At 46.0% G+C, this 57,671-nt stretch carries 52 protein-coding genes, 1 tRNA gene and 1 pseudogene (2 of these 54 cut by a window edge); 25 read left to right on the top strand and 29 right to left on the bottom strand.

The genetic code is table 11. From position 1 onward, the window contains the following. The 3 genes from H6629_05185 to H6629_05175 all read left to right on the top strand — a co-directional run. A protein-coding gene (locus H6629_05185; protein ID MCB9067184.1) for a heavy metal translocating P-type ATPase crosses the window boundary here: on the top strand, nucleotides 1-465 show its 3' end. Its footprint begins 2,208 nt before the window's first position; the window shows 465 of its 2,673 coding nt (coding positions 2,209-2,673); the start codon falls outside the window, past its left edge; it ends in the stop codon at nucleotides 463-465. Nucleotides 466-586: 121 nt separating this feature from the next. Continuing rightward, nucleotides 587-982 (top strand): cupredoxin domain-containing protein, encoded by a 396-nt coding sequence (locus tag H6629_05180; GenBank protein MCB9067183.1) that lies wholly within the window; start codon nucleotides 587-589, stop codon nucleotides 980-982. Continuing rightward, nucleotides 975-1,250 carry a hypothetical protein gene (locus H6629_05175; GenBank protein ID MCB9067182.1) on the top strand — a complete coding sequence of 92 codons (276 nt, stop codon included), beginning with the start codon at nucleotides 975-977 and terminating at the stop codon, nucleotides 1,248-1,250. The genes H6629_05180 and H6629_05175 overlap by 8 nt, the downstream gene beginning before the upstream one ends. A 137-nt stretch (nucleotides 1,251-1,387) precedes the next feature. Here H6629_05175 and H6629_05170 read toward each other — a convergent pair whose 3' ends face one another. The 4 genes from H6629_05170 to H6629_05155 all read right to left on the bottom strand — a co-directional run bounded on the left by H6629_05170 (nucleotide 1,388) and on the right by H6629_05155 (nucleotide 4,435). Continuing rightward, the gene (locus H6629_05170; protein ID MCB9067181.1) at nucleotides 1,388-1,939 is read right to left on the bottom strand and encodes a site-specific integrase; all 552 of its coding nucleotides are present in this window, start codon (nucleotides 1,937-1,939) and stop codon (nucleotides 1,388-1,390) included. Nucleotides 1,940-2,048: 109 nt separating this feature from the next. Further along, nucleotides 2,049-2,423, bottom strand: a complete 375-nt coding sequence (locus tag H6629_05165; GenBank protein MCB9067180.1) for a hypothetical protein — start codon at nucleotides 2,421-2,423, stop codon at nucleotides 2,049-2,051. A gap of 81 nt (nucleotides 2,424-2,504) precedes the next feature. Continuing rightward, nucleotides 2,505-3,365: a PD-(D/E)XK nuclease family protein gene (locus H6629_05160; GenBank protein MCB9067179.1), complete on the bottom strand. Its 861-nt coding sequence runs from the start codon at nucleotides 3,363-3,365 to the stop codon at nucleotides 2,505-2,507. A gap of 167 nt (nucleotides 3,366-3,532) precedes the next feature. Continuing rightward, nucleotides 3,533-4,435: a hypothetical protein gene (locus H6629_05155; GenBank protein MCB9067178.1), complete on the bottom strand. Its 903-nt coding sequence runs from the start codon at nucleotides 4,433-4,435 to the stop codon at nucleotides 3,533-3,535. Between the two features lie 148 nt (nucleotides 4,436-4,583). Between H6629_05155 and H6629_05150 the strand changes: the two are divergent. Beyond that, nucleotides 4,584-5,521 (top strand): annotated as a pseudogene (locus tag H6629_05150) (IS5 family transposase). Here the strand turns inward: H6629_05150 and H6629_05145 are convergent. Further along, the gene (locus H6629_05145) at nucleotides 5,496-6,089 is read right to left on the bottom strand and encodes an IS1 family transposase (protein MCB9067177.1); all 594 of its coding nucleotides are present in this window, start codon (nucleotides 6,087-6,089) and stop codon (nucleotides 5,496-5,498) included. The pseudogene H6629_05150 and the gene H6629_05145 sit on opposite strands and share 26 nt — an antisense overlap. Nucleotides 6,090-6,320: 231 nt before the next feature. Here H6629_05145 and H6629_05140 point away from each other — a divergent pair, with 231 nt between their 5' ends. Next, on the top strand, nucleotides 6,321-8,495 hold the full coding sequence (locus H6629_05140) for an AAA family ATPase (GenBank protein ID MCB9067176.1): 2,175 nt from the start codon (nucleotides 6,321-6,323) through the stop codon (nucleotides 8,493-8,495). Nucleotides 8,496-8,553: 58 nt separating this feature from the next. Here H6629_05140 and H6629_05135 read toward each other — a convergent pair whose 3' ends face one another. Genes H6629_05135 through H6629_05125 form a run of 3 tightly spaced genes read right to left on the bottom strand, consistent with a single transcriptional unit; the run spans nucleotide 8,554 to nucleotide 12,804 of the window. After that, entirely contained in the window at nucleotides 8,554-11,139 is a 2,586-nt protein-coding gene (locus H6629_05135) for a tetratricopeptide repeat protein (GenBank protein MCB9067175.1), read from the bottom strand. 11 nt (nucleotides 11,140-11,150) lie between these two features. After that, nucleotides 11,151-12,485, bottom strand: a complete 1,335-nt coding sequence (locus H6629_05130) for a serine protease (GenBank protein ID MCB9067174.1) — start codon at nucleotides 12,483-12,485, stop codon at nucleotides 11,151-11,153. A 4-nt stretch (nucleotides 12,486-12,489) separates the two neighbouring features. Beyond that, on the bottom strand, nucleotides 12,490-12,804 hold the full coding sequence (locus tag H6629_05125) for a hypothetical protein (protein ID MCB9067173.1): 315 nt from the start codon (nucleotides 12,802-12,804) through the stop codon (nucleotides 12,490-12,492). 535 nt (nucleotides 12,805-13,339) lie between these two features. On the opposite strand from H6629_05125, the gene H6629_05120 reads away from it, so the two are divergent. The 5 genes from H6629_05120 (at nucleotide 13,340) to H6629_05100 (ending at nucleotide 18,971) form a co-directional block, all read left to right on the top strand. Further along, entirely contained in the window at nucleotides 13,340-14,392 is a 1,053-nt protein-coding gene (locus H6629_05120) for a site-specific integrase (protein ID MCB9067172.1), read from the top strand. A gap of 49 nt (nucleotides 14,393-14,441) precedes the next feature. Further along, entirely contained in the window at nucleotides 14,442-15,350 is a 909-nt protein-coding gene (locus tag H6629_05115) for a hypothetical protein (protein MCB9067171.1), read from the top strand. Nucleotides 15,351-16,192: 842 nt separating this feature from the next. Next, the gene (locus H6629_05110) at nucleotides 16,193-17,401 is read left to right on the top strand and encodes a hypothetical protein (protein ID MCB9067170.1); all 1,209 of its coding nucleotides are present in this window, start codon (nucleotides 16,193-16,195) and stop codon (nucleotides 17,399-17,401) included. A 256-nt stretch (nucleotides 17,402-17,657) separates the two neighbouring features. Then, on the top strand, nucleotides 17,658-17,864 hold the full coding sequence (locus H6629_05105) for a helix-turn-helix domain-containing protein (GenBank protein MCB9067169.1): 207 nt from the start codon (nucleotides 17,658-17,660) through the stop codon (nucleotides 17,862-17,864). Between the two features lie 93 nt (nucleotides 17,865-17,957). Beyond that, nucleotides 17,958-18,971: a site-specific integrase gene (locus H6629_05100; GenBank protein MCB9067168.1), complete on the top strand. Its 1,014-nt coding sequence runs from the start codon at nucleotides 17,958-17,960 to the stop codon at nucleotides 18,969-18,971. Nucleotides 18,972-19,058: 87 nt separating this feature from the next. On the opposite strand, the gene H6629_05095 is transcribed toward H6629_05100, so the two are convergent. After that, a tRNA-Phe gene (locus H6629_05095) sits at nucleotides 19,059-19,134 on the bottom strand. A 174-nt stretch (nucleotides 19,135-19,308) separates the two neighbouring features. Between H6629_05095 and H6629_05090 the strand changes: the two genes are divergently transcribed. Next, nucleotides 19,309-20,010: a hypothetical protein gene (locus H6629_05090; GenBank protein MCB9067167.1), complete on the top strand. Its 702-nt coding sequence runs from the start codon at nucleotides 19,309-19,311 to the stop codon at nucleotides 20,008-20,010. 83 nt (nucleotides 20,011-20,093) lie between these two features. On the opposite strand, the gene aceE is transcribed toward H6629_05090, so the two are convergent. The 5 genes from aceE to H6629_05065 form a co-directional block, all read right to left on the bottom strand. Further along, on the bottom strand, nucleotides 20,094-22,772 hold the full coding sequence (aceE, locus tag H6629_05085; GenBank protein MCB9067166.1) for a pyruvate dehydrogenase (acetyl-transferring), homodimeric type: 2,679 nt from the start codon (nucleotides 22,770-22,772) through the stop codon (nucleotides 20,094-20,096). A 150-nt stretch (nucleotides 22,773-22,922) separates the two neighbouring features. Next, nucleotides 22,923-24,131, bottom strand: a complete 1,209-nt coding sequence (locus H6629_05080; GenBank protein MCB9067165.1) for an amidohydrolase family protein — start codon at nucleotides 24,129-24,131, stop codon at nucleotides 22,923-22,925. After that, the gene (locus H6629_05075) at nucleotides 24,131-25,432 is read right to left on the bottom strand and encodes an amidohydrolase family protein (GenBank protein ID MCB9067164.1); all 1,302 of its coding nucleotides are present in this window, start codon (nucleotides 25,430-25,432) and stop codon (nucleotides 24,131-24,133) included. Before H6629_05075 ends, H6629_05080 begins: the two co-directional genes overlap by 1 nt. 169 nt (nucleotides 25,433-25,601) lie before the next feature. Continuing rightward, a complete protein-coding gene (locus tag H6629_05070) occupies nucleotides 25,602-26,564 on the bottom strand; it encodes a T9SS type A sorting domain-containing protein (GenBank protein ID MCB9067163.1) in 963 nt (320 codons plus the stop codon). Then, nucleotides 26,509-26,655 carry a hypothetical protein gene (locus H6629_05065; protein MCB9067162.1) on the bottom strand — a complete coding sequence of 49 codons (147 nt, stop codon included), beginning with the start codon at nucleotides 26,653-26,655 and terminating at the stop codon, nucleotides 26,509-26,511. Before H6629_05065 ends, H6629_05070 begins: the two co-directional genes overlap by 56 nt. Nucleotides 26,656-26,715: 60 nt before the next feature. Here H6629_05065 and H6629_05060 point away from each other — a divergent pair, with 60 nt between their 5' ends. After that, nucleotides 26,716-26,868, top strand: a complete 153-nt coding sequence (locus H6629_05060) for a hypothetical protein (GenBank protein ID MCB9067161.1) — start codon at nucleotides 26,716-26,718, stop codon at nucleotides 26,866-26,868. Between the two features lie 187 nt (nucleotides 26,869-27,055). Here the strand turns inward: H6629_05060 and H6629_05055 are convergent, their stop codons facing one another. From H6629_05055 to H6629_05040, 4 genes are all read right to left on the bottom strand, one after another. Beyond that, nucleotides 27,056-27,295, bottom strand: coding sequence for a hypothetical protein (locus H6629_05055; protein ID MCB9067160.1), 240 nt, complete (start codon nucleotides 27,293-27,295; stop codon nucleotides 27,056-27,058). A gap of 25 nt (nucleotides 27,296-27,320) precedes the next feature. Beyond that, nucleotides 27,321-27,749 carry a hypothetical protein gene (locus H6629_05050; protein ID MCB9067159.1) on the bottom strand — a complete coding sequence of 143 codons (429 nt, stop codon included), beginning with the start codon at nucleotides 27,747-27,749 and terminating at the stop codon, nucleotides 27,321-27,323. Then, the gene (locus tag H6629_05045; protein MCB9067158.1) at nucleotides 27,677-28,651 is read right to left on the bottom strand and encodes a hypothetical protein; all 975 of its coding nucleotides are present in this window, start codon (nucleotides 28,649-28,651) and stop codon (nucleotides 27,677-27,679) included. Before H6629_05045 ends, H6629_05050 begins: the two co-directional genes overlap by 73 nt. 404 nt (nucleotides 28,652-29,055) lie before the next feature. Then, nucleotides 29,056-29,508 carry a phosphatidylglycerophosphatase A gene (locus tag H6629_05040; protein ID MCB9067157.1) on the bottom strand — a complete coding sequence of 151 codons (453 nt, stop codon included), beginning with the start codon at nucleotides 29,506-29,508 and terminating at the stop codon, nucleotides 29,056-29,058. Between the two features lie 209 nt (nucleotides 29,509-29,717). Between H6629_05040 and H6629_05035 the strand changes: the two genes are divergently transcribed. The 4 genes from H6629_05035 to H6629_05020 all read left to right on the top strand — a co-directional run bounded on the left by H6629_05035 (nucleotide 29,718) and on the right by H6629_05020 (nucleotide 34,618). Beyond that, complete coding sequence (locus H6629_05035) at nucleotides 29,718-30,167, top strand: DinB family protein (protein MCB9067156.1); 450 nt, start codon at nucleotides 29,718-29,720, stop codon at nucleotides 30,165-30,167. 80 nt (nucleotides 30,168-30,247) lie between these two features. Next, nucleotides 30,248-30,994, top strand: coding sequence for a hypothetical protein (locus tag H6629_05030; GenBank protein ID MCB9067155.1), 747 nt, complete (start codon nucleotides 30,248-30,250; stop codon nucleotides 30,992-30,994). 129 nt (nucleotides 30,995-31,123) lie between these two features. Continuing rightward, entirely contained in the window at nucleotides 31,124-33,232 is a 2,109-nt protein-coding gene (locus tag H6629_05025) for a thioredoxin family protein (GenBank protein ID MCB9067154.1), read from the top strand. Nucleotides 33,233-33,283: 51 nt separating this feature from the next. Beyond that, a complete protein-coding gene (locus H6629_05020) occupies nucleotides 33,284-34,618 on the top strand; it encodes a sigma-54-dependent Fis family transcriptional regulator (GenBank protein MCB9067153.1) in 1,335 nt (444 codons plus the stop codon). Between the two features lie 3 nt (nucleotides 34,619-34,621). Here the strand turns inward: H6629_05020 and H6629_05015 are convergent, their stop codons facing one another. Next, a complete protein-coding gene (locus tag H6629_05015) occupies nucleotides 34,622-35,737 on the bottom strand; it encodes a VWA domain-containing protein (GenBank protein MCB9067152.1) in 1,116 nt (371 codons plus the stop codon). A 335-nt stretch (nucleotides 35,738-36,072) separates the two neighbouring features. Here H6629_05015 and H6629_05010 point away from each other — a divergent pair, with 335 nt between their 5' ends. Beyond that, nucleotides 36,073-36,975: a hypothetical protein gene (locus tag H6629_05010; protein ID MCB9067151.1), complete on the top strand. Its 903-nt coding sequence runs from the start codon at nucleotides 36,073-36,075 to the stop codon at nucleotides 36,973-36,975. Nucleotides 36,976-36,989: 14 nt separating this feature from the next. Here H6629_05010 and H6629_05005 read toward each other — a convergent pair whose 3' ends face one another. From H6629_05005 to H6629_04985, 5 genes are all read right to left on the bottom strand, one after another. Further along, complete coding sequence (locus H6629_05005; protein ID MCB9067150.1) at nucleotides 36,990-37,799, bottom strand: hypothetical protein; 810 nt, start codon at nucleotides 37,797-37,799, stop codon at nucleotides 36,990-36,992. A 15-nt stretch (nucleotides 37,800-37,814) separates the two neighbouring features. Continuing rightward, a complete protein-coding gene (locus H6629_05000) occupies nucleotides 37,815-39,548 on the bottom strand; it encodes a protein kinase (GenBank protein MCB9067149.1) in 1,734 nt (577 codons plus the stop codon). A 71-nt stretch (nucleotides 39,549-39,619) separates the two neighbouring features. Beyond that, nucleotides 39,620-40,876, bottom strand: coding sequence for a T9SS type A sorting domain-containing protein (locus tag H6629_04995; protein ID MCB9067148.1), 1,257 nt, complete (start codon nucleotides 40,874-40,876; stop codon nucleotides 39,620-39,622). Between the two features lie 42 nt (nucleotides 40,877-40,918). Further along, nucleotides 40,919-42,388 carry a sigma 54-interacting transcriptional regulator gene (locus H6629_04990; protein ID MCB9067147.1) on the bottom strand — a complete coding sequence of 490 codons (1,470 nt, stop codon included), beginning with the start codon at nucleotides 42,386-42,388 and terminating at the stop codon, nucleotides 40,919-40,921. Beyond that, nucleotides 42,385-43,404: a carboxypeptidase regulatory-like domain-containing protein gene (locus H6629_04985; GenBank protein MCB9067146.1), complete on the bottom strand. Its 1,020-nt coding sequence runs from the start codon at nucleotides 43,402-43,404 to the stop codon at nucleotides 42,385-42,387. Before H6629_04985 ends, H6629_04990 begins: the two co-directional genes overlap by 4 nt. Nucleotides 43,405-44,036: 632 nt before the next feature. Between H6629_04985 and H6629_04980 the strand changes: the two genes are divergently transcribed. Beyond that, nucleotides 44,037-45,293 (top strand): aminotransferase class I/II-fold pyridoxal phosphate-dependent enzyme, encoded by a 1,257-nt coding sequence (locus H6629_04980; protein ID MCB9067145.1) that lies wholly within the window; start codon nucleotides 44,037-44,039, stop codon nucleotides 45,291-45,293. A gap of 75 nt (nucleotides 45,294-45,368) precedes the next feature. On the opposite strand, the gene gdhA is transcribed toward H6629_04980, so the two are convergent. Next, a complete protein-coding gene (gene gdhA / locus H6629_04975; protein MCB9067144.1) occupies nucleotides 45,369-46,730 on the bottom strand; it encodes an NADP-specific glutamate dehydrogenase in 1,362 nt (453 codons plus the stop codon). Nucleotides 46,731-46,973: 243 nt separating this feature from the next. Here gdhA and H6629_04970 point away from each other — a divergent pair, with 243 nt between their 5' ends. The 3 genes from H6629_04970 to H6629_04960 all read left to right on the top strand — a co-directional run bounded on the left by H6629_04970 (nucleotide 46,974) and on the right by H6629_04960 (nucleotide 49,916). After that, nucleotides 46,974-47,321 (top strand): STAS domain-containing protein, encoded by a 348-nt coding sequence (locus H6629_04970; GenBank protein ID MCB9067143.1) that lies wholly within the window; start codon nucleotides 46,974-46,976, stop codon nucleotides 47,319-47,321. A gap of 101 nt (nucleotides 47,322-47,422) precedes the next feature. Then, nucleotides 47,423-49,057 (top strand): peptidase, encoded by a 1,635-nt coding sequence (locus H6629_04965; GenBank protein MCB9067142.1) that lies wholly within the window; start codon nucleotides 47,423-47,425, stop codon nucleotides 49,055-49,057. Nucleotides 49,058-49,313: 256 nt separating this feature from the next. Next, nucleotides 49,314-49,916: a MotA/TolQ/ExbB proton channel family protein gene (locus H6629_04960; protein MCB9067141.1), complete on the top strand. Its 603-nt coding sequence runs from the start codon at nucleotides 49,314-49,316 to the stop codon at nucleotides 49,914-49,916. Between the two features lie 57 nt (nucleotides 49,917-49,973). On the opposite strand, the gene H6629_04955 is transcribed toward H6629_04960, so the two are convergent. Next, a complete protein-coding gene (locus tag H6629_04955; protein ID MCB9067140.1) occupies nucleotides 49,974-50,147 on the bottom strand; it encodes a hypothetical protein in 174 nt (57 codons plus the stop codon). A 179-nt stretch (nucleotides 50,148-50,326) separates the two neighbouring features. Between H6629_04955 and H6629_04950 the strand changes: the two genes are divergently transcribed. Together H6629_04950 and H6629_04945 are read left to right on the top strand one after the other, a co-directional pair. Further along, nucleotides 50,327-51,760 (top strand): peptidoglycan DD-metalloendopeptidase family protein, encoded by a 1,434-nt coding sequence (locus H6629_04950; protein MCB9067139.1) that lies wholly within the window; start codon nucleotides 50,327-50,329, stop codon nucleotides 51,758-51,760. A 7-nt stretch (nucleotides 51,761-51,767) separates the two neighbouring features. Beyond that, a complete protein-coding gene (locus tag H6629_04945) occupies nucleotides 51,768-52,262 on the top strand; it encodes a metallophosphoesterase family protein (protein MCB9067138.1) in 495 nt (164 codons plus the stop codon). Nucleotides 52,263-52,364: 102 nt separating this feature from the next. On the opposite strand, the gene H6629_04940 is transcribed toward H6629_04945, so the two are convergent. Then, nucleotides 52,365-54,419 carry an LruC domain-containing protein gene (locus tag H6629_04940; protein MCB9067137.1) on the bottom strand — a complete coding sequence of 685 codons (2,055 nt, stop codon included), beginning with the start codon at nucleotides 54,417-54,419 and terminating at the stop codon, nucleotides 52,365-52,367. A 460-nt stretch (nucleotides 54,420-54,879) separates the two neighbouring features. Between H6629_04940 and H6629_04935 the strand changes: the two genes are divergently transcribed. Both H6629_04935 and H6629_04930 read left to right on the top strand, forming a co-directional pair. Next, nucleotides 54,880-55,887 carry a TIGR01212 family radical SAM protein gene (locus tag H6629_04935; protein MCB9067136.1) on the top strand — a complete coding sequence of 336 codons (1,008 nt, stop codon included), beginning with the start codon at nucleotides 54,880-54,882 and terminating at the stop codon, nucleotides 55,885-55,887. Nucleotides 55,888-56,093: 206 nt separating this feature from the next. Beyond that, nucleotides 56,094-56,876: a TatD family hydrolase gene (locus tag H6629_04930; protein MCB9067135.1), complete on the top strand. Its 783-nt coding sequence runs from the start codon at nucleotides 56,094-56,096 to the stop codon at nucleotides 56,874-56,876. On the opposite strand, the gene H6629_04925 is transcribed toward H6629_04930, so the two are convergent. After that, entirely contained in the window at nucleotides 56,862-57,383 is a 522-nt protein-coding gene (locus H6629_04925; protein ID MCB9067134.1) for a hypothetical protein, read from the bottom strand. The genes H6629_04930 and H6629_04925 overlap by 15 nt on opposite strands. Beyond that, nucleotides 57,380-57,671: the end of a replication-associated recombination protein A gene (locus H6629_04920; GenBank protein MCB9067133.1), read on the bottom strand. Its footprint extends 1,067 nt past the window's final position; only the last 292 of its 1,359 coding nucleotides appear in the window; the start codon falls outside the window, past its right edge; it ends in the stop codon at nucleotides 57,380-57,382. Before H6629_04920 ends, H6629_04925 begins: the two co-directional genes overlap by 4 nt.

The raw sequence follows: 57,671 nt of genomic DNA, 5'->3' as shown, positions 1-57,671 counted from the left end.
GCACGGCAAGTAGGGGTTGACCGGGTGTTGGCGGATGTGCTCCCTGAGGAAAAAGCATTCAACGTGCAAAAATTACAACAGGAAGGCAAGGTCGTGGCGATGGTCGGCGACGGCATTAATGACGCCCCGGCATTGGCGCAGGCCGATATCGGCATGGCTATCGGCACCGGCACAGATGTGGCCATCGAAGCTTCGGATATCACACTCATCAAAGGCAGCCTGAAAGGAGTGACGCTGGCAATACAACTATCAAAGGCAACAATGAAAAATATTCGCCAAAATCTTTTTGGCGCGTTTTTTTATAACGGTTTAGGTTTGCCGGTTGCCGCCGGATTGCTCTACCCCTTCTTTGGCGTTTTACTTTCACCCATGATAGCCGGCGCAGCCATGGCATTTAGTTCGGTAACCGTGGTGACAAATGCAAACCGGTTAAGAAGGTTTGTTCCACGATATTCACCAACATAAAGCTCTACTCCTCCTCACTAAGAGCCAAGAGCACACCTCGCCCGGCGGGAGCACATTTTACCTTCCGCCGAGGCAGGTGGTAACATTTACATCATATTAATTGATTTACAAAGGAACAATCATGGCAATAGATCAAATTTTAGTAACAATTCTCGGTCTGACACTCTCAGGGTTAGTCGCCTGGTATTTCTGGTTTTCGCAAGCCAAGGCCACTCGTATCCAGCCCGGAGTTGGCGGATTTCAGGAGACATTGATCACTGTCAAGGGTGGTTATTCACCCGATGTTATTGTCGTTGAAGCAGGAAAACCGGTGCGCCTAAATTTTTATCGCAAGGAAACAGCAGCTTGCTCAGAACAAGTTGTTTTTCCCGACTTTCATCAGCAAGCAACACTTACACCTTTTAAAACAATCCCGGTTGAATTTACACCTGAAAAACCAGGCGAATATAATTTTCAATGTGGCATGGGAATGCTCAGAGGTCGAATTATTGTTGAAAAAGGAGAATCTCATGAATAATAACCCAATAAAAGAAATAATCACGGACGATAAATATCAAAAATTAATGAGTATGGGTTTTTTGAACGAACGGGCTATCCGCGATTATTATCTTCGCAAGAAGTTCGAATCATTAAGAAGACATTATAAGCCTGGTCTGATTGTAGAAAGACTACGAGAAGAATTTCCTTATTTGACTATCGAAACTGTGCGTAAAATTGTTTATTCTAAACATAACCATAAACTCGAATCTTTGCCAAATGTAAATATCTCACCAAAGGAGTTATAATCCACTGGACTCGAACCAAAAACCACTCACAAATCCTTATATAGCAATACTTTAAACGATGTTTTTGCAAGTTCATTGTCAACGCGTAAGCAATAGGTAAGCATTAATGTCTATTAACACTTACCCTAATGTGTTAATTAATACGGGCGTTTGCCAGCCATGACATTTTTGTGCTTCGGCGCCAGGTGGGCATACCGCAATGTGGTCGCGATGCTGACATGCCCGATCAGTTCTTTGACGGTATTGACCGGCACACCCGTCATGATCAGATGCGAGATATAGGTGTGCCGGAAGGTATGGATACTTGCCCAGGGATAGCCCAATTCGCTCAGTATTGCCGAGATGCGCCGGCACACCCAGTCCGCCGACCAGCGGGGTTGATTGTCCGGGGGACCGAACAGGTAGCCATCTTCGCGATGCGGGATTGTATTGATCATCGCTGCCAGCGCCGCATCTTCCGCAAATGAAATGATCCGGTGTTTTTTTGCTTTTGCGAATGCGCTGCGGATCGTGAGAAACTTCCGGGGCAGATCCACGGCATCCCAGCGCAGCGACCGCGCTTCATTTAGGCGCACGCCGGTCAGGAGATAGAACTCGACCAGGTGTTCCATCTCATCACCCTGGAAGCGTTCCCGGATCCGGGCAATATCCGCCAGCTCAAAAACCGGGGCAGTTCCGCTTGCGCGCAACCGCAGGGGCTTCAGCGTGTCAAAGGGTTTTCTTCAATATATCCCAGGGATTTGGCGGTGTTGAAAATGGCTTTCAGATGCCGGAACTCCAGGTTGACGGTTTGCCGGCTCACCTTTCCAGGCGCCGGCTGCGGAACTTCAGCAGATCTTCCGGGGAGATGTTTTTCAACAGAACTGCGCCATATGGCTGGCCTTGGGTGAAGATTTTCAGGATCTGCCGTTCCCGCAGGAGCGTGCCAATCGCTTTTTCATCTGCGGCATATTCCAAATACATGCGGCTGAATGCTTCCAGTGAAATGGGCTTTATATCCTGGATGCCGAAATTATTCTCGACCTGCCCGGCGCAGAATTTCGCAAACGCCCGCTCAGCCGTGCGCCGGTCCACAGCGCCGATCACCCTTGAGCGCTGGCGGCCCTGCCGGCGGAAATAGATGACCCAGACCTTTCTTCCCGAGGCATAGGTGCGTTTGTATAAAAAAGGCATGGTACCCCCTTGTTTGGTATGGATAAGATGTTGTTTTGATTAATATTGGGTAGGATGAAATTTGTGATGCGGGTTTGTTTCTTATCCCCTGGCGATGATCTCGCGCTTCATGCAGATATTCGTATAAGGGCAGAATGGGCAGAAATTGGGATTGGGATACTGAACCCCTTTGGAAAGATCCTCAACCAGACGCAGTATTTCATATTTGAAATCCGACAGGCGCTGCGCCCTGCCGGCGACCCGGAACAGCGGCTCCGCGAGTTTCTCTTCTCCGGCTCTGCCTGCCTTGCTGGTTTTGCGACGCAGCTCATGCCCCCGCAAATGATAGCGGCACAGGAATGTCGCCGGGCAATCTGCCGGCTGCCAGCCATTGGCGGTGAGAAATTCGCCGTTCGCCATGGCATAGGCATAGAGATTCAACTGCAGATCATTATACAGACCGGCAATGGTGGGCGCATACCGGGATGAACTAAAGTCCACCAATTCAATATCATCCAGAACGTTTCTGCGCACCTGGTTGATGGTCCCGGTGAACTGATAGCGACCGATGCGCACCCGGAAATACTGTTCGGCATACAGGACGACCGCATGACGGTTCTCCGGGCGGTTCCAATAACCGGTCAGGATTTCTTCCGCATTGTTCCAGTAAGCCTCCAATTGCTTCTGGCGACCTTCTTTCCAGTAAACGGGTATCTCGCAGTCGGGTTTGTATTGAAACTCCAGAAACTTGAAGTTTGACAGATAGTGTGCGCGAAGATCTTTGATCCAGCCCACCTGATGGATCAGGTAAAGCAGCATGTGCAGGGTGGTGCCGTGCAATGCGGATGGATGGCGCCAGCGCGGGCGAATGCCCTGAACATGCTTGAAGTGGAAAAGCAGGGGACAGTTCAGATAATCGTTGATAACCGACTGGCGAAGTTCGAAATTGCTATAAAGAGACATGAAAACCTCCGGTAAATGACTGGGATGTTAAAAAATCTGAATATGGGCGGGACATTACGGCAAGAAATTACAGTGATAGAAAAACGGTTTTTCTATCACTGTATGAAGACATATTTTTGGAGCAATTACCCTCCCTGTAAACTTCGGCGGGAGGGTAATCTGTCCGGCTACTCACTGACCGGAGGCAACTTGTCCGAGAGTTGTGAAAAATCAACATTACCATTCCGCTTGCAATATTCCTGAACGATCCGGTTGTGTTCATGGATTTCCTCAAGCGTTTTCTTATAAGGACTTGGCTCCGGCTCAATAAGTCTGACGTAGTCTGCCAGGGATTCCTGTGGTTCATCACTATTGCCACTCAAACGGGCATAAGTATTGGCCAGTTGCGAAAGCGTCTGGGAATATTTCTGGACGTGGGTGAGATTGCGAACAAACGCGGCATCCTGCATTTGGTGCATGAGCATTTTTATGGTTTGCATTATAAAGTCCGATATTGATACGGCATCTGCGGCGAGATCCAGGGCCGTCAGGGCAATCCGGTCGTCAATGGTCCCCCAGAAAATCGCGCAGTGGAGGCTGTAATAGCTCACCTTCTGTGCTTCGGTAAAGAAGAGATGTTTGTCCGGATCTGGTAGCTCGGTGATATTAAAAAACCAGTCGAGATATACTCCCACCCCGCTGTCTTCCTGTTCGGTGTCAAGAATGTCGTTGTTGCGCAACAGCAATTCAATTTCCGCACGCTCATATTTCAGCAGCGCCAGACATTCTATGGAACGGCGCAGCCGGGACGAATACAGTATCCGAACGGCATTGTCCGGCGGCGTTTTCGGTCGCCGGGGGATTCGCGGCGTTTCATCAAACAGACGTTTTGCGTAGATGATCAGCGATTCCCGATCCGGAAAGACATGCAGCGGATACGTTTGCAGCGCTTTGGCAACTTCATCCACCTGAAATTCCACTGCTTCCAGCGTTTTTCGACGGTCGTTGCCCGCTGAGCGCTTCCGGCAGGTTTTTGCCCAGTGCGCCAGAAACAAGGCGTCAAGATATTGGTGGTAAACGGGTGTTATCATGACCATCACTCCTTTGTAAAATATTGATTAAGGTTCTCCTGATCCATCCACAGCAATTGGCGGATCTGGTGGGTTTCTAGGGCATTGTTGCATAATTCAGATTAAACACGGATATTCTTGGCCATCATATTAACACAGGTGATATCCCATGGCAGCAAAGAAATCCTATAGAGTATCCAACTGGTCGTCCTATAACCGTTCCTTGATCGAACGTGGCAGCTTGACAATTTGGTTTAATGAAGCAGCGATCAAAAATGGAATGCGATTGATAAGACCGGTAAACGTGGTCGCCCGGGCACTTATTCTGATATTGCCATTGAAACGGCGTTGAGCCTGCGGGCCATTTTCAAGTTGCCGCTGCGGGCGACTCAGGGATTGGTCGGTTCCATGATTACGTTGATGAATCTGCCTTTGAAAACCCGGATTACATGCGCTTTGCCGTCGCCAACTGAGCCTGGAGGTTCAACTGCCACGCACTCATAGTGGGCAATCGCTTCACGTAGTGGTTGATGCTACCGGGCTGAAGATCTTTGGCGAGGGAGAGTGGAAAATACGACAACATGGCTATAGCAAAAGACGCACCTGGAGAAAATTGCACTTGGCCATTGACGAAGGTAGTAGTGAAATATTGGTTTCGATTTTTACCGAAGCCGATGGTGGCGATGGCGAACAACTGCCAGAGATGTTGAATTCGATCGAAGAGCCGATTGCACAGGTAAGCGGTGACGGTGCTTACGATAGTTGGGATAACCACGAGGCGATCGCGGAGCGGGGAGCAAAGGCAACGATACCACCTCGAAAAGGAGTCGCATCAGACAACATGGAAACACTGCAAAAGCGACGTTGCCCAGGGATGAAATTCTCAGAGCGATAAGGAAAATGGGCAAGGCAGCCTGGAAGAAAACCAGCGGTTATCACCGTCGCAGCATTGCCGAAAATGTCATATACCGATTGAAAACCCTCTTTGGAGACAGCTTGAGCAACCGGCTGTTTGAGCATCAGGCAACTGAGGCTTTTATTCGCTGCTCGGTATTGAACAAAATGACGCATTTGGGAATGCCTAAAAGTTATATGGTGAACGACTGATCCGCGCGATGGCGGCAAGGTAGATCACACTTAGTTGAATTATGCAACAAAGCCCGCTTTGATAGGCTTCCCAATAGTCTGAGTAAATCCGGCTTTTTCGATATTGCTTCGGTATCTGCTTTCGAAACTGCCGGCAACTGATCTCATCCCGGTCGCCGATATGATAAGCAACGATCTGGCGGGTTCTGCGACATAAAGCAATCCAGACCCAGCGTTTGTCGGATTTCTGACTGACAAATGACCATAACTCATCTAATTCGAGCACATCGCCTTTCAGGTAAGGCATCAGTGTTTTACAAATATCAGGCAGTGCCTGAGCTTTTTTAATCCAACGAAGGGCAGTATTACCGGAGACACCGAACATTCGACCAAGCCCCCGGGAGGAAACACGTTCCTGTGCTGCCTTGATCAATTGCTCCTTCACTTCATCGGATTTTCGCAAGGATTTGATGACTCCGGTAAACCCACAGTCATTGCATTTGAATTTCGGGTTACCGGAAGCATTTGAACCATTTTTGACAACATTTGTAGACTGGCATTTTCTGCATTTGAAATTCTCTGTGATCATGATTCACCTCTTTTAGGTGAAATATACGAAAATAAAGAATTATATCAATCAAAATGACGCACTACCTTATGCCGTAATCCTTATTTACTATACGAAGAATATATACCGGACGAAAATTCTGTTGATCCAAATACCGGTGAAAGAATTGATATTAACATAGAGCTATTTAAAATTGACATAGCATACTACCCCCATAGACAGTTTTTGCAACGGACGAGTTTGCAAAGAAAAATGAGAACCACTGATATCCGTCGTATCAGAGCTTTAATCATTGATCATCTAAATAACTTGGAACAATTTGGTCACTGCTTTGACGAAGCTGAATCTATTGAAAAACAACTAAGCACATACCCCTTATTTTATAATATGGGAGATGATTATAAAATTCCTGATCGGTATCTGTTTGAATTGGATGAGGAGCAAACAAAACACCTCAGTGAAAAGCTTGAAATTGTGGATCATGCGGATAAGAAATATTTCTATCTGGAAGAACTTTATTTAGCTGAAGCGAAAATTTCACAATTCATTAACACACTTTTGGAAAGAAGCGATTACGATCAAGAGTATACTAATTTCTCGAAATACATGGCTGCCTCATGCCAAAAACTGTCTTCCAAACTCCGAGATCGTTTTGATGAACATTCGTTCATAAGTGAGAGGAAAAAGCTATATGAACAAATCTTCAGAAAAAGCTTCTATGTATTGGCTGGCTCTCCGGGTTCTGGTAAATCCCATGAACTGTTGAACATAATAAAAGAGCTTGATGCACAAAATGAAAAGTATTTACTTTTGGCTCCCACAGGTAAAGCAACGCTTCGTTTGAGCACTGATCCTGAATATAAGGGCATAAAAACGAAAACAATCGATAAGTTTTTAACTGATGTTGAAAATGAGAAAGATCGCCCGGATTCATATAACAATCTTATTGTTGACGAAATGTCAATGGTTGATTTGCTGAAATTCAGAGATTTGATTAAGTTATTCAATCCAAAAAATCCCTTATTTAAGCGCTTAATCTTGGTAGGTGATAAATATCAGTTACCCCCGATTGGTTTTGGCAAGGTATTTATTGACATCATAGCACAACTCAACTCAATGCCCGATTATGAGAATAATATAGTAGAACTGGAATCCAATTGTCGACAGGAATCTGATAACAGTGTTCTGGAGTTCAGTAAAATCTATTCCGGTGAAAACATGAATTATGAAGACCTGTTGTTAAGTGCTTCAAAAGGAGAACTCGACAAAGGGCGGTTTAAGATTTTGTTTTGGAATAACAATGCCCAACTCATAGAGTTGATTAAACATCAATTGCTTATGATAGGAGAGTTTGATTCTGATATTTATGAGAACCTTAATTCGTTCTTAGGTCTGAACCCAGATATAAAAATTGATTTCGATAACCCAAATCATTTCAAAACTGATAAATTTCAAATACTTACACCTTACAGAACAGGTATGTATGGAACCATAAAAATAAATCACACTATTCAAGACAAATTTAAAAGTAATGTGCCATATCTTTCCAAACAAAGGATTATGTTTAAGAGTGGAGATAAGTTAATTCAAAATAAGAATCTATATCACAAGGGTCAATTATCGCTATCAAATGGCTCTATGGGTATCATTTATGAAAACAAAAAAAAGGTTTGTGTCTCATTTTCTGAGCTAGACAATGAAGAATTGAGTATCAAAAATTTTGACTTGAATATGCTTGAGCTGGCTTTTTGTATTACCATTCACAAAGCCCAAGGGAGCGGATTTGACCATGTAATACTGATTCTTCCCAAACGGCTGACACTTTTATCAAAAGAGTTATTTTACACAGCTCTTACGCGATCAAAGCAGACTGTTACGCTGCTTGTTGAAGGTGAACCAACCAGTGAAATTAAAAATAGCATCTTTGAGAAAATTCGTAGACGCTCTTACACAGAAACGCGAAAAACCTCTTTACTAGGTATACCATATTGGGATTTTTCATTAGAACCTGAATCGAATACATATGTCCAATCACGGGCTGAATATATTATTTACCGGAATTTGATGCACTTCCGTGAAAAGTTTGGTGAAAATGGCTTTACGTTTTATTATGAAAAACATCCTATTGTTGACGGTGAAGAAATAAACATTAAAACGGATTTCACAATAATCACAGATAACGGACATACCTTCTATTGGGAGCACTTGGGTAAACTCGGCAATAGAAAATATGAAGAACAGTGGAAATGGAAGAAAGAAAAATACGATTCGTTGAAAATAACCGATATGCTGATAACTACAGATGAAAGAAGAGGAATTAATGATGATAAGATAAAAAGCATCATTGGGGACATGCGTAAAGGCAATTTAAAAAATGAGGATAAAGTAGCGGGGCGGTATTCGAAATTTCACTATTATCTCAGATAATTGTAAAACCAAAAGATTGTTGGACTTATCAAATCAAGCAAATGAATTGGTCAACGATTCAGTATCCCGATTTGGAATTTAGTCTTTCATCCAAAACCTTTTGCAAATTGCTCCTGATCTCATTTGCCAATTCATGTTCAGGAAACAACTTTAAAAAGTCGGATAAATCAGAAATTGACTTCTGAAGATATGGTCTGGCAGGCTTAGATTCAATTGCCTCGGAATACAATCGTTTGGCTTTGTCACCCTTATTTAATGCTAAATTGTATAAAGCCATATTAAAATATTTACTTTCATCATTTGGATACTTTAAGGATGATTGTTCAGCTAAAAATATAGATTTGTTTAAATCAGATTCAGCCTTATTAGAATCGCCAGTATACAAATATATTAATCCTCGAATGAAGTAATAAAAGTCAAAATTTTCATCCAGTGTAATAGCTCTATTAATATCATTCAATGCTGCCAAGTAATTACCGAGAAATAGGTAGATCAACCCGCGACCTGCTATGGCATTATCATTTTTTTCATCTAACTCGATTGCGTTTTTAAAGTCCTCTAATGCCGCTTCATAATTACCTATCAATCTATTAGTTATACCGCGGTTGACAATGGCTAAAGAGAAATTTTGATTCAAGGATATCGCCTTGTCTAAGTCCTCAAGTGCCAATTCATATTTATTCATCGACCCATAGGTTATTCCTCGATTGGCGATTGCCCAAGCATATTCTTTATCCAACTCAATTGCTCTGTCAAAATCCGTTAAAGCCGCTTCATAGTTACCCATCAACTGATAGGTTGCACCACGGAGGGCAATTGCCCAAGTATACTTCTCATCTAACTCAATTGCTATGTCAAAATCTGCCAGGGCAGCCTCATAGATACCCATCAATCGATAGGTTTCACCGCGATGGACAATTGCCCAGGTATACTTTTCATCCAACTCTATTGCTCTGTCAAAATCCGCTAAGGCCAATTCATAGTTACCCATCAACCTGTAGGTTACACCGCGCTGTACAATCGCCCAAGCATTCTTTCCATTCAGCTCTATCGCCCTGTCTAAGTCTGCCAGAGCCGCCTCATAATTACCCATCATTCCATAGATTTCACCGCGACGTCCAATTACCTCAGCATTATTCTCATCCAATTCTAACGTTTTGTTAAAATCCGCCAGAGCGGCCTCATAGTTACCCACCAACCGATAGGTAACACCGCGACGGGTGATTGCCCAGATATACTTCTCATCCAACTCAATTGCTTTGCCAAAATCCGCTAAGGCCAATTCATAAATACCAATCGAGGCATAGGTCACACCGCGGTTAGCGATTGCCCAGGCATCCTTCTCATCCAACTCAATTGCTCTGCCAAAATCCACCAGGGCGGCTTCATAGTTGCCCATCAATCGATGGGTTTCACCACGACGGACAATTGCCCAGGCATACTTCTCATCTAACTTTATTGCTCTGTCGAAATCCGCCAGGGCGGCTTCATAGCTGCTCATCAATCCATAGGTTTCACCGCGTAGAGCGATTATCCCAGCATTTTTCTTATCTAACTCTATCGCTTTGTCAAAATCTGCTAGGGCCGCTTCATAGTTACCCATCAATTGATAGGTTACACCACGGTTGGCGATGGCACTGATATACTTTTCATCTAACTCTATCGCTCTGTCAAAATCCGCTAAGGCCGCTTCATAGTTACCTATCGAGCCATAGGCTACACCGCGATTGGCGATTAAACTGGAGTCCTTGTTATCAAGAGTTATTGCTTCGTTAAATTGTTTCAATGCAGCAGTATAATTCCTATCTTCTAACAACTTATTACCAAGCTCTCTCAACCAAATAATTTGTCGGGCAGCATCATCAGATTGCCTGGCTTCTTTTAGCTTTTGAGATAGAAAATTACGCTCTAATTTAATTACCTTATCTATGATTTTACCTGAATCATATTGTTTATAAATTCTTAAATCTTCTAATGGATTGAAAACTTTGATTGCTTGCTCCAAGTGGGCACGATCTCTCTGAGAGAGCATATCACTCTTGACAAGCTTAAGATGCTTCAAACCCAGAAGATATTCCTGCCTGTCGATCTCTGCCGCAAACCGTGCATCAACTACAACATTCAAATCTATTAACTCTTTAGCATTTCGAATTAAGTTGTCTGCAGCGCCAAAATTTTCCTCATCGCGGTAAACTTCCATCTGGCGTTCAAAAGCTTTTATTCTTTCCCCCTCTTGTATAACCAATAAATGATAAACAGCCTCTGCCGTTCGTTGACTATCATCAAACTGATGAAAATATTCGAAAGCAAGCTTGCTGAAAGTATGGAAAATTTCAGGTTGAGTGTTTACCAAATGGTTTATTATTGCTGATCGGGTTAAATCATGTAAAGTATGACCCAAATTACCAAACCCCTCGACAAATGACAGTTCCTGCAGTTTGGAATATATGATTTCGGATTCAGAATCAGAGATTTGCAAGACCGCGCCCAGTACAGATATATTAAACCAATGGGGAACGGCGGCCCCTAAAACAGCCTCAGCCAGATTTTTGGGCAACGCATCTAACAAAGAACGGGTAATAATCCAGGTTCTTTCATTCTCATTTTGTGCTTGTTCTAATGACGCTAAAACCAAATCTTTCATGCCATACCATTTTATTTCTTTAAAATTAAACCTTGAACAAAAGTAACGAATGGCCCCGGACTCCCTCTCAAGACAGCGTGATACTTCTTTATATCTTCAGGGTCAATTGATACCTTACATTGTTTGACATATCTGTAATAGCAATCTACACTAACACCGTCCAAGTGAAATCTGCGTTGATTCGTCCAGGAACGATCGACACTCAACTCGTCCTGTCCCGCCACAACCGTTATAATCGGAGTATGTCTGAAATTACTCGCCAAAAAAGCATTATTTAACCAATCTTTGACATCTTTGTCGGACTTTTCATAATGATCAAAGAACAAAACCAAATGTGAATCGCTGTGTAGATTGTCGAGGTCAAGGAAAAATTTACGGGTTAGATTCCGGTTCCATTCCCTTTCCTTCTCCCTGGTTAGAGGCTCAGGGCGTCCGTTACACAGAAATTGTTCAAAATTAGAGAAATGCCTGAGCCCAAATTTGTCAACGATAAGCTGTAGGCAAACCTCCACATCTATTTGTTGTTTAAAATCAATAGAAAGCATTTCACAGTCATAATCTACTGATAAGCGTTTATACTCCCTTAAAAGCCGGGATTTACCCATTGAGCTCGGCCCATAAACAGATATAAGACGCGTTTGTGTATCGCGGTTGGCCACGATATCTTCAAAACTGGCTAACTCCTTATCAAAATTCATCAACGGCCCGGATTCATTAACGGCTAAAATTTGATGTTCTTGTGGCTTTACAACAGACATTATTCCACTGGGCATATCTTCCCAAACTTCTTTCAATGCCTCGACAGAGATAGCAAGCCCCTTTTTTCCATCACCTTTACGCTGATTAACGATTCCGATAACACAATCATCGGATTTATCAATGATCGGCCCGCCACTAAAGCCCTTGTCCAAATGATGGTTATCGCCGTCCACAACCAAATGCCAACATTTAGAATGCTTTGCATACTTCTTGGAATATAGCTCGGCGGATTTAACTAAAATGGCTTCCAAATCAGATCGTATTCTCAGCCTGCCGGATTGATGATAGCCAAATATTGTTACCGATGCTTCGGCACTGTCATGTATTCTGAGTTTCAGCTCTGGAAACTCAAGGACAGCATCGACTTTAATGATACACAAATCAAAATTATCTTCAAGATCAGAAGCCACAATTGAGGCATACTGCTCAGCTACCTTAAGGTTTTCTACACCCACGGCACTAACAACATGCATGCAAGTCAGTAAATATGTGCTGTGATCATCTTTGTAGATGACAAAGCCCGTTCCAAACTGTTCTCCATCACTTCCGGTAACTACCAGCACCGAGTCATTCAACCTTGAACCCATCTTATCAAGACTCCTTGGGCTTTAGAGTCAGCTTTACAGTTAAATTTGCCCCCGCCTTCGTCTTTGTTATGTAGAGATTTCCCTCCCCCTCAAAGCTCAAACCCAACTCAATTTCTGCCTGATCAATATGCATTTCCTTATTGATCTCATGCCAGGCTGAAATAAGGGGGCGGCAAGTGTTCACGAGAATGGGTTTAACATTTTCGAAACGCTTTGAAACCTTGTCGGCAAATCCTCCGGAAATTTGTTGAGCTTGATTTTCAGGCACCTCTACCTCTATAAGCGTTCCATCTTCAAGTTTTATGAGTTTTGTCGCCATGATTCGCCTCTTAATTGGTAAGATATGATAACAATCAACGTTTATGGATAGTTACTTTTCAATAAAAAGATGTTTCTCAATGACTTCGTAACTAAAATTTTATAATTATCGATAGATCATCAGTGTCAACTATTTTCATGTATGCTTATTGAATGATTATATCCGAGTATTCCATCTGGCATAAGGCTTTCAATAAACCAAATAGTTTTCTAACGGTATGATAAAAGATACAATATTAAAGAGAAGCAAGCAATAAGTTTGAAGGTAATTGAACAAGATAAGAATTAAAACCAGTCTAACGCAACAAGAGGAGAGGGGTTTTCAAAAATCGGGCCCACGTTATATATGGGGTAATGGGATATACCAGAAACCGCTTTCCGGCAAATTCTTAAAATATCCCCCTCGGGATAGCCGAACGGCGGTCATAACAGGCCAATGCCCAAAACTCAAAAACTGCTTGCAAATGCTGTGAAAAATTCCGTATTATTACAACCGATAATAAACCTTATAGGTTGTAATAAACAAATGAGGTAAAATGAAATCACTCGCTATCAATAACAGCCAACTCCCCGAACGCTTGAAAAAAGTGCTGCCCAGAATCGAAAAGACGTTCTCTCACAGTAAGCGAAAGAATACTCGAAAGGCCTATGCCAGTGATGTAGCAAATTATGAGAACTTTTGCAAACAACATGACATAGCTAAACTATTCCCGGCAGAGCCTGCCACGCTCTTGCTCTATCTCGATAATCTGGCGCACGAACCGCAAACCTACCGCAATCGCGGCAAGTCCAAACAAACCTACTTCAAATACGCCACCATCAAGCGCAAATTCCACGCCCTCAGGGCAAAACATGTGGAATTGGGAATGGATTTCTGCGGCGATCATCCCACTTTCCGCGAATACCTCAAATCTATCGGCGAAGAAATGCTCGAAAGCGGTGCCGCCGAACGGGTCATCGAACGGGCACCCGACGCCCTCCTGCGAAATGAATTAAGGTCAATAATTGAGTATATAGATAGTGAGATGCAAACAGATACGCGATTTACCAACAAGCCTCGCCTGATCCGGGATCGTGCCCTGCTGCTGCTCGGCTTTGCCGGTGCCTTCCGCCGCAGCGAATTGGCCAACCTGTCTCTGGAACATTTTCGTTTCGTCGAGGAAGGTCTGGAAATCGAACTGCTCCAATCGAAAAACAAAACCACAGTCGAGGAAAAGCTCCGTAAAAGCATCGCCCTCAACACCGAACGCCGCTATTGCCCCAAACGCGCACTAACCGACTGGCTGGAAGCGTCCGGCATTCAATCCGGACCGGTCTTCCGCAGCCTCACCAAAGGGGGCAAGCTCAAACCGCAGGCCATCGACGGCAAAGCCGTGGACCTGATGGTAAAGAAATATGCCAAAGCCGCCGGGCTAACCGGAAAATTCGGTGCCCACAGCCTCCGGAGCGGCTTCGTCACCCAGGCCAAGAAAAACGGTCACAGTCTCGACGATATCCGCCGCATGGGCTGGAAATCCATCAAAACCATCGACGAACGTTACAACCAGAACACCGGCTGGGAAAACAATCCCAGTGTCAACATCACATAAAGACAACGGAAACTCATAATCTCACGCGCAATCTCGAAGGAACACGACAATGCCAGAATCTCTTAAAGAAATTCCTTATCTTGAGAACTATGAACTACTAAAATATTTCAAAAATGAAAAATTGTTTACAAGACCTGTTGTTGATGAAATGTGTTCTGAGCTAAAAATGAAATTGTCTCCTGAAGAAACAGCGATATCGACCATCTTTAAATGTAGCATCGAGTCGTTTTTGCAAAAACAGGTTTCAATTAAACAGAACGCATCTAAAAGTATTGATGGAGGTAAAATACTAAACGAGACACGCAATATAATCGTTTATCTCCAGTATAATTTTCTTAGGTTGGATTTGTTTGTCCTTTTTAATAAGAAAGAATTGCCTCCGATATATTTCCTTAATACGTATTGTGCGTTTCTGGGAAACCAATTATATGAAATAGTAAAAAATCTTGTATATGAACAACGCTTATTTGCCAAAAAGCTGAAAAAATATCATCATTTCTATTTGTCACCACTGCTAATGGCAATATGTTATATGTCACTGCAACCGCATGATTTAATAGAGATAGCCATAAAACATAATTATTCATTGTTTTGGAGAGCTTACCGTCGCTTTTTGATATTGCTGGTTCGTGATGAAAATACGGGTTATTGGAATTATAACTTGATTGGTCATACATATAAAGAATTGCTGCATAAAGCGAATAAATTGTCAAATATTACATTATCGGACGAAAACTCAAGCACAGTTTTGGATTCAAAGGTGGAGTGGTTAGGCACAAAAAAAGAACTGTCCTTTCATTTTGTAGATATTTCAGTGATATTGAATTTAACGCGTTTAGGTGCATTTCAAATTGCTGAAAAGTTATATACAATTAACGGTAAAAACTTTACTGCAAAAAGCCTTATGGAATCTTTTAATGCAGCTCGGAATGATTACATTAAGCGTCGCTCTAAATAATAATCGTTACAAATATGAATACAATGCGAATTACATGTTGAGTATAAATGAACAAGTTGGGTTGAATTTACGGGGCGATTCTTGTCCCGAAGGGACCACTTCGTAGCATTCGCGCCGAAGGCGCTCCTTTGGAGCAGAAATGAAACCTCTATTTAAAGGCTGTCACCCCTGCGAATGCAGGGTGCCCCTGACATATTTCACAGTTTTAATTTCAACTCATGTTCGTTGTGGTTAGAATTGCCCACTGTTATTTGCTGTAAATCATTATAGCCTCTAGATATACCCTTCCTTACAATAATATCACGACATTCTTTCTTTAATAATTGCGATCTGGGTTTCATGCCGGGGAATATTGAGAATTTAAATAACCCAATTGTATCAATTGTGGATTCTGCTGGATTTCATAATCAATTACAATTTTGAATTAGTCTTGTCTTGATGTCCTTTAAAGTTTCCTATTAGTAAATGGAGGTTTAGAGTGCTAGTAAGCCAAAACATTATGAAAAAAAAATCATACCGGTATACATTAGTTGTCTAAATAGAGTTGGATCATAAGGCGCTTAATACTGGTGGAAAAGAGGCAAAGTGTATAAAATTCTGAAAAAAGTGGATATTAGCACGTTGCTGATATTTGAAAATAAAACCATTTATGTGTTTAATAAACAGGAGTTTGAGTCATGACGTTTAAGTAGGATTGTTTAGTGAACGAGGGAGGTAACCATAATCAAATTGATTGTATTTGATATATAAATTAGCAAATTCACTGTATGGACAAATAGACAAATGTTCACTATATTTTTCCTGTAATTGTTATTTGTTCAACTTTATTTGGAGTTAAGCTTATGTATGAGCTTGTAAACTCACATTACAACTTCCTGGTAAATCAGTTCTTCCGGGAAAACCGCTTTCTGATCAAATATCCGGAAAGCACATGGCAGGAGTGGGAGGGAAAACCCTCAATGGATCAAGTCGTGGAACATTCTGATGGAGCCTGCTATCTCGGTTATATCTTCAGGGACTCGCAGGTTAATTTCATCGCATTCGATTTGGATGTCAAAAATCCGGATCAGCGCAATACCCTCAAATCCAGATTGGATGCTATATATGCGCTTTTAGGTCCACCAAGCCTGATTTCCAGTTCCCCGTCTGGTGGTTTGCATTCCTACTATCTCCTGAATGATAGTTACCACCATCAGGTAATAAGTTATGTTGTATGTCAAAGAATCAATCTGTCGAGGGGGAATATTGAACTGTTTCCCAGCAACAATGGTCTCCGGCTGCTTGGAGGGAAAGACATGCACTTATTAAACGAAAAACTGGAAGTCATTGCGGATGATCCGGAAGAAATCTTCTCAAAAATAACTTACCAGTGGCGGTTCGGTATCAGGCACAACCTGTTTTCCTGGCTGCCGTATTGGCCGGATGGTAAAAAACCGGTCAAAAAGTATCGGCCAAACAAAAACAATCGGATGCTCTTTAACGAGTTGGTTGGCAAAGGCTTGACCGAGCTATCCACGCGGCATGCAATGTTTCTCAAACTCAGCCACTATCTCCAGACCCATGAGGACTTCGATGCCGCAACAACCGCCACCTTTTTGGAGAATTGGATTCATGACAAGCACAATGGCTGCTCAAACGATTACCCGAGGGACCCGGGATTTGTCAGGAAAGATATTGCTGGTGTCGTTAAGTCGTATAATCCGGCAAAGGCAGTTGTTGTCCCGTCGTTCAACAGGAAACTCCTTACAAGCAAGAATATCGACGATATAAGCCAACTTGCCGCAACAATCGATCATCAGTTGGGGGTAAAAGAAGGCAGTGCCTTGCCATTCCTCCTCGACTTGTTCTCCTTCTGCAAGTTCAAACACAAACATTTCGAAGTCGATATACCCAAAAATGTCTTCCAAAGCTGTGAAAACGGCTCGCGAACTCGATACGTGAAATACAAAGACAAGCTTAAAGAATTGGGAGTATTAAAAACTATCCGCAACTACTCACCGGAGAATAACAAGAGTTACCGCTACCTGATAACCGGTAACTTCATATCTTGACATACCGTCACCACATAATTGATAAGACTGTTATATAGTAATACTCTACCAGTATAATAATACTATTACCTGTAAGTAATATTTATATAAGACTTTATATCAACTATGTGGTGTCCCACCTTATGTTTATCTATAGATAGAATGTATAAACAATTGAATTAGCTGAGCTTAGGGCAAATATGGCCTGTGGGATATATTTATTATATCGACATATGTAAATATTATGAATGTAATTAATCCAAACAAAGGAGGTTTTATGGCAAAAAATGTTACAAATGTATCACATTTACCCAAGGGGCGTTTGTTAAGCGTTATCGAAGCTGCAGAGTATCTGTCAATCAGTAGGTCGCAGATTTACAATCTTATGCACAAGGAGGAAATCCGTCCCGTAAAAATCGGTCGTAGGGTTTTGTTTGACCGGTTAGACCTGGATAACTACATCAATGGGCTTAAGGCAGCGTAAGTAACAAAAACTGCTTTCTATTTAATTCAGGAGAAGCTATAATACAGTGCGTTTTGGCTTCTCTTGAATAAACCAGTGTAAGGAGAAGTCTATATGGCTGTATATCAAGAACAGAGAAAAGGTAGAAAACCAGTATGGGTTTATAATTTCATGTATAATGGGAAACGGTATTGCAAAGTTGCAGGGGCAACAAAAGAGCAAGCATACCGTGCAGAACTTAAAAAACGAGAGGAGCTTTTTGAAGCGGAGATAGGACTTGTTCCTATGATAAATGATCTCACCATTGATGAGTTTTCGATGAAATATCTCAAGCGGTGTAGCCATAAGAAAAGTATTAAACGAGATGAGTTATCAGTTCGAACCTTGCTTCGATATTTCCAAGGGATGAAGCTTTCTGAAATAAAGCCTAACCAAATTCAGGATTATATATTGGCAAGATTAGCCAAAGGTAAAAGAGGTTCCACAGTAAATCGTGAGTTGGCTTGTCTGAAAACAATGTTTAATCTTGCTATCAAATGGGAAAACGCCCGGAAAAATCCGGTAAGGGATGTAGAATTTCAGAAAGAACCACCCGGAAGGGTTCGATACCTGAAAGCAGAGGAAGGTAAACGGTTAATCGACTGTGCCGCTGATCATTTAAAGCCCATAATTATTGTGGCATTGTATACGGGAATGCGTCTGAGTGAGATTTTGACGTTGAAATGGAGCCAGATTCATATCAATGACGAAGAACACCCCTTCATTGAATTGACAGAAACAAAAAACAATAAAGTCCGATTCATTGAACTAAATGAAGATACCATTTCAGAGATCAACAAACTCAGGGGTAACGGCTCAGAGTATGTTTTCCTCAGTGACAGAAACAAGCCGATGAAACGGATTACGAAATCTTTCCACACGGCACTGAAGAAAGCGGGTATTGATAACTTCAGGTTTCACGATCTGCGCCATACGTTTGCTTCGCATTATCTCATGGACGGTGGAGATCTTCTTTCACTTAAGGATATTCTCGGACATAGTAGCATTAAAATGGTTGACCGGTATACCCACTTTTCAAGGATATTCAAGCGGAAGCAGATAAATAATATGAATGGTAAATTCACTTGATGTAAGTTATTTGTAAGTTGAGGAAAATACGCACTAATGGGCATAAAAAACAAAACCTCGTAACTTTAGCAATTACGAGGTTTAGGGTGGTGGCGTCTCCCAGAATTGAACTGGGGACACACGGATTTTCAGTCCGTTGCTCTACCAACTGAGCTAAGACGCCATCCTGTATTTCTGTAGCGGCGACAAATATAAATGCCTCCAATTTGAAAATCAAGGAAATTTAATGATTTCTAAAGTTTTTTTAACAATGCACCGACTTTTTTAGACAGTAGGGAATCGAACAAGGAAGTGGATGTATTCCCTATATTAACTTTGTGGTTGCGAAAGAGATCTTATGATACTGATGTTATCCAATCGGGAAAAAATTGCCGAGATGGTGCAATCAGACCTGGCTAAGGAAGGCTTTCAGGTAGAAATGGTAACGGAATATCCCGATGCCGCGTTGCGCCTTGAACAGGATGTACAATTCGAAATTATTCTTCTCGATTTTGAATATGACAAACAAGATATTTTCGAAATCTGCCAAAATTTGAAATTACAAAATAAACACCGTTTTCTGCCAATTGTGGGTATTCTCAGCAAAGATCAATTTCTGGATCAATTGATGGCTTTTGAATACGGCGCGGATGATTTTATCCTCACACCATATACTTCATGGGAAATTCAGTTGAAAGTGCGTTCGATTAAACGCATCATCGAGATGAGCAAACAATTGCGCCAAAAAGAATTAATGGTGCAGAATTTACAAAATATTCAACGAATTATGGTAACGTTAAATCATTATATAAACAATGCTTTAACGCCATTGTCGTTTGCTGTTCAGTTTATGGAGCAAATGCCAAACGATTCCAATTCAAAACGGCTCCAAACAATCGCATCAGATACGGTTGTATTCGTCAGCAAGGTGCTGCAAAGCCTGCAAACACTGGTCGATAGCGGTAAGGTGAAAGTGACGCAGGATGGCATTTACAAAAATATTATGTTTGATATTGAGCAGGAATTAAACCAACTGATATCCCGAAGCAAACAACACTGATTTCCAAAACAATTTTCCATAAAAAAAGCCCGCTGATCTTTTTCAACGGGCTTTTTAATTTTAAACGCTGAATAACCAATGCGTTATGAAAGCATCGGGTTGAGTTTCTCCGGATCGACACCCAGATCGGCGATGGCTTTGGTGATCACTTTTTTGTCAACTTCGCCCTGTTTGGCAAGCTGATACAGCACTGCGATAGTGATACACTCGGCATCCACTTCAAAAAAGCGGCGGAGTGCTTCGCGGGTTTCGCTGCGGCCGTAGCCATCGGTGCCGAGGGAAAGTAGCGGATTGTCGATGTATCGCGCTAATTTGTCTGACATCGTTTTGAGATAATCCGATGCCGCAACAACCGGGCCTTCTTCTTTCTCCATAATTTCCGTGATGTATGCTTTGCGCGGTTTTTCATCCGGGTGCAGCATGTTCCAGCGTTCCACATTCATTGCATCGCGATGCAGTTCGTTGTAGCTGGTGGCACTCCAAACGTCCGCAGAAACATCATATTTTTCTTCGAGAATTTCCTGTGCACGCAACGCTTCGCGCAAAATGGAGCCGCTGCCAAAAATATGCGCTTTGGGGCGTGCCTTGCGTTTGCCTTTTTCTTTTGCCGGTTTTTCGGAAAGCTTGTAAATGCCTTTGAGAATACCTTCCTGGCTATTTTCCGGCATCGCAGGCATCGAATAATTTTCGTTGCCAACGGTAATATAGTAGAAAATATCTTCGCGCTCATGATACATCCGGCGCAAGCCGTCCTGCACGATTACAGCAATCTCAAAAGCCCATGCCGGATCATAAGTAATGCAATTCGGCACCGTGCTCGCGAGTACATGACTGTGACCGTCTTCGTGCTGCAAGCCTTCGCCGTTCAATGTAGTGCGTCCGGCGGTTCCGCCGATGAGGAATCCACGACCGCGCTGATCGCCAAAAGCCCAGATCAGGTCGCCGACGCGCTGGAATCCGAACATCGAGTAGAAAATAAAGAACGGAATCATATCCACGCCAAAGTTGGCGTGTGCGGTTCCGGCAGCGGTGAACGATGCCATCGAACCGGCTTCGGTGATGCCTTCTTCGAGAATCTGCCCGTTTTTGGCTTCGCGATAAAACAGGAATGTATCCGCGTCCACCGGTTCATACAACTGCCCGCTGTGGGCGTAAATCCCGACCTGGCGGAACAGGAATTCCATACCGAATGTGCGGGCTTCGTCCGGAATAATCGGCACAATGCGTTTGCCGATTTTCGGATGTTTGATCACCTGTGAAAGCATCCGAACGAACGCCATGGTTGTGGAAACTTCGCGTTCGCTGCCGCCCAAAAATTCATTAAAGAAATCGAGATCGGGAACGGTCAGTGGATCGTTGAGGGTTTTCCGCGACGGCACAAATCCGTTTAACGAACTGCGGCGATCTTTCAGATATTGAATTTCTTTGCTGTTTTCGTCCGGACGATAGAACGGCGCATCCGCCAACCGATCGTCGGGAATGGGAATATCGAAGCGATCGCGGAAGTGCCGCATTTCTTCTTCGTTCAGTTTTTTCTGGTTGTGGGTAATGTTTTTGCCCTCGCCGGCTTCGCCAAGACCGTAGCCTTTGATGGTTCGTGCCAAAATAACCGTCGGGCGTCCGGTGTGTTCTGTTGCAGCTTTGTATGCAGCGTGAACTTTGACGGGATCATGTCCGCCGAGGCGCATTTTTTTGATCTGCTGATCGGACAGATTTTCGACCAGCTTTGCCAACTCCGGATATTTGCCCCAGAAATGTTTGCGAATGTAGCCGCCGTCTTCGACGATATATTTCTGGAAATTGCCGTCGACAACTTCATCAAAACGTTTGATGAGCAAACCGTTGGTATCCGCTTCAAAAACCGGATCCCAGTCGCTGCCCCAAATTACTTTGAGCACGTTCCAGCCGGCGCCGCGGAACACCGTTTCCAATTCCTGAATGATGCGTCCGTTGCCGCGAACCGGTCCGTCCAGCCGCTGCAGGTTACAGTTGATCACAAAAATCAGGTTGTCGAGCTTTTCGCGAACGGCGAGGGTGATTGCACCGAGCGATTCCGGTTCGTCGGTTTCGCCATCACCCAAAAATGCCCAAATGTGCTGTTTGCTGGTATCTTTCAAGCCGCGATCGTGCATGTAGCGGGCAAAACGGGCGTGATAAATTGCGGAAATCGGTCCCAATCCCATCGATACCGTCGGGAATTCCCAGAAATTCGGCATCAGCCACGGGTGCGGATAAGATGACAACCCGCCTTTTTCGACCAGTTCCCGGCGGAAAGCTTCCAAATGGTGAACTTCCAAACGCCCTTCCACAAACGCGCGGGCGTAAATACCCGGCGAAGCGTGTCCCTGCATGTAAATCAAATCGCCGTCAAATCCCTGACCTTTTCCGCGGAAAAAATGGTTGAAACCTACTTCATACAGCGTTGCCGCCGATGCGTAAGTGGAAATATGCCCGCCGATGCCTTCAAATTTTTTGTTGGCACGAGTAACCATGGACATCGCGTTCCAGCGAATAATGCTTTTGATCCGCCGTTCGATCTGACGATCGCCGGGAAAATGCGGTTCATCTTCTTTGGAAATTGTATTGATAAAAGGGGTGTTCGGGAAAAAAGGAAGTTGCAAACCTTTGGAATATCCGCGCTGCAACAGTTGATTGAGCAGATACGATGCCCGGTCTTCGCCGCGATACTGGATGACCTGTTCAAGCGCCTCCAGCCATTCGGCTGTCTCATCGGCATCAAAATCGCCGTTTTCGCGGAGCATCTGTTTATATTCCTGAAGTATTTGTTCCGACATAGTTAAAGCTCCTCAGTAAATGTTCATTCTTATCTTCCACAAAAGGTTTGCAATATACGAACGGATCGTTCCTGAAACAAGAAAAGATGCCTTTGGCGCGATCCGTTCAGAATGCACTTATCGGCAGGTTTGGTGAATAATTTTCCCGTTGATAATGACGGCGCAAACCTTGCTGAGATATTCGAGCGGATCGCCGTCGAAAATCACCACGTCGGCGTCTTTTCCCTTTTCCAGAGAACCGACCCGCGACTGGATACCGAGAATGTTTGCGGCATCAATGGTCAGCGCACGCAATGCGTCATCTCGCGATAATCCGTTACCTGCGGCAACGCCGGCTTCGAACAGCGCGACCCGTGTTTTGGGCACGTAGCTTTCGTACCCGCTCTGGAATGCGAACGGGATTCCTGCGGATTTTAGTTTGAAAGCTGTGTCAAAAGCTGCGTTTTGGGTGTCGCCGTAGTTGCGCGCCATCGTTGGGTGAACGATTACCGGAACACCGGCAGCTTTGATTTCATCGAGCAGCAAATAGGCTTCTGCAGCACCGTCGAGCACCAGGTTCAACCCGAATTCGCGGGCGAGTCGCAGCGCGCTCATAATTTCTGGTGCTTTCTGCGCGGTGATCAACACCGGCAATTTGCCATCCAGCGCGGCGGCCAGCGCTTCCATTTTCAGGTCGCGGGCGGGTGCTTTGTCTTTTTCTTTTGCGGACATTTTTTTGCGGTATTCTTGCGCTTTCAGAAAATCGCTGCGCAGCATCGCCATGCCTTTGGCGCGGGTTCCCGGCGATTTGAAGTTGCGCCCGACCGTCGCGCCGAGCGTCATTGTGAGCATCGCGCTGGAATCGATGAGCGATTCCTCAACCGTTTCGCCGGTGGTTTTCACGATGATCGATTGTCCGCTGACCAACGCGCCCGGTGCATGTCCGGTGTGCACGGTGGTGATGCCGTAATCGCGAAGCCACTCAATCAGTTCGTCGCGGGCGTTGTATGCATCCAGTGCGCGGAGTTCCGGCTGGATGGCGTTGGTTTTATCCAACTGATCCTGATCGTGACGCTGGTTGTACATGCCTGCCAAGCCGACCACGGAATGTGCATCAATCAATCCCGGCGTAACGATTTTACCGCTCAAGACCTGATAGTCTGCCGGAATTTTAACATCTTTTTCCGCACCGACTTTTTCAATTTTGCCATTTTTGATCAGCACAACGCCGTTGGCGATCGGCGTGCCGTTCATCGTGTAAACCGTTTCGCCTTTTACCGCAATTTGCGCAGCGGCAAATCCGTGCAGCAAAACTGCCGCAGCAATCAATAGTTTTAATAATTTCATTATTCTTCACCTCCGCCGATGCCGTGAACATGTGCAGCTTCGCGAAACACCTGAAAGCCGCCTTGCGCGTATTGCCGGTCCTCCGGATTCGCAAAATCGAAACGTTTTTGCCCTTCCACCCAGGTTTGTTCAACGCGCGTGTAAACGCTGAACGGATCGCCGGTGAGAACGATGAAATCGGCATCTTTCCCGGTTTCCAGCGAGCCGATTCTGTCTTGCAAATCGAGCATTCGTGCGCCAGCTAAAGTCAGTCCTTCCAATGCTTTATCGCGACTCATGCCGTAGCGAACCGCGAACGCCGCGGAGCGAAAAAACAGCCGGGAATCGGTGATGCCGTCATCGGTGTGAAACGCGACATCCACGCCCGCTTTTTCCAGCACTGCGCCGGTTTTGGGCAACAGCCCCACAGCTTCCAGCTTGCCGCCGGGCGAATCGATGTAAATGATCGAGCAGGGCACTTTGGCTGCGGCAATTTCTTCTGCCACTTTCCAGCCCTCGCTGACGTGGTGCAGCACTACGCGATAGCCAAATTCTTTTTGCAATCGCAGAATGGTCAAAATATCATCATGGCGATGGGTGTGGTGATGCACAATTCGCTTGCCTTCCAGCACTTCGATCAGCGATTCCATTTGCAGATCACGGGCGGGCATTTTCGATGCGTCGCCATTTGCATCAGCAATTTTTTTCTGATACTCTTTGGCTTTGATGAACAACTGGCGAACCAGCGCCGCCGATTTCGCACGGGTGCCGGAAAACGGTGGATCGCCCATCGGATTGGTGCCGTTAGCCATTTTCATCCCGCCGCAAATGCCGTTCAGCGGATCTTCGCAATAGAGTAATTCCTCGATGGTGTTGCCGTCTCGCAATTTGAGATATGCCGTTTGCCCGCTCATCAAATAGCCGGAGCCGGCCATTAAATTGACGGTGGTGATGCCGCCGGCCAGCGCTTTTTTTAGCTCTGTGGCGTGAATATCGATGGCGTCGATCACCCGGACATCCGGGTGCAGCGTGGCGGAACGGTCGCCGCCTTCCACGTTTCCGAGGTGCGAATGGGTGTCCACCAAACCGGGCATAATCACTTTTCCGGTGGCGTTGTGAATTTCCGCATTCGCGGGAACAGTGACGCTCGCTGCGCTGCCGACAGCGGTAATTTTACCGTTTTGCACCACCAAAACGCCATTTTCAATCGGCGATCCGGTGATGGGAATAATGGTTGCGCCGCGAAACACTTGCGGCTTTTCCTGAGCCGTCCCGATGACCAAAAAGCCAATCAGAAACGCCCAAATCCAGCGTTTGTGCATGAAATATTTCCTTTCTTTTGATAACGAAAGCGTGTACAAAAAGTCGAAAGTTGGCAGGTTAAAATAGCGTATTCGGGTCAATTTGGCAAATGGAAATCCGGGCAAAAAAAAGCGGCGATTTTTATAAAAAAATCACCGCTTTTAGGAGAGCCGGAAAATTTAAGACTATTTATTTGATTAGCAACATCTTACGGGTTTCCCGGAAAAATCCGGTTTGCAGCATCGCAAAATAAGTGCCGGAGCCGAGCAACTCGCCGGACTGGTTGCGTCCGTCCCATTTCATTTCGTAGGTGCCGGGTTGCAGGGTGCCGTTATACAATTCGCGAACCTGCTGTCCGAGGGCGTTGAACACCAGCACTTTCACATTTTGGTCGGATTTGTGCTGTGCCGCGAGTGAAAATTTGACGGTTGTTTCCGGGTTGAACGGATTCGGATAATTTTGCTGCAATTCGTAACTCGCCGGACCTGCCGCACTTTGGACAACGGGCGTGTTCGATGCATTCGGTACCGCCGAAATTGCCGGATGGAAATCGCGCTCCCCGTTGAAGCTTACATCCGCAAGCTGATACCAGTAAGTGCTGCCGTTGCTCACCCATTTATCGGTGAATCGGTAGCTGTGGCTTTCGTTGGAATTGCCATTTCCGGCGAGCGCCGGATCGCTTTCGTGCGATGCGATTTTTTGGTATTCGCCATTTTCGGCATCGCTGCGATAAATCTCAAATCCCTGATTGTTAACTTCGCTGTGGGTTTGCCAGTTGAGCGTAACCTGTGCATTGCCGGGTGTTGCGGTGAATGCGGCAAGCTCTACCGGCAGCGATGTATCTGTTGTAAAATCGGCATTAGAGAACAGCCCGCGACCGTGGGTTGCGGCAATCACCATTTTGTCCGAATCACGGATTTGCAGCATATCCACCCGAACATTCGCCAGCCCGTTGTTGTAAGGCTGCCATTCTACCGGATCGGTGCTCAAATCTGCGGTTGCCCAAACGCCCAATTCTGTTGCCAGCATCGCAACGTTTCGGTTATCGGGATTGAACAACGCCCAACGCACCGGCATATCCGGCAAATCGCCTTCTTTACTGGTCCAGTTTGTTCCGCCGTCGCTGGTGTACCCAGACGGATGTGACGCCAAAATTTGAATAGGTTACCAACAGCTCGTTTTCGCTGGCGCCGATCTCGATGCAGGAAACGCTGCCGGATGGCAGATGCGTTACCGGCGTCAATATATCCGTGGTTGTTGGCGATCCGTTTGCGTTGGTTACTTTTATAAACGCTGCCGATTCGTGCCGACAAACAGCGTTGTCGAGCCGCCGGTGTATGGCGAAACGCGAATATGCGAAGCAACATCATCCATCGAAACAGAAATCGTGCTTTCAGAAATTGTTCCGGTTATGCCAGTAATTCGTTTTAAAGTAGTGGATGTTCTGGCGGAATAAAGAATGTTCAAATTGTCATCATAATCCGCCGGGTTGATGAAGCTGCCGGTGTAGTCGTCCGCTGTGATATTTGAGAAGCTGGCACCACCATTTGTAGAACGGATAATAATTGTTATTTACACATATGAAGTGATCTGATAAGTCGGATCCGTTTGATCGATAAAGCAAAATGCACCGTCGCCACCGGTTACTTCATCCGTCGCGTCGATACCCGCGCTATTGAATTTCTGCGTGCCGTTATCCTGTGCGCCGGCCAAAAATAATTCTCGCCGTCACCGGGATGCATCGCACCGGAATAAAACTGGGTGACGTTGTAATTGTTGTTGCGATTGGTAAAACTGGGCGTTGAAGATGTGCCGTTGGCTGTGTAATCCACCCCGCCATCGGAGCCGAAAACAATCTCGCTGGACGAACCGGGTTTGAACACAATCGTGTGATGATCCGCATGAACATCAGGATATGTAAAAACCGCCGTACCAGTGGGAAATTTGCGTCCAACTGCTGCCACCGTTGGTAGTTTTGAACAGGTTGATTGCGCCGGTGAAAACAGCATCTTCGTCGTTCGGATCGACCGCCAGAGCCAGATCATACCATGCTTGTCCGCGGCTGAATTCGGTGCCATACTCGACATCATTCGGCAGGGTTAAGCTGCTCCAGTTGGCACCTTTGTCGGTCGAGCGATAAACACCTTCAATGCCATCGGTTGAACTGCTTTGGGTGAGGGCATAAATATAATTGGCGTTCGATGGCGCAGTAGCAATTTCGATGCGTTCGATGCCTGTTGTGGGAAATCCGTTCGTGCCAGTGTTCAGCTTAGTCCAACTCCCGACGTTGCCGGTTGAGGAGCTGTAAATCCCATCAGTGCTAAAGATAAGCCCCATTGTGGCGTAAATTGTGCCGTCTGCCCCAATTTCGATATCTGCAGCACGATAGCAGATGCGCCGTTATCGTTATTCAGAACAACAGCCCATGTGCTGCCGCCATCTGTGGAGCGATAAATGCCGCCAACATTACTGTATCTGCTTTTGGTTGCCGCGTAAACATGCCCGGTTGTTGGGTGGACTTTCACTTTCTGGACATAATCAAATTCGTAATTGTTGGTTGCCGCAAGTTGTGTCCAACTACTGCCGCCATTGGTGCTTTTCCAAATGCCCGCGCCGCGAACAGCGTCCACGTTGTAATAGCCTTCGCCGGTACCGGCGTAAAACACCGAAGTGTTACTCGGATCGTAATCGATCGAGCAAACGGCCATGTTATCCAGAAAATCGTTCACCTGGGTCCAGCCTTCACCGGCATCTGTGATGTCGTTGGTGTACCAAATGCCGCCGGCGACACCTGCTGCAAATACTTTTTTCCCGGTCCCGTCATTCGGGTCAAACATGATTGCTCGGGTACGTCCGCCGACATTCGACGGTCCGCGCTCGGCCCAAGAGCTACCCGGATAATACTGACCCGTGTTTTTTAGCGATTGCATCCGGTTGTAAGCCGTAACCAGCCTTTCGGATGGCACTATTTTTAGCTCCGGATCAACAGTTTGCAGAAAATTTTGTTCCATCGCCAGATCCGGGCGATCTTTTTTGGGGATTTTTTTGAGGTCAGCTTTGGTTAAATGCGGACGGTTGTTAAAAGGGTGATTTTCCAACCACTTCGCATATTCTGCGCGGTGTTCACCCGCAGGAGCTTTTGTTTGTTGGGTAAAGAAAACACCGGTTAGTAGCATAAAAATCATCGAAAAAAACGTCCACATTACCGGGCGTTTTGATGCGATAGCGCGAAATTTCATTTGGCTTCCCTCTCTTGAAATTCGTTTTGAAATAGTAGATTATGATACATTATTCCGTTAAGAACGGCGGTTAATTAGCAAATGGCTCCGCATCAACAATCGTAAATCACATCTGATTAAAAATGTAGAAGAAACGCTCTCCGATAGCATTTTTCAAGATTTCTATGTTCGATCATTTTTGCGCCAAGTTGAGTAATAATGCGGTTTTTTTTGCTCGGGCGCAAAATTCCGAGGAAACTTAATTAACACAACGTGTCATCCTCCCCGAAAAAACGGGCAGGATTATTGTGATAAATGAATGTTGGGTAATCCCGAATACCGGGAAAGGCACACCCTGTTTTTGAGATCGGATGCGAATATATGGGAAAACAAAATAATAGTTCTCTAAATATCCGGAGCGTGATTTAGAGAACGCCGAAATACAACAGCAAATGCATGGCTGCCAGCGTGTAAATACCGGCGCCGATATCGTCAAACATGATGCCCCAACCACCGGGGAGGCGTTGGAGATTATCAATCGGAAACAGTTTTGTAACATCAAACAGGCGGAAAAAACCGAACGCGACGAGGTAGGGAATCGGTTCAACCGGAACAGCCCACAAGCCGAGCAGCATACCTGCAATTTCATCCACAACCACGATGGATGGATCGTGATTGCCGGAATTTTTTTCCACAAAATCTGCCGAAATGGTGCCAATAATGGTAAACAACAACGTCGCGGCAATCAGCCACGGTAAATTCCCATCAATCAAAAAGTAGCCGATCAACAGCGCCAAAATAGTGCCCGCGGTTCCCGGCGCTGTTGGCGAATAGCCGCAGCCAAATCCGGTTGCAATTATATAATGTATCGTTCGCATGCAAATCCTGTTTTTCTTCGGTGAAAACTTACAGTTGAATTTGGCAAGTTCAAAGCCTATTTGCAAATTCCGCAGCGGCTAAACTTTCGCAAAAGCGGTTGTTATGTGCTGCAGGACGTTTTAATTTAGGGACGCTTGATAATTGCAGCTTCTGCCGGCCACAGTTTAGTGCGCAGGTAAATTCGGACATAAATATCACGAAGCAGATAATGATCGATTATTTCAAAAAGATGTTTGAATACAATTTTTGGGCAAATAACCGGACGATTGAATCGTTGAAAAGCGCCACCAGTGCACCGGAATCATCCCTGTTGCTGTTGTCGCACATTTTTGCTGCGGAGGAAATCTGGTTTAGCCGATTGATTGGAAAGCACCCGGAAACACCGGTTTTCCCGCAGTTTTCGCTATCGGAATGCGATATGCAACTCCGGCAGCAGCATGACATCTGGGTTAAATATCTGGCTGATATATCAGTTGCTGATCTGTTCAAATTGATCACATATCGCAACTCGAAAGGCGAGCCGTTCACGAATACACCGACCGATATTTTGGCACATGTGATCAATCACGGAACCTATCACCGTTCGCAAATTGCGCTACAATTGCGTCAATCCGGCGAGGTTCCTGCCGTCACAGATTATATTTTTTTCAAACGATAAATAGAATAAATACAAAATATTAGAAAAAAATAATTTGTTTTGGTGAGACCAATACAACACTTTTCCACAGGAGAAACGCAATGAAACTTTACCGAATCGGACTGATTTTAGCATTCGTATTCAGTGTTCAACCGATTTTTGCACAATATACAGTAAGATACACAACCAACGATGATGTGCGGCTATTTCAGACATTTTTCGAAGACGCCGCGTTAACCGACGTTACATATGGCGAAGGGTTTTTCAATTTCAGTGATTACGATTTTTTCAGCAGCGTCAATCTTGGTGTGCAGGGCGGCATTCCGCTATCGGATAATTTTGAATTGGGGCTCGGCTGGGGATTTCTCAGCATCAACCCTGAAAACGGCGACGGCCGCTCCGGGCTGGATAATGTTTCGGTTTTCGGCAAACAGCACATGGCTTCGGGCAGAACCCAGATTTCTGCCGGCGGGTTTATCACTTTGCCCATCGGCAGCGACAATGTTGGCGGCGATAATTTCGATTTCGGCGGGTTTGCTGCGTTGCGCCATCCGTTCAGTCCGGGACTGACCGTAACTGGAAACGCCGGTTTGGTTTTCCGCGATGCCGGCGGTCACGATGCCTCATTGCGAATTGGCGGCGGCGTGATATATCAGACCAGCCCGCAGCTGAACATCATCGGCGAACTAAATCTGGAAACGCAGGGCGATGTGGGGTTGCTTTCCGGCGGGATCGATTATGTAACCGGTGGAAACGGGCACATCCGAAGCGTGCTGGGGCTTGGCATCGATAACGGCGCACCGGATATCCTGATCCAGTTCAGCTATCTGGTTTTCTTCAGCCGTTAATGGGAACTTTTGGCGTTTGCCGCAATACATACGGTTACTTTTGGATTGTTTATGAATCATAATTTATCTAACGGTGTAAATTTATTTTAGAGACAACTAATGTTAAAACAACGGTTTATCTTCGTTTCGATGTTGCTTTTTTTCGTGGTGAACGGTCTGTTGGCCAATTCTGCGAAAACCGATCACGTGGAAGCGGAACTGGTGCCGGAAGTGACCACGATTGTTCCCGGCGAGGCATTTTGGGTTGGGCTTCACATGAAAATTCAAGATCACTGGCATGTGTACTGGCGCAATGCCGGCGATGCCGGTTTGGCGACCGCCATCGATTGGGAATTGCCGGAAGGCTTTTCCGCTGGGGAAATCCAGTGGCCGCATCCCGAAGCCATTCCATTTGACGAATTCATGAATTTCGGTTACGAAAATGAAGTGCTGTTGCCCGTGCAAATTACGCCACCGGCGAATCTGGCACCGGGAAGCACCGTCACGCTGAAGGCAAATGCCAGTTGGCTGGTTTGCAAAGATGTGTGTATTCCGGAAAATGTTGATCTGGAATTGCCGCTGGCGATCGGTGAACATGTGGCGATTAACGCGGCGTGGACACAACCATTTGCCGACACTCGCGCGATGTTGCCAATTACAAATTCCGGCTGGAAAGTTCAGGCTGCCAAAATAGATACCGCGTTGGTTTTCGAAATCGTTCCGCCCGAATGGGTGAGTGATTCGCCGGGAAATATCCGCTTTTTTCCGTATGACGAGCTGGTGATCAACAACGGCGCCGTGCAGGAAGTGACCGCCACCGGCAACGGCTACCGGTTGAACGTGCCGCTTTCGCCGGATCGCGAGGGCGATCCCGAACGCATTTCCGGTGTGTTGGTTTCGGAGAACGGCTGGCGCGGTACCGGATCGGAAAAATCGCAGGAAATCAGCGTTGAGATCGGTAATTCGCTGGACAGTAATTTTGGCACATCCGCCGGAAATCAGGAAATCGGCAGCATTTGGTGGGCGCTGTTGTTCGCGTTTGTCGGTGGTATGATTTTGAATCTGATGCCCTGCGTGCTGCCCGTTTTGTCGCTCAAAATTCTCGGTTTTGTGCAACAAGCCGGTGAAGACAGCAGCAAGGTTTTTTCCCATGGAATGGTATTTACGCTTGGCGTGTTGGTTTCATTTTGGGTGTTGGCCGGCGCGTTGCTGCTGTTGCGGGCGGGCGGCGAACAGCTCGGCTGGGGATTTCAACTGCAATCGCCGTCATTTATTGTTGTGTTGGCTATCTTTTTGTTTTTATTCGGTTTGAATTTGTTTGGTGTGTTTGAATTGGGGACTTCGCTGATGGGTGTCGGGCAGGGCGCAGCCAGCCGCTCGGATTACCTCGGATCGTTTGTGAGCGGCGTTACGGCCACCGTTGTGGCTACGCCGTGCACCGCACCGTTTATGGGATCGGCGCTCGGTTTTGCGCTCAGCCAGCCGGCGTTGCTTTCGATGGCCATTTTCACGGCGTTGGGAATGGGAATGGCGCTGCCATATGTGTTGCTGGCGTCCTCTCCCGGATTGCTGAAATTTGTGCCAAAACCCGGCGCGTGGATGGACACCCTCAAACAATCCATGGGATTTTTGATGATGGCAACCGTCATCTGGCTGCTGTATGTGCTGGATGGTCAGGTTGGCTCGCTGGGTGTTTTTGTGGCGTTGCTGGCGCTGCTGGTTGTCAGTTTTGGCGGCTGGGTGTTGGGGCGTTGGGGAACGCTGATGCGCAGTAAAACCACCCGTTTGGTTGCCAAAACCATCGCTGCTGTGCTGATTGTCGGCAGCGCATGGCTTACGATCGACATGGTTGGCGATGGCACTGCCAGCGCATCCGCTGCGACCAAAACCAGCGCAAATGCCGCCGCACACGCCGGTTGGGAGCCGTATTCACCCGAATTGGTCAATACACTGCGCGCGCAGGGAAAGCCTGTTTTTATTGATTTTACAGCATCGTGGTGCCTCAGTTGTCAGGTCAACAAAAAAGTTGCATTGAATAACGCTGAGGTCGAAGCTGCATTTGCCAGCAAAGGTGTGACAAGAGTCATTGCGGATTGGACGTCAAAAGATGAAAATATCACGCGTGCTTTAGCCGCTTTCGGACGAAATAGTGTTCCATTATACGTGCTTTACGGCGCCGGATCGAACGAAAAACCGATAGTTCTGCCGGAGTTGCTAACGCCCGGACTGATTCTGGACGCGCTGGCGCGAATCAACTAATATTTCACCACTGCCGGGTGGTGCTCATTTTCGCATGGATCGATGGGTTTAATGGACAAAATACTGATTGTTGAAGACAACGAATTGTGGAGCGACAGTTTTCGCGAATGGATTGGCGATGGCTATCACGTGAAAGTTGCAGCGAACAAAACCGATGCGCTTCAGCAATGTGAATTGATGGAGCCAGATCTCATCATTATGGATCTGGGATTGCCACAAATCACCGACGGATTAAATCTGCTGGATGAGTTGATCAAACTCGGGCAGGATTTTCAGATCATCGTAGTTACATCCTACAAAGAACATGAATACGCGCTGGAAGCGCAGCGGCGAGGCGCCTATTCGTATTTCTCCAAAGGCGACGAAAAATTGGAGGAAGAGCTGCCGCACCTTGTCAAACAAGGGTTGAAAATGCAAAAACTGGAGCGCGAAAACACCGAATTGCGTTCCAAATTGAAACAAAATATCCGGTTTGATGATATCGTGGCGGTCAGCAAACAAATGCAGCAAATCCTCGCCACAATTGACCGTGTGAAACACAGCGTGGAGCCGGTGCTCATCACCGGGGAATCCGGTTCCGGAAAAGAGGTGTTTGCCCGGCACATCTACAAACAAAGCCCCCGGTTGAACGACAGTTTTGTGGCCATCAACTGCGCAGCGTTGCCGCCCAATTTGCTGGAAAGTGAGCTGTTCGGCTATGAAAAAGGTGCATACACCGGTGCGCTAAAACAAACGCGCGGCAAAATTGAGCTGGCGGATAACGGCACACTGTTTCTCGATGAAATTGGCGACATGCCGCTGGAATTGCAGGCCAAACTGCTCCGCGTGCTGGAAAGCAAACGCTTTTTCCGGCTCGGCGGCGAAAAAGAAATTACGGTAACCTTCCGTTTGATTTCCGCAACCAACCAACCGTTGCAGGATATGATCAAAGAGGGCACCTTCCGCGAAGATCTTTTTTACCGATTGAACGTTATTCCCATCCAATTGCCGCCGCTGCGGGAACGCCCGGACGATATTCCGGCGATGATTGACTATTTCACCGAAAAATTTTGTCGCGAAAACGACCTGCCCAAGCCCAAAGTATCCAACCGCGTGATGGCTTTTTTATCGCACTTGCCGTGGGAAGGCAACGCACGGGAGCTCGAAAACACTGTCAAACGATTGATTTTGACCAATTCCCAGCATATCGATATCGAGCATTTGCCGCCGGACATTCTGGAATCCAGCAATAATTTTCTCGATAAAGCATTAGCTAACGAGCTTTCGCTGGAGGAAATAACCCGGATTTATGTGCGAATGGTGTTGGAACAGAAAAAGGGCAACAAAAAAGACGCTTGCAAACTGCTGAACATCAATTACCGCACGCTGATGAGTAAACTCCAATAATTCTCACAAAATAATATGACGTTCAAGGCTTATGCCAATTCGCACCCGGCGTTTTTCCGATTCAGGAATAATTTGGTCGTTGCGGGTGTAAGTGAAGTTGACCGATCGGGTAATATCCTTGGCGATATTTTCAAACATCACTTTTAGCTGAAATATTGAGCTGGTAAACCTTGCTTCGCCATTATTGACCGCCAGACTTTCCAGAATAGACTCATCCAAACCGTCGCGCCCTTTAAACCCTAACACAAAACTGCGGATTTTTGGTGTATTAAAAACCGGATCGGTAATTTTGTTGAGCAGAAAATCTTTCGTGACCGGACCGGAATAGTTGTCGTTGCCATCCGTAAACGTAACCATTGCGCGATGGTGCAGTGTATCAGATTCCTGTGCCAGCAAATCGATGCCGGTGTTCATTGCAGCATACAGCGCCGTGTATTGTCCCTGCTGCAACCCGTTGATATGATCGATCAAATCTGATTGTTTGGTCGTTAACGGGATATAATTGATCAGCGTGGAAAAATCTACAATCGCGATTTTGGGATACCGGATGTTGTCGCGCATTTCGGTGTAGATGATGTCCAGAAAATCTTTTGCATATTCTTTTACCCAATAGAAATCGCCGCCGAGCGAATTGCTTACATCCAGCACCAATACGATATTCATCCGGGTTTTATCCCGTTTGCTTACCGCAAATTCGGAGGTGTTGTGCCAGTGATCTGAAAGTAATTCCTCAGACCACCACTTAAAAATGCGGGAATAGACCGGAGAATAATCTACTTTGATATCCTCGAGTAGAAACGTCACATTCGGCTGCCCGACAATGGGTGGTTTACGCAATATATTTTCACCGACTTTTATCAGATCGGAGGTGGCGTCCGTGTCAATTTTGATGTGTGGATCGATTCCGGAAGGATTCCAGTAATCAAAAGCCAGATAAAGGGTTAGTGTGTCCAAAATGCCCTGTGGTGGCGGCGGCGGAATAGTATCACCAGGCATACTATCCACAGGCGCCGAATTTCTGTTACCGGAGCCGTAAACAATGCTATCTTCACAAGCCGGAAAAAGTGTAGCCAAAATCATCAGCAAACAAATCGCCAAAATCCCCATTGCCCTATTCATACCCGGTTCCTTCCAATGGTGCGGCACAACAAAAGTTGTTACAACTTGCCCTGAAAACATTTTTGGATTGTTAATTTTATATTATGCATTGATTCGAACTATGTCAAGTAATAATATAGATTGCAGTGACTAACCGTGACGCGGAAAAACCTGTGAGAACAATCATATTTTGTTGCACATTTATTTCGTAAAATTTGTATATTCCAATAGTTAGCGGGGATTTTTGAGGTAACAATTCTGTTCAATTAACACAATAGAAGCAAATGATGCGAAATTTAACTTCCTTGAGCCCATTTCCGGAAATCAATCCCTTTCAACTTTTTTGGAGAATACCAATGAATGCTGCGAAGCATGCGTTAATACCGCTTTTTTGGGGTGGGCTACTGCTGCTCATTTCTGGTTGTGCCATGCAGGTTGTCGACACACCGCAATCTGAATACCAGGTGTTTAAAGGACAAAAATCCACTGTAATTGTCGATTTGGTGTGGGATGATGTTCTCCGTGCATTTGAAGAATTAAAAGTAAGCGATTTGCACATTGTTGATATCGAAACATACCGAAAGGACAACAAACAGCTATTCGGTGCGGTTTGGCATCGCGAAAGCCCCAAAACCATGTTTTACAGATCCAGTTTGGGTGCCAGCGGAAACGACTGGCGGACATTCGAAAGCCTTTGGAAATCCATGAAAAATGATGGTATGCGGCTCATCGATATCGATATTTATCAGGATGCCGGGCAATATTATGCCCTGAGTATTTGGCAGGAAGGCCGTTACGAGATTGCCATACGCGTGAATGTAAAAATCGGCAGCGAATTTGATATTGTTCGCGACGGAATGCTCAAAAACGGTATGGTAATTGCAGATTTTGAGCCCTACGACCTCGGCGGTTCCGTGTTTTATGTGGTTGTTTTTCGCTCCGGCAAAGGAGATGATTATTTCAAAAGCGTTGGTGAAAGGGATTTCCGGAGCAAATTTGGCGATAACCGTAACGGTTTTGAATTAATAGATTTGGAAATATACCGGGAAAATAGCTCCGATAAAGGGGCAACTTATGCCGGTGCGTGGAAACCGGGAAATGTGCCGCAACGGTTGGAAATTGGTGTCGATTGGGAGCAATTTTTGGAGCGATGCGCTGCTTTTGAACGGGAGGGATTGTATCTGAATGATCTGGAAATTGAATCCCGGAGCAACCGCCCGTTTTCTGGTGTATGGAGTTCGCAAAACATCGGGCGCTAAGCAGTTGTAGAATATTACTTTAACGGAATTGAAAACGATAATTCGACCGCTGAATTACCGGCACGAAATGCCGGCTTCGGGTAATTCGACCAACCTGCATCCACAACGTTAATCACCCAAAAAACCGCGGTTGCCAGCGTAAGCGCCTGTCGCGTTTTATGCCAGCCATTGTAATCATCGTATAATCTGCTGATTTCTGCCGGGTCCTTTGCTGCAACATAATCATCTTTCAGGCTTTGCGATTTGCTGTACGCCACGCCGGTTGCGATCAACCCTGCCCAAAATCCGCCGCCAAGTACCACGGCCCGCCCGCGCTGACCTTTGCGCAACTGTCCCCATCCCGGAATAACAGCAGATCGCAGCGCTGCACCGGGGCGCAAATCTTCTGCGATTACGTATTTAGTGAACACTCTGTCATTTTCCTGTTGCGAAATCGAACGAAATTCTTCCTTTAATTGCTGAAAAAAATCGATGATTTTTGGCGATGTTTCAGCCGGATTCAGCTCTAAATCCGGTTGCAGCGACAGCAGGCTTAGAAAATGCACCCGCGCCGAATCCTGATCACCGAGGTTGAAAAAAGAGAACGCCATATACCGGTGGACAACGGCCAATTCATCCGGTGATAACGCATTTCCCGGTAATTTCAGCAGCTCATTTCCTTTGGTTATTGCCGATTCAAATTCAACATTTTCATACAGTTGCTTCAACTGATTTACAGAATTGGAAACAGGTTGTGCAAACAGGTTTTTGCACAGCAATAGCGGGAGTAATAAAAAAATAATGACAATTCGGTTTCGGGTGAATGCGGGGTAGCAACGCTGCAAGTGGCGCTCCGTAATTTATCTGTTGAGTGTTATCCGGTGTTTCAGGGTTTCCCCTGCGGTAATGAGCACGGTTTCCTCCCAATTGGGAAATGCCGGATTTTCGAGTTTCAGGGTGTACTCACCCGGTTTTAGCGCCAGCGGTTTTGCCAGCGGCGTGGTTTCTACATATTGGTTATCGATAAAAATTTTTGCCCACGGCAACACCTGTAAATCCAGATAACCGGTCAGGGAATGCAAATTGACGATTAGCGAATCGCTGTTTCCGCCGGAAATTTCCACAGTGCTGCGGTGCGGCGGGAAGTTCGGGTTGCGCAATTCGATAACATGACGCCCCGCCGGCAGGATCAGCGGTTTACGCAACGGTGTGGTTTCAAACTGTTCGCCATTAACAAAAATATGCGCCCACGGCGTGCATTGCACCATCAACTCGCCGGTTGCGGGTGCGGCAACAGGCGTTGAACTGCTGTCTGTCAAAACGGGAAGCTCTATTTTTTCTGTGTTCGTTGCCGGGGAAGTTGTGTTTTCGCGGGGATTTTCGTCATTTGCGGATTGGTTGAGTGCAACACGATTTTCCGGTTGCGAACCCTTTTCCGCCAACGCCGATGTTGGTTGTTCCGGGTTTTGCTCAACCGGTTGCGATTGAATTTCCGGTTCATTCATCAATGAATCTGCACCTGTGTTGAGCGTTTCCGCAGCTGCGGTCATTTTATCTTGAATTGGCAAAACACCATTTTTTTGATCCGGTTGGTTGGCATTTATCCACCAAACGCCGAGCAGCAGCACCGCAACAGCCGTTGTTGCAATGCCCAGCCAGCGTTTGCCCGGCGATTTGGGCAAATCAATGGACTGAATCACCGGCGGAGAAATTTCTGTGTTCTCGAAAGTGATCGATTCTTTATTCATTTGCCCGATCATTTGTGCCAGTTCCGGCGACCGGGAGGGCGTTTTCAAAAAATGTTCATTTTCCAGAATTGCTTCCGCCGATGCCGGGCGATCGTCTGTTTTTTTTGCGAGCATTTTTGAGATCAGCAGCGAATACCATTCCGGAATTTCCGGGTTAAGCGCGTGAAGCGGCGGCGGCACATCTTTCAATAATTTTTGAATGGATTCGACAATGCTTTGCCCTTTGAATGGCGACGGCTGACCGGCTAATTCGTAAAATGTGATGCCCAGGCTAAAAATATCCGTGCGCTCATCCAGGTTGGAAATCCGGGCTTGTTCCGGAGACATGTATGCGGGTGTGCCAACCACTTCGCCGTGGGCGGAAATAGTCGGTAAATCGGCGGTTCGGGCAAGTCCGAAATCGGCAATTTTCACGATGCCGTCCCGCCCGATCATGATGTTCGACGGTTTGATATCGCGATGAATAACACCCTGCCGATGGGCATACGCCAACCCGTTGAGCACCTCGCGGCTGATGTATAAAATTACCGAAAACGGCATCGGCGAAAATTCTTTGATGAACCGCGCCAAATCCATTCCATCAATAAATTCGATGACCAGGTAAAGGTTGTCGGGGTGGGTTTCAACATCAATAATATCAACCACATTGCGATGTTTCAGGCGAGCGCAGATCAACGCTTCGCGGCGAAATCGCTCCATCAAATCGGTTTCGTTCATCCATTGGTTATTCAACCGTTTGATGAGCACCGGGCGGTTCAGCGATAGTTGTTTCCCCAAATACGCTGTGCTGATCGGTCCCCGGCTGATTTCCCGGATAATATCATAACCTTTGATGTCTATTTTCACCTGTTCGCCTCAAATCGGATAAAAAGAAATATATGTTGCGAACGGCTGAAAATCAATGGTTGAGTGGCGACTTATTTCACATAAACGATCTTGAGTTTTTGTATTGAAGATCGGGATTGCAAAACAGCAAGGTAAATGCCGCTACTGACGTTCTTCCCGGTTTCGTCGATGGCGTTCCATTGGAAATTGCGCTCACCGGAAGGCAGGTTGCCGTTGTGCAGCGTGCGGACTTTGCGTCCGTTGATATCAAAAATGGTCAGTTGATAATCCGCCCGTTGCGGGATGTTGACAGCCAGCTGAATGCTGCCGTTAAACGGATTTGGATAACCGTGCAGCAGTGCAAACGATTCCGGAAATCCGGATTCGGACGGATCGATTGCGGTTAACGGCGAGCTGTAGATTTCGACGGTGCCAACCGGCGAGTTGATGGAATTGGCGTATCCGCCGATCACATAAATTTCGTCATCCAAAACAGCCGATGTCATGGAAATGCGCGCTGTCGGCAGATCCGGCGCCTGGGTAAATTGCTGTGTGGTGAAATCGAAAATATCCACCCGTCCGGTTGCGTAATTATTGGATAACACGCCGCCAATCATAAAAACGCTGTCGTTGAGGGTGGCGGTTGTGCCGTTGGCGCGGGCTACCGGTAAATCCGGCAATGTGCTCCAGGTGATTTCCCAGCCCGTGCTAACTTCGCCAACGTGGCTGTTTGCTGTGGGATAGTTAAAAATGCCGCCAAAAATGTAGATGGAATGTCCTTTTGCAGCGGAAAACGGTTTGAACCGCAGCAGATCGTAATTGGCGTCGATATCCTCCCATTTATCATCATCAGGATTCAGCCATTCCGCTTTATCTTCGTATTCACCGCTATCGCCAATACCGCCGACAACACAAGGTGCGTTCCAGATAGAAACGGCAATATGTCCGCGCCGTTTTTTTCGCAGGTCCTCGGAAAAAGACCAACTGTTGCCCGCAAGATCATATTCTTCAACGGCATCGGTTACTTCGCCATCGGCAGTATATCCGCCCATCAGGTAAATTTTGCCATCGACAATCATTGCCACAGCATCCAGGCGTGGAATTTGGGTTGGGGCAATGGCAGTTGCATCCCATGTTTGGGTGGATGAATCGTATCGTTCCACAGAATTCAGTATTTGCCCGTTGGCAGTCGCGCCGCCGATTACATAAATATAGCCATCCATGACAACTGAAGTGGCACCGTATCGCGGTGTTTGGAGCGCCGCGCCGCTTCGCCAGCCATTGGCAAAAATACCGCCCCACGATAAAATTATCGTAAGCAGGCAACTGTATATCATTGGCTTACGCATTGTAAATCCTCACTAAATTCAAAAAATATCTCCCCGTTACCATCACTCTTTGTCGTCCAGTCCCCATTCTTTGATGCGATATTGCAGCCAGCGACGCGAAACTCCCAGAATTTCCGCGGTTCTTGCGCGATGGTGTCCGGTAATTTCCAGCGTTTCCGCGATAACGGCGCGTTCAATTTCCCGCAGGGTTTTGCCGGCCAAATCATTTACCCGGGTTTTGCTGAGATTGAGCAAATCCGGTGTGATTTTGCCGCTGCGGGCAAGGATGACCGCACGTTCAACCGTGTTTTCCAACTCCCGGATGTTGCCCGGCCATTGGTAGCTGAGCATGCTGTTTTCCGCGCTTTGCGAAAATCCGTCGATCGCTTTATTGTTGATCCGGGCAAATTTTTTCAGGAAATGTTTGCCGAGCACCAAAATATCTTCGTCCCGTTCGCGCAGCGCCGGCATTTTGATGTTGATGACGTTCAACCGGTAATACAAATCTTCGCGGAAGCGTTTGGCCTGCACTTCTTTCCACAAATCTTTATTGGTTGCAGAAACGATTCGCACATCCACAATCCGGCTTTTGGCATCGCCAACGCGTTTGATTTCGCCTTCCTGAATCACCCGCAGCAATTTTGTTTGCACGTTCATGTTGATATCGCCGATTTCATCGAGAAAAATCGTGCCGCCGTCCGCTTCTTCAAAAAGCCCGGCTTTGTTGTCGATCGCGCCGGTGAACGCACCTTTTTTGTGCCCGAACAGTTCGCTCTCCAGCAAGCTTTCGGTAAGTCCACCGCAAAAAACGGGGACAAATAATTTGTCTTTTCGCGATGAATGGTAGTGCAGCGCCCGCGCGACCAGTTCCTTTCCGGTGCCGCTTTCGCCTTCGATGAGCACGGTGGCTTTGGCATCCGCAACGCGGTCGATCATGTCCAGAATTTCCTGAATCTCCCGGCTTTCGCCGATGATTTCCGGGAATACGGTGCTCAGCGAAATTTGTTTTTTTAGCTGACGATTTTCAGTTTGCAATTTTTCAAACAAACGGGCATTTTCGATCGCCAGCGCTGCCTGACGGGCAAATGCCTGTAAAAATTGCAGGCTTTCGTCGTTAAACTGTTCTGTATTGATGCGGCTGTCCATGTAAATTGCGCCGATCACTTCATTTTTGCGCAGCAGCGGCGTGCAGGCAATGGAGCGGATTTGCTGGATAACCACACTTTCTGCGCTGGCAAAGCGGGAATCGCTTTGGGCATCAAATGTGAGCACGGGTTCGCCATTTTCCAGAACCTGGTTAACCACGCTGCTGGAAAGATTTTGGATGCCGGATATGGATTCCTGCGAAATGTTTCGGGCAGTAGTCGCAGAAAAACCGCTGTTGCCGGATTTTAGCAACATAAATCCGCGTTCCGCTTTCAGTACGCCCATGGCGATGTCGGTAATTCTGTCTAACAATTCTGCGGTATCGTGCACGCTGCCAATTTCTTCGCTGATTTGCAGCAGTGCATCGTAAGGGTTTACGGTACTCATTCAATCAATCCATTGTTTGTGGGTGATGTCGATGGTGCGCTGCCAATTATCAACGCAGTTTGAACAGAGCGGCTGTAGTTCCCGAATGCATCGACGGCGTAAAGCACCCAATAGTATTCCCCGGCGGTGAGCGTTGTTGAAAGCTGGATGGTCGTTTCATCCGACGGGATAGAGTTGATGGTTGCAACCGGCGGTAATGCGATGTTTACGTTTGGATAAACCTCTATCCGGTAAATAAACGAATACGGTTGCGCAAATGCCTGCCATTGGAATTGAACAGGTTGTCCGGTCAATCCGGTTGGGGAAGTGGTAACGGGTGCAGTATCGATAATCCGGCTGATAAACCGGGCATCGGACATGGTTACATCCCCTTGCATATCCCGTACGTAAACAAAAAACGGCGTGCCCTGCAGCGCTTCCAGCGCAGAAACATCCAGTTGCCGGGTGGTGAGCCGCGCAAAATATTGCTGGCTTTGCTGGATAATTTGCAGGGTATCCGAAAATTGCAGATCGGGAATTTCGCACCACACCAGATCGATATCGCTCAACCCATCCACATCATCTACTGTAACCAAAAGATCGATAAAAAACGCATCCGGCGGAATAAATGAACCCAGATGACGGGTGGTCAGCGAAATGGATTCCAGCTCCGGCAGCCCGTTCAGCAAAAAATTTTGTTGGGCGGCGGTTTCTGCCTGCAAATTTATTTGGGTGGAATCGGCGGCATATCCGGGCGCGTTGCAACGGAGCAAATAGCTGCCATCCGCGAGATTCGCTTCCAGCGTGTAATTGCCATTCGCATCGCTTCTGGTGAAAACCTCGCCGGAGCCGATTGAAATTTGGGCGTTGGCAATGCCGGTTGTTGTGTTAAAACGGGTCACTTTTCCCTGAATCCGTATTTTCTGGTTTACAGTAAACGCCGGATCAAGTGGGTTAATTCGCGGCGCATCCGATATACAGCTGCTCAACCAGTACATTAATGCCAAAATAGTGCCAAAACGAATCGAAAGGTGCATGCAGACAGCAGGGCTCCAATATTCAGGTTTTTAAATTGCAAATAGTCATAAAATATAGATGTTGCAACCCACAAAAACAATAATAAACCCAGTTGTCGTTAATGCTGCGATTAACATTACAATTTAAATAATGCACCATTTGCACGAAGGTGAATTATATGCACGGTGCGATGAATGGCTTTTTGTTTTCTAAAATAACATTTTGCAAGATAAGTCAAATAAAATCAATATCATAAAATCGTTTTACAACATATGGTTAATTCGTGGCATGAAAATTGGATTATCTGATGTTGTAAGTTACAGTAAGAGGTTGATTAAATAGGCCAATTAACCCGTTTTTACTGTCATCTTGCTCTGCATCATCATATCTCCAGTTGGGCAGCCGGTGTTGGGCACGCCGGATGCCCTTTTTTTCAGAAATCAGTCAAAAATACAAATCTCATTTTACCGGCGGATAAGCCATGTTCCGCCAGTCTCCTGCGATCATCAGAAGTGTGAATTTCCGGTGATCGCATTTTTCTTTTTTACCCAAAAATCGCTTTTTGGATTTTTTTCGAGAGATGCCCGGTGTTACATTTAAGCTCACGAGAATTATGCAGAATCAACGAGTGCACAATAAACTGGAGATAAATATGAGAGTATCGCGGTTAGCGCAGGGCGTTAAAACTTCACCGATAATCACATTGGCAGCAGAAATCAATGAACGGATTGCCCGAGGCGAAAAATTCTATAATTTGACCATTGGTGATTTTAATTCACAAATTTTCCCGATTCCGGAATTGCTGAAAGCGGAAATTACCAAAGCCTATCAGGAAAACCAGACCAATTATCCCGGTGCCAAAGGATTGCCCGTGCTGTTGGAAGCCGTCAGCGAATTGTTGAAAATGAAAATGGATGTCCAATACGACACCAACAGTTTGTTGATTGCCAGTGGTGCCCGACCGCTGATTTATGCAGCCTATCTCGCGACTACCGATCCGGGAGACAAGGTTATTTATCCCGTGCCATCGTGGAATAACGACCATTACACTCAATTATCCACATCGATTCCGGTATTTTTTGAAACCTCACCGGAGCAAAATTTTATGCCCGACGCAGAAGATCTGGCGCCGCTGGTTAAAGATGCCCGGATGATCATGCTGTGCTCGCCGCTGAACCCCACCGGAACGGTAATGAGCAAGGCGAAACTGGAATCTATTTGCGATCTGGTGTTGGCGGAAAACCATCGCCGCAGCGGTCAGCGCCCGCTGTATGTCGTGTTCGACAGCATTTACTGGCAACTCACTTTTGGCGAAAATAAGCATTACAACGCAGTGCAACTGCGTCCTGCGATGCGCGAATATTCTATTTTTATCGACGGGATTTCCAAATCGTTTGCGGCTACCGGCGTGCGTTTGGGGTGGGGATTTGGTCCGGTGGATGTGATGGCTAAAATGCGATCCATCGTATCGCACATGGGCGCGTGGGCGCCAAAACCGGAGCAAATCGGTACGGGCAGATTCCTGAAAAATCATGCGGCGGTGGATGAATACATGACCCACATTTGCTCAGAAATCCAGCAACGCCTGCATGGTTTTTACAACGGATTTAAATCGTTGAAAGAAAAGGGGTTTAAGGTAGATGCCATCGAGCCGCAGGCAGCGATTTATCTTACCGTGCAAATGGATCTGAAAGGCGCCAAAACCGCAAGCGGACAAGTCCTGGAAAGCAACGCAGCCGTGCATCGCTATATTCTGGATGAGGCAAAAGTGGGTATTTTGCCGTTCTCATATTTTGGAACCTCGGAAGAATCCAACTGGTATCGCCTGTCTGTCGGAACCTGCAAACTGGAAGAGGTTGAGGAAATTATGAGCAATCTGGAAACGGCGCTGGGCAAATTATCGTTCTAAAAAATTATAAATGTTCACATAAAAAAAGGCGGTTGATCAACCGCCTTTTTTGTTTTCTGTCGATTTGCCAATAAATTACACAACACCCTGATCGAGCATCGCATCGGCAACTTTCAGGAATCCGCCGATGTTGGCACCGTTTACATAATTACCCTGCGTGTTGAACCGTTCCGAAACATCCACACATGTTCTGTGAATATTTTTCATAATCTGGCGGAGCCGATTGTCCACTTCTTCACGGGTCCATGAGAGGCGCATGCTGTTTTGCGACATTTCCAATCCGGATACGGCAACACCGCCGGCGTTTGCTGCTTTGCCGGGGCCGTATAAAATCCGGTTTTCCAAAAATATTCTGACGCCTTCGTTGGTTGTGGGCATATTTGCGCCTTCGGAAACGACGTAAACGCCGTTTTTCAATAAATTTTGGGCGTCTTTTGCGTTGATTTCATTTTGGGTTGCGCTGGGGAATGCGCAATGTGCTTTGTGGTCCCACATCGGGTTGTGATCGCTGTTCGGATCGACCGGTGTGTAAACGGCGCTTTTGTACACATCTGTGTATTCTTTAATGCGCCCGCGACGATAGTTTTTCAAATCCATCACATATTGCAATTTTTCCATATCGATTCCGGCTTCGTCGTAAACATAACCCTGGGAATCGGATAGCGTAACAACTTTCGCACCAAGCTGGATCAGTTTTTCAACCGTATACTGGGCAACATTTCCGCTGCCGGAAACCAAACAAATTTTACCTTCGAGCGTTTCGTTGCGGGTTGAGAGCATTTCTGCTGCAAAATATACGCTGCCGTAACCGGTTGCTTCCGGCCGGATGAGCGATCCGCCCCAATTGATGCCTTTTCCGGTTAACACACCGTCGAACCGGTTTGTCAGCCGTTTGTATTGTCCGAACAGATAGCCGATTTCCCGGCCGCCAACGCCGATATCGCCGGCGGGCACATCCGTATCCGCGCCGATATGACGATTCAGTTCCGACATAAAGCTTTGGCAAAAACGCATCACTTCCATATCGCTTTTACCTTTGGGATCAAAATCCGAGCCGCCTTTGCCACCGCCCATCGGCAGGGATGTCAGGCTGTTTTTGAATACTTGTTCGAATGCCAAAAATTTTAAAATGCCAAGGTTTACAGATGGGTGAAAACGCAATCCGCCTTTGTACGGCCCGATTGCACTATTCATTTCGATACGAAATCCGCGATTAACCTGAATGTTACCCTGATCATCTACCCAGGGCACCCGGAACATAATAACGCGTTCCGGCTCAACCAATCGCTCCAGAACTTTTGCAGCGCGATATTCACTATGGCGTTCCAACACCAAAGCCAATGATTCAACAACCTCCTCGACAGCCTGGTGAAATTCCGGTTCACCCGGATTTTTCGCTTTAACTTCCGTCAACAAATTCAGGACATAGTCTTGCATTGTGGATCCTCCAAATTAATGGATTAGTGGGTATTGCCGCGTCTGATTAATCTGAATTAATTTATTGTTTTAACTTAACTATTTTAAGGCATTCCTTACAAGATATTTTTGTGATTGTTCTGTGCGTAAGCGGGCAAACGGTAAAGTATCTCATTTCAAAATATCTATTGGAAAAATAGTGAAAAAACGATACTTTAGCTGCTGAATCAACGTCCAAAACACCATAATTGAGGAGCGAGACTTATGAAAATTAAGGAAAGTTTTCAGCGTAATATTGCTGTGTTAACCATTTCCGGAAACATGATGGGCGGACCGGAAACAACCGCACTGCACGAAAAAGTAAAAAGCCTGATTGCCGACGGCGCGAAAAATGTCGTTATCGATCTCAAAGGCGTGAAATGGTTGAACAGTTCCGGTTTGGGTGTGCTGATGGCTTGCTACACATCGATCAGCAGCGCCGAAGGCAAACTGAAACTCTCCAGCGTTGCCGAAAAAGTGCAAAGCGTAATGATGATTACCAAAATGATCAAAATTTTCGATACCTATGAAAGTGCTGATCGCGCTGTTGCCAGCTTCGAAAACGAAGCCTAAACGTCAATCCGAAAAACACAGGAGCTCTTTTGTTTATGAGAAAATTTGGAAAGATGTTTGGGGCACTGGCGTTGTTTGCAATGATTGTCGGATGCTCGGAAATGTCGAATAAACAGGATGTTAGCGTGATAAAAGATCATCAGCCGATTAGCGAGGTTAAAGCGCAACTGGACAAATTTGAACCGGTTGACATCGATTTTGACGAATCCGTACTGAGCGACGGCGATCGTCAGGCGTTGGCAAAACTGGTGCAGGCCGCCAAGCTGATGGACGAAATTTTCCTGCGTCAGGTGTATGCCCAAAATGTCGATTTGCGAGATGCGTTAACCGCAGCCAACACGCCGGACAACGCCATTTTAAAAGCCTACTTTGATGTAAATTTTGGTCCGTTCGATCGATTGGAAGATGACAAACCGTTCATCAATACCGGCACCCACAAACCGGAAGGCGCCAATTATTATCCGGCGGATATGACCAAAACCGAATTTGAAGAGTGGGTAACAAACCACCCGGAAGATGCAGACGCATTGCGCGGATTTTTTACCGTCATTCGCCGCGATGGTGAAAAACTGGTGGCTGTGCCATATTCCGAGGCATATCAGGAATTTCTCGAACCGGCAGCCAAACTGCTCCGTGAAGCTGCGGCACTTACGGAAAATGCATCGCTGAAAACCTATCTCACCAGTCGCGCAGACGCATTTTTGAGCAACGATTATTACCAAAGTGATATGGATTGGATGGATCTGAAAGATCACACCATCGAAATCGTCATCGGCCCGTATGAAACCTACGAAGACGAATTGTTCGGCTACAAAGCCGCGTTCGAATGTTTTATTACGTTGGTGGATGCCGATGCCAGCCAAAAATTGAAAGCCGTCGGGCAATATTTGAACGAATTGGAAAAACGACTGCCGATTCCCGATGCGCACAAAAATTTCAATCGCGGCAGCGAATCGCCCATAAAAGTGGTGAACGAAGTATTTACCGCCGGCGATACCAAAGCCGGTGTGCAAACCATCGCATTCAACCTGCCGAATGACGAACGCGTGCGCGAAGCCAAAGGCAGTAAAAAGGTGATGCTCCGTAACGTTACGCAGGCGAAATACGACAACATTTCCCGAAAAATAATGGCACGGGTGCTGCACGAAGATGATCTGCAAAAAGTGTCGTTCGATGCTTTTTTCTATCATGTGTTGCTGCATGAAATGGTGCACGGCATCGGACCCGGAACCATCACCAAAAACGGACAGCAAACCACCGTCAGCCAGGAATTGAAAGAAACTTATTCCACGCTGGAAGAAGCAAAAGCGGATATCGTTGGCTTGTATCAATTTCCGTTTATGGTGGAAAAAGGTGTGTTCAGCAAAGAAATTGGTGATGCCGTTTACGCCAGTTTTGTGGGCGGCATTTTCCGCAGTGTCCGCTTTGGCATCAGCGAAGCACACGGCGGCGGAAATGCGATTATCCTCAATTATCTGATGGAAAAGGGCGGGGTCGAATTCACCGCTGAAACGGCGCGATTCCACGTCAATTACGCAAAAATGGACGCTGCAGTTCGCGATCTCTCGCATGATATTTTGATGATTCAGGCGCTCGGCGATTACGACGGTGCAAAAGCCTTTATCGCCAAATACCGTAAAATTTCTCCCGAATTGCAAACCGCGTTGGACAAATTATCCGACATCCCGGTTGATATTCGCCCGGTTTACACGGTTGAGAAAAAACTGGGGATGTAATGTTCAATATTTATTTTTTTTACCAAAAAGGCAGGTTGTTTGACCTGCCTTTTCTATTTGTTTTGCACCTCTAAATGCCTCTCTTGCAATTTGCAATCCCGTATCGTTCTGAATATTTCCGGTTGACTTATTTAAGTTGTTGTTTATTAGAGTATTACCGTGCTTGTTTTTTGCTGGCATCTTTTTTGAAATATTAGGTTTAACGCTAAACTAAATTTTCAGAAAGGGATTAAATATGCCAGTATTTATTGATGAGATGACAAAATTGTATTTTCAGGGCGGCAATTTTATGTTACCGATTTTGGTCATGTGGATTTTCGGCTTAATAATCGGGTTCGTAAAATTATTCCATTTGTTACGTGCTGAATGGCAATCGCGACAGGTTATGCGCAACGTTCAATCTGCATTGCGCAAACAAAATGTCCGCGCTGCGTTGGCTATTTGCGAAACACAAAAAGATCCTGTTTCCACAATATTAACAGCTGGTCTGATTTATGCAAACGACAACATTGCTGACGCGGAGAAAGCAGTTACAAATGTGGGCAGTATTCAAACGGCGTTGCTAGAGCGCGGTATGATCTGGCTGGGATTTATCATCGTTGCGGCGCCAATGTTGGGGTTTACCGGCACGGTTTGGGGAATGGTTGAGGCTTTCAAAGCCATTCAAATGGTTGATGATATTTCACCTGCTGTTGTTGCCGGGGGGATTTCGCAGGCGTTACTAACCACATTATTTGGATTGGTTGTGGCAATGAGTATCCAGCTAATTTATAATTTGGCAAATACACGAATTGATCAACTGGTGCTAAATATGGAAGAAGTTTCGATATTGCTGGTGGATAGTTTAAAGGGGAAATAAACCAAAAAAAACGCCGGTCAACCGACCGGCGTAAACAAATATACCATTCCTGAAACATCACGCATAAACATCAACCAAATTACCAGAACCTAACAATTGTTGTCCGTTTTGTGCATTTTCCTGTGCCTGCGCCATTTGAATGGTTGCCTGCGCCATCTGCAACTGCTGCTGTTGGGCTTGCTGAAGCATTCGCATCGCCAGTTGCGCATTTCCACCGCCGGATACCTGCATTTTTTCTCCTTCCGTGAATTAAAATGACTTCCCTGTTTTTTAATAGAATCGTCACCGCCACAAATAACTTTATTGTAATGCTGTCGTAACGCAAATTCCTTAATTTTTGCTGTCAATTCTTCGATATTTCTTTTAGATTTTTTAACGGGATTTGGATCATAATAAATCAAGGAGCAGATATGAAGTGTTTTCGATTTGCGATATTTATGGTGTTTATTTTCAACATATTAAGCGCCCAAAATAATATGGGTGGCGGTGGAATGGATTTTTCGCGACAAGATTTCCCCTGTTTAACAGCAGAAAAGCGCATGGAAATTCAGCAACAGCTCGATGCAAGTATTCAGGATTTACTAAATCGTGGTATCATCGAATCTGCAAGAACAGAACAGGTGACGTTGATGGAATGGCCGGTAATCGGTGCATTGGGTCAAACGGATTACGGTTACCACGGTATTTCCAATTTTGTGGATCAAAATTCAGCATTTCCCAATCAATTGCAGGATTACAATTGCGGTGAACGAACTTATGACCTTGCCTCCGGTTACAACCATCAGGGCGTGGATATTTTTACCTGGCCGTTCGGCTGGTACCGGATGGATAATGACGAAATTATCATCGTTGCGGCGGCACCCGGCACGATTATTTTTAAAGCTTCCGGCAATAACGATCGCAGTTGTGGATTTAACGGGTCGGATTGGAACGCCGTTTATGTGCAGCACAGCGATGGCTCCGTAGCCTGGTACGGACACATGAAAAAGAACTCACCAACCGCCAAAAATGTTGGTGAAACAGTTGTTGCCGGGGAATATCTTGGCGTTGTCGGCAGTTCCGGCAATTCGACCGGGCCGCATTTGCATCTGGAGATACACGATGCCGGTGGCAATTTGATTGAACCGTTTCAGGGCGCTTGCAATAGCCTGAATACAGAATCGTGGTGGGCTGAGCAACCTCCGTATTACGATTCTGCGATTAATCGGGTAATGACCCACTCCGCACCGCCGGTTTTTCCGAGCTGTCCCACTCAGGAAGTGGTCAATGCGAAAGATGCATTTTTAGGAGGAGAGAGGGTCTATTTCGCAACCTATTACCGCGATCAACTGAACGGTCAACTCAGTGAATTCCGTATTCGTCAGCCCAACGGCGTTGTTTGGCAAAGTTGGTCTCATGCATCAACCGAGCCGCACTATCAGGCATCGTACTGGTATTGGTGGTGGAATTTGCCAGCGAACCCATTTTATGGCGTTTGGCAGTTTGAAGTTACATTTGAAGGTGAAACATACGTTCACGAATTCACTGTCGGGACTGTTGGCATTGATGATCAAGTTGAGAAATTACAATCGTTTAAGCTGAATCAAAATTACCCGAACCCGTTTAATCCAACAACCACAATATCGTATGAAATGCCTGTTTCCGGCTCGGTAAAAATTACGATTTTTGACGCAATGGGCAGAGAAGTGCGCCGGCTGGTAAATCAAATGCAGCCTGCCGGAAGCCACATTATTGAGTGGAATGGCAAAGCCGCAGATGGCAATCGGGTTGAATCCGGTGTGTATTATTACCGATTGGAGGCGGGGAATTTTCGGGAAACCAAACAAATGACATTAACACAGTGAGGTTGGTATGAAAATCGCGATTATTTCCGACATTCACGATCACCGGAAAAAATTGGAAAATGCACTTTCCCAAATTCAGGATGCCGACAAGCTGATATGCTGCGGCGATCTTTGCTCACCGTTTATTGTGAAAGATTTGGCCAGCGGGTTTTCCAAACCGATTCACATCGTTTTTGGCAATAACGATGGCGATCTGTTCCGCATTACCCAGGTTGCCAACGATTTTGATCATGTGCATTTGCATGGCGAAGTTGCCGATCTGCTGATCGATAACAAACGGTTCGCAGTTTCTCATTTCGATAATATTGGACGAATGTTGGCGACATCGGATGCGTTTGACGTGGTGTGTTTCGGGCATAATCACAAATACGAAGTAAGTTACGATGGCGATACTCTGCGGATTAACCCCGGTGAAATTATGGGTGAATTAACCGGACATTCATCATTTGTCGTTTATGATACCGAAAGCGGTGAAGTGATCAAATACGAAGTTCAGAAGTAAATTTGTTGTGATTTGTTGTCGTGAAAAATCTGTCGTGAAAATGAAAAAGCCGGTCAGTCAATACCGGCTTTTTCGTGGAGGTTTCAGATGTACAGACCCATATTATCTTCTTTTTGAGATGCCGTAAGGCACGTAAATCATACTTTCATCTCTGGTATCGTTAAACCAGTTTTGATTACCGGTCCCACCGCTTTGAACCCATCCGAAAAAGTGGTTATATGCATCCCGAACATACACGCCTTCGAAGGGATAATCCCAAACATCCGGAATATTCAGTGCCCATGTAAGATTGTTTTGAGTGCGATAGTAGCGCCCGTTTTGGGCTTGACTGGCGTCATCTTCGGTGCCGAAGAGCGCTTCGTCCACTAAATCTGTTGGAATTGCACCACTGAGGTGAACTTCGTACCCGCGATTGCCATCAGAAATCAGAAATGGGTTATAGGGTGCGGAGCCCAATTCTTGTGGCGTAACCGGATTCGTAAAACTGATGACTACAGAAAATGTATCCGGTGATACGTATGGCACACCTTCCTGACTATTTGCCGTATAACTCGGGTCCGAGGGTGGCAGTACCAATCGGGCATCGTCCAATACGATGATAACCGCCCGGCTTTGCCCGGCTTCGACACCGTTGGTTGCAAAAGTGACATGGCTACAGGTGATAATTTCGCCGGCAGTTCCGCGGATATCCGAAGGCTGCAGATTATCAAACTGGATGCCAAAAATATTGGATTTAAGCGAACCCGCTGCACGAACGACAAAGTTACCTTTCAGGCTGACAATCTCGTTGTTTGCGTTGGCAATTTTTTCAAAATTGTAATCAATAACCAAATCGTTGAAATCCAGATCACCCTGAACCGGCCAATCATCCTCAAACGCGAGGGTGTAATAGGTTGCTTCTGCAGGATCGGATGTGCTGTATGCGGAATCCGGGCTTGTGGGGAATTCATCCTGAAAATCGGGGATGCCGTCGCCATCTGTGTCAACATTGTCGTCATCCGTGGTTGGGATGTAGCCGCTGATTGCGGAAATCGGGTCCACCGTTGCGTAAAATACAGCGTCGTTAAAATCTTCATCACCGCCGGTGGAGCGGAGAATGTCTTCGAATCCCATTATCAGGTTGTTTGTGAGAACGTCACGCAGTAAAATCATGTGCTGTTGCTTATCCGATGGCCCATCGTTCAATTCGGCATCAGAGTATATTAACCCATTACCAACGGTTACTTCATCATGGGGGTCATCATAGCCATCAGCAATCAGTGTCCAGGCAACTGTTGTTCCTGCCTCAAATGATCCAAGAAATACTTTGTCGCCGGCTTGCAAAACTCTACTTCCGTCGACGCTCACATTCGGGAAAATAATGGTGATTTCAGAAACATCGTTATCGGATGCCGGGGGATTGTCATTTGGATAAGTGTAATAAGCCAATACATTTTTGTAACCGGCACCTTCATGAACGAATGTCACCCAGATATCTGCATTATTGGTTAAAACAATGTTGGTTTCGTTTCCTGCTGCCAAAAATTCCGGATGCAAATCCACGACGGATTCACCTTCCGGGAGAGATTGGTTGATACCAGTTAAAAATTCTTCGGTAAACTCATCCCGCTCAGCTTCCAGATAGTCTGGTTTTCCTTTGTTGTTCCAATCGCCCATGAAGATAAAATCCGGTGTGTTGGTGGTTCGGTTGAGTGTCATCCGTCTTGGGCGGGCGCCATCGGATATAAATTCCTGACCTTCCACACCTTGACCGAGGATAAAAACGAGATCGCCATTTTTCACCGGTGCCATGCTGGCATTCAGCATTCCGATAAATTGCATTTCCAGATATACACTGTCCTGCGTTGCGGGAACGCTGAACACGGTTTCCAGAATACCATTGCTGTTGGTAAATCCGGAAACGAGCAATTGGCCTAATTGATTGTTATCGCCGTAACCCTCTTTGTAGACATTGCAACGCACTGCCTGAATCGGGTTGCCTGAAGGGGAAAGAGCTTCGAATCGAACATTGATGCTTCGTGTAGTGTTGTAATCGAAGTCATCCGGAATTTCTGAATCAGGACCGGGTCCGGAACTGACTTTTTTGCAACCGCTGGATAGCGAAACAAAAACGATCAATCCTGCCAGCATCATTTTTAGGAAATTTGCAAACTTCATTTCTCAACACCTTTCTTGTGTAAATCACCATATTCCATCATGACTATTATTGTTCTAATCGACTTAAATTTTGTGTCGCTTTAGGTTTTTTTTGCAAAAAAGACCGCTATTTTTGAACAAAGCGGCAGAAAATTCTATCCGACCAAATTGCACGCTAACGATGTTCTGTTGAGATGTATTTTTTCCGGAATTCCCCAATCCTTGCAACCGGCAGCGAAAGCGTGTATTAACCAAAAACCATTTTGCAGAAATAATTAATTTGGTCCCCATTAAAACGTCAATTGAAAATATATTCGATCATTCTAAATATCACTTTAATTAAATGATGCAATAGAGCCATGTATTGCAGAATAAAAATCTTCTGATTTCATCCTTGCGAAAACACGTTTTTTGATTTTAATTGAAGGTTATATTTGAAAAATATGGATTAAGGTATCTGTCGTTTTAAGAATCGAAGGCAATGAAAAAAAATATAAAGAAGCGCAATAACTACCCGTGGGGAACATCGCGCCCGTATAACGCCTACAAAAATTTTTTGGCGAATAAATTTGGCAGCCGGTTGCAAAAAGTATCCGTCGATGCCGGGTTTACCTGCCCAAATCGTGATGGTGCCAAAGCATTTGGCGGTTGCACGTATTGCAATAACATGAGTTTTGTGCCTTATTATTGCACGCCCGGAATGAGCATCGAAGAACAAACTCGCGCTGGCATCGAGTACTTACAAAAACGCTACGGCGAGATGAAATTTGTGGTGTATTTCCAGGCGTATAGCAATACGTACGCGCCGTTGAGTTATCTGAAACATTTGTATGAACAGGCGTTGCGCCAGCCGGAAGTGTGCGGTTTGGTGGTCAGCACGCGTCCGGATTGTATCGATGAAGAAAAAATAGCGTATTTTGAAACACTGGCGAAAAGCCATTACGTCAGTTTGGAATACGGGTTGGAATCAATTTATGACGCCACGTTGGAACGGCTCAATCGCGGGCACGGATTTGCCGAATGGGCGGACGCAGTAAATATGACCGCCAATCGTGGCATTCACGTTGCGGCGCATCTCATTTTGGGATTGCCCGGCGAAACGCGCGAACAGATGCTCAAAACTGCGGAGGTTGTTTCGCGCTATCCCATCCAATCGTTGAAATTGCATCACTTGCATATCGTCAAAAAAACTGCGCTGGCAACGGAGTATTTGCGCGATCCGTTCCCGCTGTTCGAGTATGAAGAATATATCGATCTGGCGATCGAGTTTCTGCGACGGCTGAAGCCGGAAATTATGCTCCAGCGATTGGTTGGTGAAACCCGCCCCAAACACCTGATTGCGCCGCATTGGGGCGTGCGAACCTCGGTTGTCGTGCAGGATATCGAAGCGGAAATGCAGCGACGCGGTGTTTGTCAGGGCGATTTGTATCAGCCGGAAAACGGCGCACAACTCGCCAAAGGTTTATCACAAACAATTGAAAATCATTAATTTTTTTGACAGAATCGACAGGATTGAATTTTAAACGATGAGGCATACGGGAGATTCCAGCATTCGCTGGAATGACAGGTAATACCAATACATCTGTAAAATTTCCGTGAGTGGAAGTAGCTCGCTGAGTCGCATTTCCGAATCGCTACTAAAAAATCGTGCAAATTCTGTAATCCTGTCAAAAAAGATGTTAAAAACAGAAAAACATGCAACTGATCGATACCCATACCCATTTGCACTACCATTCGTTTGATGACGACCGCGACGCGGTGATGCAACGCGCGTTTGCTGCCGGCGTTGCACAATTGGTAACCCTCGGAACGGACGTGGCATCCTGCCATCAGGCATTGGCGCTGGCGGATGCGCATCCGCAGGTTTTTGCGTGTGTCGGGATTCACCCGTCGGAGGCGCATTTGGCAAAGCCGGGCGATGCGGATATCATCCGGGAACTCGCAAAATCGCACCCGAAAGTGGTGGCGATTGGCGAAATCGGGCTGGATTTTTATTGGGAAACGGAACATCACGCTGCCCAGTACGGCGTTTTCCGGCAAATGATCGACATCGCACAAGCGCTTGATTTTCCTGTGGTTATCCACAATCGGTCTGCTCAGCGGGAGATGCAGTGGTTTTTTCAGGAAGAAAAAATCGAGAAATTACACGGGGTGATGCACTGTTTCGCGGGGGATACGATTGATGCCGAATTTTATCTCGAAATGGGATTGCACATTTCGTTTACAGCCAGCATAACCTACCAGAGTTTCGATGAAAATGTTGCCAAGATTGTGCCGCTGGACCGCACGATGATCGAAACGGATTCGCCATACATCGCACCGTCGAAATCCAAAAAAAAGCGCAACGAGCCGGCGAATGTGCTGGCTGTGGCGCAAAAACTGGCGGAAATTCACGAACTGCCGGTTGCGGAAATTGCCCGCATCACCACCGAAAACGCTCGCCGTTTTTTTCGCCTGCCAAATTTAATTGACGAATAATTTTCCGAGATATTCCAGCAGTGAGTTGTAAAATTCCGATTCCTTGCGGGGCGAGCTGCCGTCACCATTGGTTTGCGGTTGAAACGTGAGGTTGAAAAAATCTGATTCGTCGGCGTTTAAATGCAGTCTGTACGGTGCTTCGGTCATCAGTGCAACGTATGCGGAAAGCTGGTCGGGCTGGTCGTTCAAATCCATCACAAAATTGTATTTCGCATTGCGGAGTTTGTCCACAATTTCGTCGCGGGGCAGGCTCATCCGGTTCAAATCTTTTTCGGAGAGTTTGTCTACATCAAATAATTCTACCCGCCAGTTGGGATAAGATTTCCGCAGCGATTGGATAAAACGGTTCGCATCCTCCAACAGTGACATGTTGCGCGGCATCACCACCAGCACTTTTTTGATGACACTGGCTTTCGCCGGAAAATTTAGGGTTTGGCTCAACCGGGATAACACCGGACGAACTTTCGAATCGAGAAGGTAGCCGGTAATTTTATTTTTTAGGCTCATTGCGATTTATTTTCCGAATCTTTGGTTGAAACATACGGTTTTATATTTTTCCACAAACGCAGCAGGCGGTCGCGGATCGATTTTTCGTGTCCCATTTCCGTCGGGTTGTAATAAATTTTCCCAGCAACCTCCTCCGGTAAATACGGCTTTGCGACAAAATGTTCCGGATGATCGTGGGCATATTGGTAATCTTTGCCGTAATCGAGTTTTTTCATCAAACCGGTTGGCGCGTTGCGCAGATGCAGCGGCACGGGCACATCCGGTTGTTGGCGAATATCGTCCATCGCT

Source organism: Calditrichia bacterium, assembly GCA_020634975.1.
GTDB lineage: Bacteria > Calditrichota > Calditrichia > RBG-13-44-9 > J075 > JACKAQ01.
This window is presented reverse-complemented; position numbering and strand designations above follow the sequence as displayed.

What these genes read in the sequence shown, in the direction of transcription:
- H6629_05180 (MCB9067183.1), top strand. Translation starts at nt 587, where the DNA reads ATGGCAATAGATCAAATTTTAGTAACAATTCTCGGTCTGACACTCTCA.
- H6629_05175 (MCB9067182.1), top strand. Translation starts at nt 975, where the DNA reads ATGAATAATAACCCAATAAAAGAAATAATCACGGACGATAAATATCAA.
- H6629_05165 (MCB9067180.1), bottom strand. Translation starts at nt 2,423, where the DNA reads ATGCCTTTTTTATACAAACGCACCTATGCCTCGGGAAGAAAGGTCTGG.
- H6629_05160 (MCB9067179.1), bottom strand. Translation starts at nt 3,365, where the DNA reads ATGTCTCTTTATAGCAATTTCGAACTTCGCCAGTCGGTTATCAACGAT.
- H6629_05155 (MCB9067178.1), bottom strand. Translation starts at nt 4,435, where the DNA reads ATGATAACACCCGTTTACCACCAATATCTTGACGCCTTGTTTCTGGCG.
- H6629_05145 (MCB9067177.1), bottom strand. Translation starts at nt 6,089, where the DNA reads ATGATCACAGAGAATTTCAAATGCAGAAAATGCCAGTCTACAAATGTT.
- H6629_05140 (MCB9067176.1), top strand. Translation starts at nt 6,321, where the DNA reads ATGAGAACCACTGATATCCGTCGTATCAGAGCTTTAATCATTGATCAT.
- H6629_05135 (MCB9067175.1), bottom strand. Translation starts at nt 11,139, where the DNA reads ATGAAAGATTTGGTTTTAGCGTCATTAGAACAAGCACAAAATGAGAAT.
- H6629_05130 (MCB9067174.1), bottom strand. Translation starts at nt 12,485, where the DNA reads ATGGGTTCAAGGTTGAATGACTCGGTGCTGGTAGTTACCGGAAGTGAT.
- H6629_05125 (MCB9067173.1), bottom strand. Translation starts at nt 12,804, where the DNA reads ATGGCGACAAAACTCATAAAACTTGAAGATGGAACGCTTATAGAGGTA.
- H6629_05120 (MCB9067172.1), top strand. Translation starts at nt 13,340, where the DNA reads ATGAAATCACTCGCTATCAATAACAGCCAACTCCCCGAACGCTTGAAA.
- H6629_05115 (MCB9067171.1), top strand. Translation starts at nt 14,442, where the DNA reads ATGCCAGAATCTCTTAAAGAAATTCCTTATCTTGAGAACTATGAACTA.
- H6629_05110 (MCB9067170.1), top strand. Translation starts at nt 16,193, where the DNA reads ATGTATGAGCTTGTAAACTCACATTACAACTTCCTGGTAAATCAGTTC.
- H6629_05105 (MCB9067169.1), top strand. Translation starts at nt 17,658, where the DNA reads ATGGCAAAAAATGTTACAAATGTATCACATTTACCCAAGGGGCGTTTG.
- H6629_05100 (MCB9067168.1), top strand. Translation starts at nt 17,958, where the DNA reads ATGGCTGTATATCAAGAACAGAGAAAAGGTAGAAAACCAGTATGGGTT.
- H6629_05090 (MCB9067167.1), top strand. Translation starts at nt 19,309, where the DNA reads ATGATACTGATGTTATCCAATCGGGAAAAAATTGCCGAGATGGTGCAA.
- aceE (MCB9067166.1), bottom strand. Translation starts at nt 22,772, where the DNA reads ATGCTCCGCGAAAACGGCGATTTTGATGCCGATGAGACAGCCGAATGG.
- H6629_05080 (MCB9067165.1), bottom strand. Translation starts at nt 24,131, where the DNA reads ATGAAATTATTAAAACTATTGATTGCTGCGGCAGTTTTGCTGCACGGA.
- H6629_05075 (MCB9067164.1), bottom strand. Translation starts at nt 25,432, where the DNA reads ATGCACAAACGCTGGATTTGGGCGTTTCTGATTGGCTTTTTGGTCATC.
- H6629_05050 (MCB9067159.1), bottom strand. Translation starts at nt 27,749, where the DNA reads ATGGGGCTTATCTTTAGCACTGATGGGATTTACAGCTCCTCAACCGGC.
- H6629_05045 (MCB9067158.1), bottom strand. Translation starts at nt 28,651, where the DNA reads ATGAAATTTCGCGCTATCGCATCAAAACGCCCGGTAATGTGGACGTTT.
- H6629_05040 (MCB9067157.1), bottom strand. Translation starts at nt 29,508, where the DNA reads ATGCGAACGATACATTATATAATTGCAACCGGATTTGGCTGCGGCTAT.
- H6629_05035 (MCB9067156.1), top strand. Translation starts at nt 29,718, where the DNA reads ATGATCGATTATTTCAAAAAGATGTTTGAATACAATTTTTGGGCAAAT.
- H6629_05030 (MCB9067155.1), top strand. Translation starts at nt 30,248, where the DNA reads ATGAAACTTTACCGAATCGGACTGATTTTAGCATTCGTATTCAGTGTT.
- H6629_05025 (MCB9067154.1), top strand. Translation starts at nt 31,124, where the DNA reads ATGTTGCTTTTTTTCGTGGTGAACGGTCTGTTGGCCAATTCTGCGAAA.
- H6629_05020 (MCB9067153.1), top strand. Translation starts at nt 33,284, where the DNA reads ATGGACAAAATACTGATTGTTGAAGACAACGAATTGTGGAGCGACAGT.
- H6629_05015 (MCB9067152.1), bottom strand. Translation starts at nt 35,737, where the DNA reads ATGAATAGGGCAATGGGGATTTTGGCGATTTGTTTGCTGATGATTTTG.
- H6629_05010 (MCB9067151.1), top strand. Translation starts at nt 36,073, where the DNA reads ATGAATGCTGCGAAGCATGCGTTAATACCGCTTTTTTGGGGTGGGCTA.
- H6629_04995 (MCB9067148.1), bottom strand. Translation starts at nt 40,876, where the DNA reads ATGCGTAAGCCAATGATATACAGTTGCCTGCTTACGATAATTTTATCG.
- H6629_04990 (MCB9067147.1), bottom strand. Translation starts at nt 42,388, where the DNA reads ATGAGTACCGTAAACCCTTACGATGCACTGCTGCAAATCAGCGAAGAA.
- H6629_04985 (MCB9067146.1), bottom strand. Translation starts at nt 43,404, where the DNA reads ATGCACCTTTCGATTCGTTTTGGCACTATTTTGGCATTAATGTACTGG.
- H6629_04980 (MCB9067145.1), top strand. Translation starts at nt 44,037, where the DNA reads ATGAGAGTATCGCGGTTAGCGCAGGGCGTTAAAACTTCACCGATAATC.
- gdhA (MCB9067144.1), bottom strand. Translation starts at nt 46,730, where the DNA reads ATGCAAGACTATGTCCTGAATTTGTTGACGGAAGTTAAAGCGAAAAAT.
- H6629_04970 (MCB9067143.1), top strand. Translation starts at nt 46,974, where the DNA reads ATGAAAATTAAGGAAAGTTTTCAGCGTAATATTGCTGTGTTAACCATT.
- H6629_04965 (MCB9067142.1), top strand. Translation starts at nt 47,423, where the DNA reads ATGTCGAATAAACAGGATGTTAGCGTGATAAAAGATCATCAGCCGATT.
- H6629_04960 (MCB9067141.1), top strand. Translation starts at nt 49,314, where the DNA reads ATGACAAAATTGTATTTTCAGGGCGGCAATTTTATGTTACCGATTTTG.
- H6629_04955 (MCB9067140.1), bottom strand. Translation starts at nt 50,147, where the DNA reads ATGCAGGTATCCGGCGGTGGAAATGCGCAACTGGCGATGCGAATGCTT.
- H6629_04950 (MCB9067139.1), top strand. Translation starts at nt 50,327, where the DNA reads ATGAAGTGTTTTCGATTTGCGATATTTATGGTGTTTATTTTCAACATA.
- H6629_04945 (MCB9067138.1), top strand. Translation starts at nt 51,768, where the DNA reads ATGAAAATCGCGATTATTTCCGACATTCACGATCACCGGAAAAAATTG.
- H6629_04940 (MCB9067137.1), bottom strand. Translation starts at nt 54,419, where the DNA reads ATGAAGTTTGCAAATTTCCTAAAAATGATGCTGGCAGGATTGATCGTT.
- H6629_04935 (MCB9067136.1), top strand. Translation starts at nt 54,880, where the DNA reads ATGAAAAAAAATATAAAGAAGCGCAATAACTACCCGTGGGGAACATCG.
- H6629_04930 (MCB9067135.1), top strand. Translation starts at nt 56,094, where the DNA reads ATGCAACTGATCGATACCCATACCCATTTGCACTACCATTCGTTTGAT.
- H6629_04925 (MCB9067134.1), bottom strand. Translation starts at nt 57,383, where the DNA reads ATGAGCCTAAAAAATAAAATTACCGGCTACCTTCTCGATTCGAAAGTT.